Origin of the sequence: Microbacterium festucae, from assembly GCF_025421715.1 — a bacterium.
Lineage (GTDB): Bacteria > Actinomycetota > Actinomycetes > Actinomycetales > Microbacteriaceae > Microbacterium > Microbacterium festucae.
The window spans coordinates 461374-515479 of record NZ_JAOEFC010000001.1; the positions used below are offsets into that span (position 1 = coordinate 461374).

Below are 54106 nucleotides of genomic sequence, written 5' to 3' on the forward strand. Positions count from 1 at the left end.
CCGTCACCCTCGCCTACCTGCAGGCACTCATCGCCGCGCTCGTCGTGCTCGTTCTCACCCGCGCCGACCCCACGAGCTTCGGCAGCCAGACCATGCCGATCCGCGAGGTGGTGCTGACCACCGTGGTCTTCCTCGCCACCATCGGCGTCTTCGCCGTGCTGCTGGTCACCGCGCGCTACGAGATCGAACGCGCTCACGCGCGCACCCTGCAGGTCACGCAGGGCGAGCTCGACACCGAACGCGAGCGCGGCGACGTGCTGCGCATGAAGCTCGAACTCGACCGGCAGCGCGAAGACTTCGTCGCCACCACCAGCCACGAGCTGCGCACCCCCATCACGAGCATCGCCGGCTACACCGAACTGCTCAGCGAGTCCGACGGCCTCGGCGACCGCGAACGCGAGTGGGTGGGGGTCATCGACCGCAACACCGCCCGCCTCACCGAACTCGTCGAAGACCTGCTCGCCCTCGGCCGCGCCTCCTCTCCCCTGCCGGCGCGCGCCGTGCAGGCGCTCGTCACGCGCGACCTGATCGCGGATGCCATCGCCACCCACCGCCCCACGGCTGCCGCCAAGACGATCGCGCTCACGGCATCCGGCCACGAGACCTCACTGCTCGGCAACCCGTCGGATGTGCGCCGCGCCCTGGCGAACCTCGTCTCGAACGCGGTGAAGTTCACCCCCGACGGCGGCAGCGTGGAGATCATGGTCACCCGCCGCGACGACACGGTCGCCGTGACCGTCACCGACTCGGGCCCCGGCATGACGGCCGACACCGTGGCGCACGCGTTCGAGCGGTTCTACCGCGGCGTGGATGCCGAGCTGCTCAGCACTCCGGGCACGGGCCTCGGGCTGTCGATCGTGCGCGAGCTCATCGAGCGCAACGGGGGCACCGTGTGGCTCGAGCACGCCGGCCACGGCGGACTGCGCGCCGGGTTCGCCCTGCCCGCCGCACCCTGACGCCGCGCCCTGACGCTGTAGCCACCTCCGACGCGCGGCGCACGACCGCCGCGAGGGCCTCAGCGCACGATCGCGGTCACCGCCGCCACCCGCGAGAGCACCTCATGGCTGACCGATCCCAGCAGGAACCGGGCGATCGCGCCGCGCCCGTGGGTGCCGACGACGACCAGCCGTGCCGCCCGCGCCGCCTCGTTGATCACCTGCGACGGGAACCCCTGCTCCACCCGGCGCACCACCTCGAGATCGGGGTGATCGGCGGCGATCCCCGCCAACGCGAGCGCCTGGATCTCTTCGGTCGCCGACTGCATGTTCGTCAGGTACAGCTCGGGATAGACCGCGAGGTCGCCGAGCCCGGTGGTCACCGGCACCGGCGTCCACACGCTCACCGCGATCAGCGGCTCGCCGAGCCGGTCGGCCTCGGCGGCCGCGAAGCGCAGTGCATGCTCCGACAACTCCGACCCATCGAGTCCGACCACCACCCCGCGGCGGTCGCCCAGGTCGATGTCGGGCACGACCACCACCGGGCACTGCGCGCCGGCGGCGATGCGGAACCCGTGCGCCCCACGGGCCGACGCCCCGGTGTGCTCGCTGCCGATCACCAGCAGCGCCGCCTGCGCCGATGCCTCGGTCAGCACGGTCACCGGGTTGCCGGCATCCGTGCGGGTCGAGACCGTCAGCCCCGGATGCCGCGCCCGGATGCGGTCCTGCTCGGCCGACAGGTGCGCCGCGGCCGCGTCGAGCGCCCCGGCGAGCACGTCGCTCTCGCCGACGGTGCCGACCGCTCCGCCGACCACAGAGATCAGCTCGAGCGGTTGGCGCCGCAGGGCGGCGCGGGCGGCGGCCCAGTCGAGGGCGTGGGCGGATGCCGGAGCGGCGGTCACCCCGACGATGATGGTGTTGTTCGACATGCTGCATCCCTCCGTTGGGATCCGACTGCGTGTCTCACCACGCTACGCGGTGCGCGCCGCCCGTGCCGAACCCGCGCGCCGGGCATAACGCCCCGGCGGCACGAGGGTCAGATCTCGGCGGTGAGGCGGTAGCCGACGCCGCGCACGGTCTCGATGTAGCGCGGGTTGCTGGGGTCGTCGGCGAGCTTGCGGCGCAGGTTCGTCATGTGCGCCTCGATCGCCCGCTTGTCGGCGTCGCCGACGAAGTAGGTGGTGACGTACGACTCGCCGCGCAGCACCAGCGCCAGGTCGGCCTTGCTGCGCACGCGCCGCTTCGACTCGAGGAGCGCATTGAGCAGGTCGAACTCGGTGCGGGTCAGGTCGACCTCGCGGTTGCCGATGCGCACGATGCGCGAGTCGGGGTCGAGCGCCAGGTCGCGGTGCACGAGCCACGACTCCTCGGCGTGCACGATCTCGCCGTGCGCGTCGTCGTCGACCGGCGTGAGGATGATGGCGCCGTCGGGCGTGACGCCCACCGGCACCGGCACCGGCGCGGGCGCGGCGGGCTGCGTCGGGATCGAGCGGGTCGGGAACGACGGACCCACCTTGTCCTGCACGGGCGCCGCCGGCGCCGTCTGCGCGCGCGGACGGCGCAGCAGGGCCTCGATGCGGGCGCGCAGCTCGCGCGGACGGAACGGCTTGGTGATGAACTCGTCGGCACCGGCGGCCAGCCCCAGCACCACGTCGGCCTCGTCGCCGAGACCGGTCATCATCACGATGTAGGTGTCGCTGCGCTGGCGGATGCGCCGCGCCGCCTCGAACCCGTCGATGCCGGGCATGTTCACGTCGAGGGTCGTGATGAGGGGCTGGTACGACTCCACGGCACGGATGCCGTCGATGCCGTTGCCCACCGAGATGGTCGAGAATCCGGCGGCCTCGAGCACGTCGGCGAGCATGTGACGCACTTCGGGGTCGTCTTCGATGACCACAGCGGTCTTCGGCGTCGCGACAGCGTCGTTCATGAAAAGCTCCTCACCCTCGGGCCATGCTACACAGCACCGATATACCGGGCGCTCACCGCACCGCCTCGCGGGTGAGCTCGATCGCCGACGCCGGCCACCACTGCCCGGCCGCCGGCCCACCGTTGCACGTGCCGTCGCTTTCGCCCGGCACCTTGATCCACAGATTCGTGTCGACGACGTCGTCGCCGATCGACCCCGCCGGCTCGCCGATCAGCCGGCCGGGCGGGTTGCACCACTGGCCGTCGGAGCCGGCGCCGTTGCGCGAGGTGTCGATGATCGCGTGCAGACCGCCACCCACCGCAGCATCCAGGTCGTAGGCGTAGAGGGCCTCGTCGACGGTGGAGTTGTAGTTGGAGACGTTGAGGGCGACGCCGCGCACGCCCTCGAGCCCCACGTACTGCAGGTAGGCGGCCATGTCGGTGACGCTGTGCCACGACGAGTGCCCGCCGTCGAGGTACACCCACACCCCCGGCAGCTGCAGCTTGGCGACGACCTCGCGCAGCTGCAGGGCGCGCGCCTCGAGGTTGCCGCACTCGTCGGCGAGGGCGATGGAGTCGGGCTCGAGCACCACGATGCGGCGCAGGTCGTCTGCCGCGGCGAGCGCGGCGGCGATCTCGCTCGTCCACGTGTCGTAGTCGGCGTCGTTCAGCCCGCCCGCCGAATGGTTGCCGCAGTCGCGCTCGGGCAGGCCGTAGACCACCAGGGCGAGCGTCGCGTCTTGCGCGCGCGCCTCGTCGGCGAGAGCGCGGATGCGATCGCCCACCGCTCCGATCGGGTCGCGTTCGGGGGTGAGCCACACGGCCGTCGGCTGCGCGGCGAGGTACGACGCGGCATCGTGCTCGGCGGTGCCGGCCGGTTGCGCGGCGGCCTGCTGGGCGGCGGCGGTGTCCGCCGAGACGAGGAAGGTCGTGCCCTTGCCTGCCGGGGTGGGGTCGTGCGGCAGCGCGAAGGCGAGCACCGCCGCCGTCGCGCCGGCGGCGACGACCAGCCCCGCCGCGATCAGTGTCGCCACCAGCGTGTGCCGCCGGGCGCGCGCGCGACGCGCCGACGCGGTCTTCGGGGCAGTGGGCATGAGGCGATCGTACGGGGTGCAGGTTTCGTCCCGAGCGCGGGCGATCCCGCACCAAAAGACGCCCCGGCCGTCCGAAGACGACCGGGGCGCTGGTTCTGACGCGAATCGGGTGGGAGTGCGTCAGACCTTGTAACCGTGCTGGCGACGCACGAGCTTGAAGAACATCGAGAGGGTCTGGACGATCGTGATGACACCGACGATGGGCCAGCCGATCCACAGCACCGTGGACTGCACCATGATCGGCAGCATCGTCCAGATGGCGACCATCGCGGCCACCACCGCGACGGCGACGATCAGCGGCGTCCAGTGGCCGAAGCCGCCACCGCGCTCGGCCTTGGCCTGCATGGCCCAGTTGTCGACCTTCTTGCGCGAGAGGAAGCGCGTCCACGAGCGCAGGAAGTGGCTGCAGCGGATCCACATGTAGATCTCTGCGGGGGCCAGGGTGAGCCCGAACAGCACGTCACGGGTGGTGCGGTTGTTCATGGTCATGGCCATGCGGGTGTTCAGGGCGATGGCGACCACCGGCGGGATGAGCCACCAGTACGAGAAGACGAACGCGCCGATCGAGAGCGAGGCCGCGAGCAGGGTGACGAACGCGATGCGCACGAACATGTTCATGAGCATGTCGAAGTGCTCGAGCCAGCGCACACGCAGGTTCGGGTGGAAGGGCTGCCCCTTCGTGTCGCCGCGCTGCCCCGGCCACATGAGCTCGATGGCGCCGTAGGTCCACTTGACCTGCTGGGCGTCGAGGGCGCGCAGGGTGGTCATGCCGCCCACGTCGGCGCGGGCGAACGGGCTGATCTTGGTGAGGTAGCCGGCGCTCTTGATCTGCAGCGACAGCAGCGAGTCCTCCACCTCGCTGTCCTTCACCCACGGGGTCATCTGGCGGTTCTCCTTCATGACCTCGCGCAGGGCCTGCGTCGAGAAGATGGAGAACTGACCACCCAGCACCGCCATGTTGCGGCCGCGCAGCAGGTTGTGCAGGTTGAACGCCGCGAACTGCGAGCGCTGACCGGTGATGAGGAACTTCGCGAGGAAGCCCTTGATGGGCTTCTCGTCGATCGAGTAGATGGCCGAGATGCCGCCGATGCGGGTGTCGGAGACGGCCTCGGTCTCGAGGTACTCCACCGCGCGCTCGTCGGCGACGGTGTCGCCGTCGACGCCGAGCAGGTAGTCGTAGCCCTCGACGAGCGTGTACCCGTAGTTGAGCGCGCCGACCTTCTTGTCGGGGTTCTTGCCGATGTCGTGCACGAACACCTCGGTGAACTGCTCGCCGAGGTCGGTCTTGATCTCGTGGGCGCCGGCATACTGCGAGGCGATGCGCACCGTGGCATCCGTCGTGTTGTTGACGACCACGTGGATGACGTCGGGAACGCGCGTCTGACGCAGCAGGCTCTCGATGACGTCGGCGATCGACTCTTCCTCGTTGTAGGCCGGGATGACGCAGCCGATCGTGGAGCGGTGCGTGGCGCTCTCGTCGAGCACATCGGCGAAGTCGTCGGGGAAGGCGTGCTCGAGGTCGGCGAGGGCAGGGATCTGCCGGTCGTCGTTGTTGCGCTCGAAGCGGGCGACGTCGTTCGTGGTCATGAGTACGAGCATGGCGGATAACCCTCAACGCACCGATCAGAGACCCCACACACTTCCTCAACGTTTGCGCAAGGAATGCGCAAGATGGCTGGTGACGCCGTGGATAGACTCGCCCCATGGTCGGGGGTGAGGTGGAACGCGTCAGCGCCCGCACCCGATCGATCTGGCTCTGGCAGCTGGTGCTCACCGCCGCCCTGGTCGTGCTGACCCTGGTGCTGATGCTGCTGGCCCCCGAGGTGATCTCGCGCCCCACGATCGTCGTCGGCATCGGGGTGGTGATCGCGACCACGGTCGTGGTCATGCTCGTGCCGTGGGACCGGGTGCGCACCCGTGTCGTCGCGCTCGTCCCCTTCACCGGCATCATCGCGATCGGCTCGATGGCGTGGGGCACCGACCTGCTCTTCGGGTTCCTCTGGGCCTTCCCGCTGGCGTGGCTGGCCACCTACTACCGCACCGCGTGGATCGGCGGGCTGGTGCTGGTGGCCGGCATCATCGTGCTCGACACCGCCTCGCACGACGCCAACGTCAACGCCACGGTGCGCTTCACGATCGTGCTGCTGGCCCTCACCTTCCTGTCGATCACCATCCACACCGAGGCGCGCAAGACCGGCGCGGCCACCCGATTGCTGCGCCGCCAGAGCGCGCGGCTCGAAGAGACCATCCGCCGGGTGCGCTCGCAGGAGCGCCGCGTGAATCAGATGCTCAACGGGCTCGACACCGGCATCATCCGCATCGACCGCAACGGGCAGCTGCTGGCGGCCAACGACGCCTACATCACCCTCTACGGTCTCGACCGCCGTGACCTCAGCCAGCCGGGCAGCTCGGTGGAGTACGACGGCCTCGGCGGCACGGCGCTGCGCGAATCCGACCGGCCCCGAGCCCGCGCCGCCCGCGGCGAGACCCTCACCGACGCCCGCCTGTGGCTGTTCGACGCCGAGGGCGAATGGCACACGATCAGCGCCTCCACCGTGGAACTGGCCAGCGGACACTCCCGCGGCGAGACCACGATGCTCGTCATCACCGATGTGACCGCCGCCGAGAAGGCACAGCAGACCACGCAGACGATGGCGCGCACCGTGTCGCACGAGCTGTCGAACCCGCTCACGGCGATCCTCGGCTACACCGATCTGCTGATGGAAGACGACCTCACCGGGCGCCAGCGCGAGAAGCTCGAGCTCATCGAGGCCGCCGGCGAGCGCATGGAGCGTCTCATCGCCGAGGTGCTGCGCGCGGGCGGCACCGTGCAGCCGGTCGAGGCGCCGCGCCGCGTGGTCGACCTGCGCGACGTGCTCACGGCATCCGTCGAATCGTTCGCCCCGGCCGCGCGCCTGGGCGACGTCGCGCTCGAGCTCGCACCCGGCGCGGCGCTGCCGGTGTCGGCCGACGCCTTCCGCATCCGCCAGGTGTTCGACAACCTCGTCAGCAACGCCGTCAAGTACACGCCTCCCACCGGCCGCATCACCGTGACCGCGACCGCCGCGGGGCGTGACGCCGTCGTCGTCATCCGCGACTCGGGCATCGGCATCGCCGCCGACGACCTGCCGCTGATCTTCACCGACTACTTCCGCGCCGAGACCGCGCTCGAGAGCGGCACACCCGGCACGGGCCTGGGCATGGGCATCGCGCGCGCGATCGTCGAGCAGCACTCCGGCACGCTCACCATCGAGAGCACCCCCGGCGCCGGCACGACCGTGACCGTGCGGATGCCGTTGACCGAGGATGCCGTGCCGGTCGGGGATGGCGGGGCGGATGCCGTGCCGGTGTCGACCGACACCCGGGCGACCCGGGTGGGCGGCGACACGGGCGGCGACACGGGGGCGACGGCGTGATCGGGCTGGAGATGGCGCACGTCGCGCTGACCACGGTCGGCACGATGATCATGATCGGCCTCGGCTTCCTCGCGCGGCCGAGCCGGGCCACGATGCTCTGGTCGTTCTCGTTCGTGCTGGCGATGGTCAGCGCCTACGGCCAGCTCGCCGGTCTCGCGACGGGGAACGAAGTGCTGCGGCTCGTCTCCGTCGGCGCCGTGCTCGGCTCCCCCGTGCTCATCTGGTCGGGGCTGCGTGCCTTCCGCGGCGCCCGGGCGCTGCCGTGGCTGGCGATCGTGATCGGCGGCGGCGCCGCCTACACCCTGGTCATCGTCGACGACACCCCCGCCTACGCGTGGGCCTTCCGCCTCGTCTACGCCGCGTCGGCCGTGTTCGCGGGGCTGACGCTCCTCGAACTCGTGCGCCGCCCCGAGCGCGGCGTCGGCACCGCGTTCCCGCTCAGCCTCTTCTCTGCGGGTTTCGTCGGCGTCGCCGCGACGAGCGTGATCACCGGCCTGTTCGCGCCCGCCGCTGACTCGTCGGGCCCGTCGCTGCTGCGCGAGGTCAATCTGCTGGGCATGCTCGTCTACATCCTCTGCGCGCTGATCACCCTGCTCTTTCTGGCGCGGGGTGCCGCGGGCGGGCGCCTGGCGGCATCCGCGTCGACGTTCGAGACGGTCGCGACCGATCGGCTGGAGCGCGCGCAGGCCGCCGGCGAGCGCACGTGGACGGTGCTCGTGGTCGCCCTCGACGACAGCGCCGACCTCAAGCTGGCCGCCGGCGAGGCGGGCTTCACCGCGATCACCGAGCGCTTCCACCTCGAGGTGCGCGAGGCGATGCCCACCGACGCCGACCTCGGGCGCCTGGACGCATCGACGATCGCGATCCTCCTCGCCCGCCCCGCAGCCGTGATCACCGAGCAGATCGGCGCGCTTCTGCACGGCATCTCGACCCCGGGCGGCGCCGGCACCGAGGCGATCCCGGTCTCGGCATCCGTCGGCTGGGCGGCCCCCGCCGAGCACGGCTACCGCCTCGCCGAGACCCTCGACGCCGCCCGCGCCGCCGCCGAGCACGCGGCCGCCTCCGGCGGCGACCGCTGGCAGCGCGCCGGCCTCACCTGACCCACGCCGCGCGGGGCGCCAGGGCGCGGGTCGGCGGGTGGGGGACCATAGACTGGCGCGGACCAGCACACCACGCAGGGGGAACAGATGCCGACTCGACGACTCGCACGCGTCGCCGCGACGATCGCGGCGGGCACGCTCGCGATCGCTCTGACCGGATGCGGCGCACCGCCGTGGGCGGACGGCGGCAGCGGCGACGGCAGCACCCCCAAGCCCACGTCGACCTCGACGTCGGTTCCGACGCCGGTGCCCAACGACCTCTCGGCCGGTTCCACGCAGCGCACGCTCGCCGCGGGTGCCGTCACGGCGACCGTGAACTACTGGTCCGATCTGACGATGGACAAGTGGACCGCGTCGGCCGTCAAGCCCGTGCAGCTGTCGATGGTGACCACCGTCACCCCCAACGACGGCCAGAAGGTCTTCCTGCAGAAGGCCACGATGGTCGCCGTGCCCGGCAACGCGGCGCAGTCGTTCGACGCCCTGGGCGCGCAGACCGACCAGGCCACCACCGCCCCCGGCTACCTCGTGCTCGACCCCTACAGCTACTCGCAGGTGTTCAGCGTGGGGCCGGTGCCCGACGAGGCGACGTTCGTGACGCTGCAGTTCACCTACGACTTCCTCATCCAGACGACGCCGACCTCGAACGAGTACGCGAAGCAGACCGCCACCGACAGCGTCACCGTCGCCATCGCGCAGGGCTGACGCCGTGCCGGCTGAGCCGATGCCGGCGACGACGCTGCTGCGCCTCGACGAAGCAAACGAGCTGCTGTCGGCGTGGGCGCAGCGCCGCGCCGACGCACGCGGCATCCGTCTTCTCATTCTGAAGGGCCGCCCCCTCGCCGACGACGGACTGCGCGCGCCGCGCGTCTCGGCCGACGTCGATGTGCTGGTCGAGCCCACCCGCTTCGACGAGTACTGCGATGCGGTGCTGGCCGCCGGCTGGGAGGAGTTTCCCGGCACCTTCGCGAGCGAGCACTTCACTCTCCACTCCCGCTCGTTCCGCAAGGCGGGCTGGCCGAACTCGTTCGACGTGCACAGCGAGTACCCCGGTTTCCTCCGCAGCCCGGATGCCGTGTTCGACGCGCTCTGGGCCGCTCGCCGCACCCTCCGGTTCGCCCACCAGCCGTGCGCGGCGCCCAGCCGCGCCGGCGGCGTGCTGGTGCTCGCACTGCACTCGCTGCGTGGCACCCACAAGCAGCAGCGCCACCGCCTCGAGCTCGAGCAGCTGCGCGCGGCGCGACTGAGCGACGACGAGCGCATCGCGGTCGCCGAACTCGCCGATGCCACCGGCGCCGCCCCCGCGCTGGAGGAGTTCCTCGCCACGATGGGGGTGTCCGTGCGCGTCGACCATGACCTGCGACACTCACCGGCCTACCGCGAGTGGCGACGCAAGGTCGCCGAGGCCGAGGGGGCGGCCGCCTCGTGGCTCAGCGTCTTCGCCCGCTCTCCGTGGCGCGAGAAGCCCGAGATCGCGCGTCGTGCGCTGTGGCCGACGCGCGCCGATTTCGCGATCGACCACCCCGAGGTGCCCGACCGCCCATGGCCGCAGATCCGCGCCCGCCTCCAGCGGATCGGCCGGGGCTTCCGGCGCCTGCCGGCAGCCGCCCGCGCGATGATCCGACGGTGACGGGCGCGTCTGGCAGAATCGGTCACGACAGCACCGGCGTGCCCCCGCGCGCCGAAGATGGGGAGACTGGGGCATGGGCCAGAACACCGCGGTGGTGATCGACGACGATCCCGACGTGCGGGCGCTTATCGTCAACATCCTCGCCAGCTCGGGGTTCGAGGTCTTCCCGACCGACAACGGGGTCGAGGGCGTCGAGGCCGTCTTCGCCCACGACCCGGTCATCACCACGCTCGATGTGAACATGCCCGGCATCGACGGCTACGAGACCGCCCGTCGCATCCGTGAGCGCAGCAGCACCTACATCGTCATCATCACCGCGCTCACCGACGAGGCCGACGCCGTGCTCGGCTTCAGCGTCGGCGCCGACGACGTGGTGTCCAAGCCGTTCCGCGCCCGCGAGTTGCGCGCGCGCCTGCTGGCCGCGCAGCGCCGGCAGGCCACCGGCACCGGCGCCCCCACCGCGCTGCCGGTGACAGGCGCATCCGCAGCCGTGGCAGCCGCCGCACCCGCCCTGCAGCCCATCGGCTGGAACGGGCTGAAGCTCGTCCGCGGCGCGCACGAGGTCACCGTCGACGACGAGCCGGTCTCGCTCACGCGCACCGAGTTCGACCTGCTCGCGACGATCCTCGAGTCGGCGCCCGAGGTGCGCAGCAAGGCCGACCTCGTGCACTCGGTGCGCGACGACCCGCGCCTGCTGCCGGTGAGCGACGCCGACGAGCGCGCCATCGAGACCCACATGGCGAACCTGCGGCGCAAACTCGGCGAGTCGGCCGCGACCCCGAGGTTCATCGAGACGGTGCGCGGCGTCGGCTACCGCGCGATCACGAGTTCCGTCGAGAGCTGACGACGAGGTGGCGTCGACCCCGATCCGTGCGCCACGCAGCGGCGCGTGGGGCGACGTGCGGTCGCGGTCGATCTGGCGCTGGCAGCTGATCTTCGCGGCGAGCACCGTGGCGGCCGTGGTCATCTACACCCTGCTGTCGCCGCAGATGTTCGCCGACGCGCTCTTCGTCGCCGGGGTCATCGCGGTCGTCACCCTCACCGGCGTCTCACTGGTCATCCCGTGGCACCGGCTGCCGGCATCCGTGGTGCTGCTGCTGCCGATCGCGGATGCCGTCGCCGTCGGCCTCATGTCGCAGAGCGGGCAGTCGCGGGCGTCGCTGCTGTGGGTGTTCCCGATCGCGTGGGTGGCGACGTACTACCGGCTGCCGGCGCTGCTCGCGTTGATGACCGTGATCGCCGCCGTGCTGGCTGTCGACGTGGTGCGCGCCGACATGGCGCCCGACCAGGCGCAGCGCTCGCTCATCCTGCTGCTGTGCTTCGGCTTCATGGGCGTGACCGTCAACATCGGCGCCCGCCGCGGCCGCGCCTATCGCGAACTGCTGCGTCGACAGCTCGATCAGATCGATCGCGTGCGGCACCGCTCCGAGCAGCAGACCCGTCGCACCTCGCTGCTGGCCGACACCCTCGAGACCGGCATCGCGATGATCGACCGCGACGGCGTGCTGCTCGACGCCAACCTCGCCTTCCTGCGCCTGTACGGGGCGACGGCGATCGGCGACTTCTCGCCCACCGGCGCTGTGGAATACACCGCCTTCCGCGGCGCGCCGGTGCCGCCGCCTCTCACCATCGCGTCCCGCGCCGCCGCCGGCGCCCACCTGCAGGATCACCGGGTGTGGCTGTACGACCCCGCCGGCACATGGCGTGCGCTCGACGTCTCGACGCGCCCGGTCGCCGCCGTCGAGCCCGGCGAGCGCCCCGGCAACCTCATCATCGTGCGCGACGTGACCACCGCCGTCGAAGCCGAGCGCGAGCGTCAGAACGTCGCCTCGGTCGTGTCGCACGAGCTGCGCAATCCCCTCACCGCCATCACGGGGCACGTCGAGCTGCTCATGGAACGCGACGACCTGCCGGCCGACGTGCATCGCCAGCTGGCCATCGTCGACAACGCCGGCCAGCGCATGGAGCGGCTCATCACCTCGACCCTCGATCAGTTCCGCAGCGAACCGCCCACGCGCGAGCCGGTGGCACTGCGCGCGCTGGCCGAGGCATCCGCCACCGCCTTCGGCGCCGTCGCACGCGGCGCGCAGGTGCAGGTCACGACCGATCTCGTCGGCAGCTGCGAGGTGGATGCCGACGCCTTCGCCCTGCGACAGGCCATCGACAACATCGTGGGCAACGCGGTCAAATACACCGGGCGCGGCGGCACCGTGCGCCTGGAGCTGCGGGCCGACGGCGGAGTGGCGCGGCTGACGGTCAGCGACACCGGCATCGGCATGAGCGACGACGACGTCGCCCAGATGTTCGACCGCGGGTTCCGCTCGCCCACCGCCAAGGCCAGCGGCATCCCGGGCACCGGCCTCGGCATGGCCCAGGTGCGCGAGGTCGTCGACGCGCACGGCGGCACCCTGCACGTCTCCAGCGCACTCGGCCGCGGTACGACCGTGCTCCTCGACCTGCCGCTGCACGTCACCGCACCCCCGCAGAACGGAACCCCGTGATCGCACCCGGCATCATGACCTCGCTCGTGGCCATCTCGACGCTGTGCACGGTCATCTACATCGGCCTCGGGTTCCTGCCGCGCCCCAGCCCCGCCGCGGCGGTGTGGTCGCTCGCGTTCACCGGCGTCATGGTGTCGGGCTATGCATGGGTCGCCGCCGAGGCGACCGACTCGGCGGTCGGGCGGGCGTTCGCGTCGGGGGTCATGGTCGGCTTCCTCGGCATCGTCTGGCTCGGCCTGTGCGTCGACCGCGGCCGCGGCATCCGCACCTGGTGGCCGGCGCTGGTGTGGCTGGTCGCGGCGCCGCTGTGGCTCTCGCTCACGGCGCACAGCGACGGCTATCTCACGGTCGTGCGCGTCTCGTTCGCGGTGGGCGGGGTGTTCTGCGCGCTCATCCTCGTCGAGCTCATCCGGCGCGGGCCGCGGCTGCGCGACGAGGTGCTGCCCCTCGCGCTCATCTCGGCCGCCTACGTGCTGCTCACCGTCGTCGGGCTCTTCCAAGAGGTCGTGCGCCTCGTCACCGGCGGCACCTCCGCCCCCGCGCTCGACGACGCGCGCGACCTCAATGTGCTGAGCTCCCAGCTGTTCGTCATCTGCGCCGCCTTCACCCTGCTGCTGCTGACGCGGCAGGCCGGCTCGCCGTCGGCGGCCGGCGCCGCGCTCTCGTTCCGCGCCGTCGCCCTCGACCGCCTCGCCCGTGCCGAGGCAGGCGGCGACCGGTGGTGGTCGGTGCTCGTGATCCGCCTGGACGACCCGGATGCTCTGCGTCTGGCATCCAGCACCAATGCCTTCGATCACGTCGCCGACCGCTTCCGCCGGGCCGTGCGCCTGTCGCTGCCCGCCGAGGCCGATCTCGAGGTGCGCGGCGACGCGGACTGCGTCGTTCTGCTCCCCCGGCCCGAGGGCGCCGTGCGCCAGGTGCTCACCGCACTGCTCGAAGACGTCGCCGCGATCGGCGGCGACTCGCCGATCGGCGTGCGGCCCTCGGCCAGCGTCGGCTGGGCGCAGGTCGACGTGGTCGGCTACGACCTCGACGCTCTCATCGAGGCGGCGGATGCCGCGTCGCTGCGCGCGCAGGGGCTCGGCGGCGATCGCTGGGACCGCGTCGTCGCACCCGTGGGCTGACGGCCTCCCGGCAGTCCCAGCGCCCGCACGCCCGCACTCCCCCCGGAAACCGCCTTCCTCAGGACTTGCTCAAGTCGGCTGAAGAGTCTCTCAAGATGCTGAAGTCCCCCAATTGGGGGACATAACGTCTGTATCGGAGCAGCGCACATGGGGCCCGGAACCCGAATCCGGTGGCGCTGCTCCCACGACTTTTGGAACGGGACAGGGGGCTCTCCCGAGGGATATCTCTGGGGAGAGACATGCGGGATGCTTTGCCGCGCCTGAACGGCGCTTTCGACGGGTCTGACGACAAGCAGATCGACCGCCGCCACCTTCTGAAGATGGGCGCCTGGGCCGCCCCCGTGATCGTGCTGGCCACCGCCGCGCCGGCCGCGGCCGCGCAATCGGGACCGCCGACCACCACCCCGTACACCCCGCCGCCGACTGCCGTCGCTGTCGCCGGTGGCGGCACGGGAATGCTCCCGCGGTTCGTGGTCGGTGGCACCGGAGTCGTCGGCAAGCCGTATTGGGGCAGCTTCACCGATCCCGCCAACCCGAAGCGCCTCGGGACGGAGATCAACATCAGTGGAATCTCGAACTCATCCACCGCGCGCACCGTCACCGTCTACTTCTACGTCCCGCACTCCGACGCTCCGCTCAATCAGAGCAATCCGCGCCAGTGGGTGTGGTCGATGGGAGGCAGCAACTTCTCCTCGATGAGTTCCACTTACGAGTCGACGAGCGCGACAACGGGTGTGTGGCGCCTCGACTTCGTCATGCCCAGCTGGGGCACGACGAGCTACGCGCACCTCTACGTGCAGCTGCCGTAACGAACCAAACCCGCCGCCGACAGCACTTCATGGAACCGCGCGACCTCGTCGCGGAGAAGGAGCGCGGGAACCCCCGCATCCTCGGCCACCCGGGCCGAGATCTCGTCGACCGTCCCACCCCCCTCGGCGAGCGCCATCCAGATCACGGCAGCGGAGCCCTCCAGCGCGTGCACGTCCACGTCGTCCTGAGCCAGATCGAGCACCACCACCCGCGCATGGTCGCCGTGCCAGGCGACGTCGGGCGCGACCTGCCAGACCCGCTCCTCGCCGCGCCGCAGCGCGCCGACTTCGACCAGCTCTGCGACGGCCTGCGCGACGAGCGCGCGCACATCCTGTCCCTCGGGTGCGCCGAAGTGCGCGACGGCCGCGTCGACGAGGTCGTCGATGCGCGCATCGTCGGCCGCGTCCCACAGCGCCGGCGCGATGCCGCCGAGCACGCGCACCATGCCCATCGCGCCGTCGCCGGGCTGCAGCACGACGACCCGGTCGGGGTGCGCCAGCGCCACGGCGTCCTGCACCTCGCCGCGCGAGTACGCCCCCGCGCTCGCGACCGTCGCCTCACGCGCAGCCGGAGCCCACGTCGTGGAAGCACCCGGTGCGAGCAGGTCGTCGACCACATCGTGCAGGGCCGCCGCTTCCCGGTAGACCACCCGCCGCATGCCCCCGGTGCGTTCCAGGAGAGCCGCCAACCACTGCAGCGGCGACGCCATCGAGGCCAAGAAGCTCGTCTGCGTCACGAGCTCGTCGACCGCGTCGCCCAGGTCGACCGGCTCGACCACCGGCACGTCGGCCGCATCGGCTTGCCGGTCGAGCAGCACGACCGCCGCCACCTGCAGCGGCACCGCCGGCAGGGGCGCGAGTCCGAGCTCCGACGGGGCGAGCTGCGCCTTGAACCCCGCGCCCTCGATGACCGACAGCGGCTTGCGGTACGGGTGCACGCGCCCGTCGCGATCGATGCCCACCGTCTCGTCGGAGACGTAGCCGAGGTGCGCACCGAGCGCCCGGGCGGCCGTCGTCTTGCCGCGGCCGGAGGGGCCGACGAGCACGATCACGCGTCCGTCGGGCAGCGCGAGGCCGGTGGCGTGCAGCATCCACAGCTCGCCCTTGCGTGCCGTGATCGCCTCGAGGGTGACCCGCTGCGACAGATCGGAGAGCACCTGCTCGGTCGATGCCGCGTGCGCGGCGATCTCCGCCACGGAGACGACGAGCTCGGGTTCGCGCCCGTGGGCGACGGCGTCCCGCCAGGCGGAGCGCACGGCATCCGTCACGCTCTCGTCGACCCCCTCGAGGTCGAGGGCGACGATCGCGCCGAGCGCCTCGATCAGGAGCGTTGTCGCCACAGGCGATAGTGTACGGAAGACGAAGAGGGGCACCGGTCGGATGGAACTGCGGGACTACCTGCGCATTCTGCGTGCGCATTGGGTCGGCATCCTGCTGTTGACCATTCTCGGCGCCGCCGTCGGCTACGGCTGGTCGGCGGTGCAGCCCAAGGTCTACACGGCCAGCGCGAGCGGCATCGTGCAGGCCACCGGCGGCGGCAGTGACACCGGCTCGGCGCTGGTGGGCAACCAGCTCGCCCAGAGCAAGGTGTCGTCGTACGTCGACATCGGCGGGTGGCGCTCGGTCGCCGAATCGGCGATCGACTACCTCGACCTCGACACCAGCCCCGAGGCCCTCGTCACCCGTGTGACGGTGTCGAACCCGCTCAACACGGTCATCATCAACGTCTCGGCCACCGGCTCGTCTCCCGAAGAGGCGCGCGATCTGGCCGAGGCATGGGTGCGCGGCATGGTCGAGCAGATCAACACGCTCGAGAGCGGCAGCCCCGGCGCGGCGGGCGCAGTCACCCTGGTCGCGGGCGAGTCGGCATCGCTGCCCCCCTCGCCGTCGTCGCCCAACACGCGCCTGAACATCGCCCTCGGCACCCTCATCGGCCTCGCCCTCGGCATCGGCTATGCGGTGATCCGCCACGTGCTCGACCGACGGGTGCGCGACCCCCGCGCCATCGAACGCGAGACCGGCGTCTCCGTCGTCGGCACGATCCCCCTCGAGAAGCAGCTCGCCGATGCCCGCAAGGTGTTCCGGTTCGACACCTCCCTCTCGTCGGCGACGGGTGCAGCCATCACCGAGGCGATGCGGGAGCTGCGCACCAACCTGCAGTTCATGGATGTCGACAATCCGCCGCGCATCATCGTCGTCACCAGCCCGCTGCCCGGCGACGGCAAGTCGACCAGCGCGGCCAACCTCGCCCTCAGCCTCGCCGCCGCGGGCCAGCGCACGATCCTCATCGATGCCGACCTGCGCCGCCCCGTCGTCGGGTCGATCTTCGACCTGCCGGAGGGCGCCGGCCTCACCGATGTGCTCGCCGGCCGCGCCCGCCTCGAAGACGTCGCACACCAGCCCGATGCGTCCGGCAACCTCGCGGTGCTCACCGCCGGTCGCATCCCGCCGAACCCCAGCGAGGTGCTCGGCTCGAAGCGCATGCGGGAACTCCTCACCGAGCTGGCCGGGGGCGCGACGGTGATCATCGACTCGCCGCCGACCATCCCGGTGACCGATGCCGCGGTGCTCTCCACCGCCGCCGACGGCGCACTGCTGGTGGTCTCGGCGGGCCGCACGACCTACGACATGATGCAGAAGGCCGTCGAGAACATCGGCAAGGCCAACGGCCGCGTGCTCGGGGTCGTGCTCAACAAGGTGCCCAAGCGCGGCGCCGAATCGGGCTACTACGGCTACCAGTACCGCGGCGAGTACTACTCGGCGGCGCCGGTCACCCGGCGCAGCCTGCGCAAGAAGCGCCCGGCCGCTCACACCGAAGACCCCGTCGCCGCCCCGTAGGGTGGTCGGGTGAGTTCGCACCCGCTGCCCCCGGCCGCCCGCACCGCCGGTCGCGTGTTCGCGTGGATCGTCGGCATCGCCCTGGTCGTGCTCGTCGCCGCCGCCGTGTGGGTGGGGCTGCGCGCCGTCGCCGCCTACGGGCACCTGACCGATGCCCAGGCCACGGCTGCCACCGCCGCCGACACGCTGCGCGACCCGGCGGCCGCCCCCGCACTCATCGCCGACCTGTCCGCCGACACCGCCGCCGCCCGGGGGCTCACCAGCGACCCGGTGTGGCGCGCCGCCGAGACCCTGCCGTGGATCGGACCGCAGCTGACGGCGGTGTCCACCGTCGCCGCCGCGATCGACGACGTGGCATCCACCGCTCTGACACCCCTCAGCCAGGTGGCCGGCTCGTTCAACGTCGATCAGCTGCGCCCCGTCGACGGTCGCATCGACCTGACGCCGTTCACCGAGATCGCCGACGCCGCCCGCACGAGCTCGGACGGACTGGCCGCGGCCGCATCGTCGGTGAACCACATCGAGGAGCAGCCGCTGGTGGGCCCGGTGCGTTCGGCCGTCGGCGACGTGAAGTCGCTGCTGGGCACCACCACCGAAGCCACCGATGCGCTGGCACGCGCGATGCAGCTGCTGCCGGCGATGCTGGGGGCCGACGGCCCGCGCAACTACCTGATCGTGTTCCAGAACAACGCCGAGTGGCGCTCGCTCGGCGGCATCGCCGGCGCGATGGCCCTCGTGCACACCGACGGCGGCAGCCTGTCCCTGGCCGCGCAGGGCTCGACGACAGACTTCGCGCGTTACGACGACCCGGTGCTCGACCTCGGCTCCGAGGTCACGTCGGTCTTCGGCACGCACCCGGGCCGGTGGATCCAGAACGTCACCCAGGTTCCCGACTTCACGGTCGCCGCGCCGCTGGCCCGTGAGATGTGGAACCGCGAGTTCGGCGTGCAGCCCGACGGTGTCATCTCGATGGACCCGGTGGCCCTCTCCTACCTGCTGCAGGCGACCGGCCCGGTGCAGCTCCCCACCGGCGACACCCTGACGGCCGACAACGCCGTCAGCCTGCTGCTGAACGAGGTCTACCTGCGCTACGAGCGCCCGAGCGATCAAGACGCGTTCTTCGCCGCGGCCGCCGCGCTCGTGTTCGACAAGCTCGCCGGCGGCGGCGCCGACCCGACCGCGCTGGTGGCGGCGCTCGCCCGCGCCGGCGACGAGCGGCGCCTGCTGCTGTGGAGCTCGGTCCCCGAAGACCAGGCCGTGCTCGCCGACACGACGCTCGCCGGCCCCCTGCCGCCCACCGACGACAGCCGGTTGGGCTTCGGGGTGTACCTCAACGACGGCACCGGCTCGAAGATGGACTACTACGTCACGCCGCAGACGACCCTCGCGTGGGGCGAGTGCACGCTGGATGCCGCCGGCCGCGCGTCGGGAACCGTCACGCTCACCGTCAGCCTGACCAACAACGCACCCGCCGACGCCGCCACATCGCTTCCCGCCTACATCACCGGAGGCGGCGCCCTGGGCACACCGGCGGGCACGGCCAAGACGGTCAGCTACCTGTATCTGCCGACCGGCGTCGAGCTCGTCGAGGCGTCGCTGTCTGACGGTGGCGGGTTCGGCGGCAGCTTCCACCAGGGGCGCCAGGTCATGTCGTTCGGGACCTCGCTCACCCCCGGCGAATCGGCCACGGCGACGGTCACGGTGCGCACGCTCACCCCCGGCGCAGCCGACGCGATCGCCTGGGTCACGCCCACCGCCGACGCCGATTTGCCGCCTCAGGTTGGCGATTCCTGCTCTGGTTCGTAGAATCAGCAGTACGTCGGGGGGCGGTTCCCTCGTCATAACCCCCCTCGAGACCGGATCCGTCGCCATGTCGCACCTTCCCCGCAAGGCGCTCTTCGCCTCCGCACTGATCGCGGCGGCCGTTCTCGGCGCGCCGGTCGCAGCCCAGGCCAGCTCGATCTACCCGCCCAGCGACGCCTGCGCGGTGACGCCGGCCACCTCCACGCCCAGCGGCGTGCTGACCTTCTCGTGCGACGACGGCACCTTCTCGGCCAACGAGGCCGTGAAGGTCACCATCACCGGCGAGAGCGGCGACGATGTCGCCTGGGGCATGGTGAAGTTCGCCATCGCCACCGGTTCCACCGACACCACCTCGGGCGCCAACGGAGAGCTCGCGCCCCTGCGCATCACCCTCCCCGCCAACGCCACCGGCGTCTACAACATCGCCGCAGTGTCGGCGACCTCGGCCGGCGGCGCTGCCAGCGCCACGGTCTCGACGGGCGGCTCCGGCCTGCCGTCGACCGGTGGGGATGCCACTGCCGTGGCCATCTGGACCGGTGCGGGGCTGCTCGCCGTCGCCGCCGGTGCGGTGACGGTCGCGGCCGTGCGCCGACGGGCCCGCCACACCTGACCCCCTGAATCGGAGACGAGATGACGCCCGAAACCTTCGACCAGCATCATCCCGCCTCCCCCGAGGCCGCACACTCCGCCGCCCCCCGCGGGCTCCAGCGACGACAGGTGATCCTGGCCGGCGCCTGGGCGACCCCCGTGGTCCTGCTCGCGACGGCGACTCCCGCCCGTGCCGAGGTGATCAGCCAGACCTACACGGGGCCGGTCATCACCATCGCCGATTTCGTCAGCGGATCCCACCACGACGTCGACGAAACCGACGCACCAGGTCTCGCGGGGCGGTTCACGCTCGCCTACGACGCCTCGCGATGGTCGCCGGCAGCGTCGAGCCCGCCCGCGTCGGTCGATGCGACATGGGTGATCGAGATCACCAACGGACAGACCAGCTACGGCACGGTCACGGGCTCCGCCGCCGGACTGACCGGGTCACCGCGCAGCATCACCTGGTCGAGCGACAGCGTGCCGACCGGCAGCGGCTACGCCGTCACTCTCACGGTGACGGGCACCGCGAGCTCGCAGCAGTATCAGCCCGACAACGCCGTCGCCCGGTCCGACGGCCTCTCGGTCACCCCGGCGCCCACGCCCGGCGCAGATGCGAACGTCCCCGCCGACTACCTGCAGGTGCAGGCCTACTCGATCAGCAACCTCAACGCCGGCGGCAACGGTCGCGGCCCGCTGCAGTGGAATGGCGCACAGATCGGCTACTGGAGCCACAGCGACCCCGCCGTGGCGCACTTCGAGGTCGTCGTGCAGATCGATGGCCCGGGCACCGAGTACGACCTCACTCTCGCCGGCAGCGACGTGTCGGTGAACGCCGGCGCTGCCGTCACGGCGGGAAGCACGCAGATCGGCCCGGCCGAGGGCAACATGCAGCCGGGCCTCTACACCGCGACCCTCACGGTGTACGGCACGAACGGAACCACGAACTCCAGCTCCGCGCAGATCACGCTGACCTGACCCGGCGCGGCCGCGGCGCGCGCCTCACCCCCGCGGTGTCTTCAACCCCGCGGTGACGAGAATCGGAAGGTGGTCGCTGGCGCCCTGCGGGAGCGTGGTGATCGAGTCGATGTCGAACCCGACGCTCGTCGCGAAGTCGTAGTGCCCCTTGAAGAAGCGGTAGCGCGTGTAGGTGCGCGCGTCGCTGAGGCTCAGCTCGTAGCCGGCGGCGCGCACCTTCTGCCCCAGGCTCTCTTTGAAGACTGGGTAGTTGTAGTCGCCGACCATGAGGATCGGCAGGTCGGCGCCGAGCGAGGCGAGCTCGGCCAGCGCCGCCTCGATCTGCTTGCGGCGCAGCGAGTTGAGCGCGGTGAGCGGCGCGGCATGGAAGCTCGCGACGATGAGCTCGCGGCCGTGGTCGATGTCGTGCAGCCGCACGCCCAGCAGTCGCTCTTCGGCGGGCTTGAGTACACGGTCGTGCAGCGACTTCTTCAGCGCGAGGGTGCGCACCTCCAGCGGCGTGAAGGTGTTGGCACGGTAGTAGACGGCGAGCCCGAGGCGGTTGCGGGCGGTGGCGTCGGCCAGTCGCAGGCCGGCTACCTGGTCGGGGATGTCGCCCGACCTCGCCTCCTGCAGGCACAGCACATCGGCGTCGTGCGCGGCGACGAGCTGCTCCAGCTCGCCGGCGGCCTTGTGCTTGTTCAGGTTGTACGAGATGACCTTCATGGCGATGTCAGCCTAGGCCCGCCGGCTATGCACCGCCTCCGCCTTGACCGTGCCTTTGCGGAGGGCTAAAGAGACTCCGCCGCCGCGTCGAGACTGCGCCGGGCACGCGTCTGCTCGGCGCGCGCGGCGAGCAGCTCGTCGGCCGGGTAGCCGACCTCGGCGAGGGTGAGCCCGCGGGCAGCGAGCACCGGGAACGCGCTCGTGCGCGTGGCTTCATCGCGCAGCCGCACCACGTCGTCGACCGAGAGCCGGCCGTCGCCGACGGCCACGCACGCGCCGACGAGGGCGCGCACCATCGAGTGGCAGAACGCGTCGGCTTTCACGTTGGCCACGAGGATGCCGTCGGCCCCGCGCCGCCAGTCGAACTCGAGCAGCGTGCGGATCGTCGTCGCCTCTTCGCGCGCCTTGCAGTACGCGGCGAAGTCGTGCAGACCGATGAGCGAGCGCGCCGCGGCATCCATCGCCGCCACCTCGAGCGGGGCGTTGACGGTGGTGGTGTGCAGACGTTCGAGAGGGTCGTAGCCGCTCACCCGGTCGGCGACGCGATACGCGTAGCGGCGCCACACCGCCGAGAAGCGCGCGTCGAACCCGGCGGGGGCGACCCGCACGGCGCGCACCGTCACATCCGAGTAGGAGCGCAGCACGCCGTTGACGCGACCTGCGAGGGCCTCCGGGGCGCCGTCGCGGCCCTTCGCGAGGCGCTCCTGCTGCGCGTCGGTGAGGTCGAGGTGGGCGACCTGGCCCGCCGCGTGCACGCCGGCATCCGTGCGACCGGCGACGACCAGCTGCGGGTCGCCGGCGAGGATGCGGGCGAGCGCTGCCTCGAGCGCGCCCTGCACGGTGCGCAGCCCCGGCTGGCGCGCCCAGCCGCGGAAGTCGGTGCCGTCATAGGCGATATCGAGACGCAGGCGCACCCGTCCAGCCTATTGCGGCACCTCCGACGGCCGCGCCGCCCCCGGGGCTGCCGCTCAGCCCCGCGCCGAGAACCCGACGACCCGGTCGACCTCGCCGCGCCGCGGCGGGTCGGCGCCCTCGCGCGACACGGTGATGCCGGCGGTGACCGCCGCCCGCCGCAGCGCCCACTCGAAGGCGTCGGGTGCACGCAGCAGCGACGCGTCGTCGAGGGCGCTGAACACGAGGCTCGCCATGTAGGCGTCGCCGGCGCCGATCGTGTCGGCCACGGTCACCGGCAGGGCCGCCACCTCGACGAGTCCGCTCGGCCCGAGCGCGAGCACGCCGTCGGCGCCGCGGGTCATCACGACCGCGCGCACCCCGTGCGCGGCGATGGCCTCGAGCACCCGCTCGGCGGACGCACCGGGGTAGAGCCACGCGGCGTCTTCGTCGCTGAGCTTCACCAGGTCGGCCGCCGCCGCGGCGCGCTCGAAGTGCGCGAGGGCGGCGGCGTGGTCGCCGACGAGGTCGGCCCGGATGTTGGGGTCGAGGGTGACCAGGGCATCGCCCGCGCCCTCGAGGGCGGCCAGCACGGTGTCGCCGCCCGGCTGCAGGAACAGTCCGATCGAGCCGGCGTGCACGAGGGCCGCACCGTCGAGGCTCGGGGCCGGAACGCTCCAGTCGATGTCGAACGTGTAGCGCGCCGAGCCGTCGGGCTGGATGGCCGCCCGCGCGGTGGAGGTGGCGGCATCCGACCACGACGGCGCCGTCAACGCGACCCCCGCGGATGCCACGTGCTCGGCGATCATCGCGCCGCGCGCATCGCGCCCGATGCGCGTGTGCAGACGCACCGGCAGCCCCTGTCGCGCCAGGCCCACCGCGACGTTGGCGGAGCTCCCGCCGACGAGCTCGCGGGCGCCCTGCGCGGTCTCGACGATGTCGATCAGAGCCTCGCCGATGACGAGGGCGTGGGTGTCTTCCATGACGTCTCCTCACGGTCCGGTCAAGTCTCGCAGACACGGCATCCGGTCACCGATTACCCAGCATGACCGCCATAAACTTCATCGGTGGCGCGCCAGGGGGGGTGCGCCCTCCCCCGAACCCATGAGCACGCCGACGACACGTTTCGCAGGGCTGGACGGCCTCCGTGCCGTCGCAGTCCTGCTCGTGGTCGCCTACCACCTGTTCCCCGGTTCGCCGCTGTCGGCAGGGTTCGTCGGCGTCGACGTGTTCTTCGTCATCTCGGGGTTCCTCATCACCTCGTTGCTGCTGCGCGAGCGCGCGCAGACCGGCGGCATCGCGCTCGTGCCGTTCTGGAAGCGCCGCGCACGCCGTCTGCTGCCCGCGCTGTTCGTCGTGGTCACCGTCAGCGCGACGGCCGCGTTCCTGCTGGGCGGCGACCTGCTCGTGGGGCTCGGCATGCAGGTGGTGGGTGCGGCGACCTTCTCGTACAACTGGATCGCCGTGCTCGGCGGTTCCGACTACTTCACGGCCGGCACTCCCGAGCTCTTCCGCAACCTGTGGTCGCTGGCCGTCGAAGAGCAGTTCTACGTGCTCTGGCCGCTGGTGCTGCCGCTGTTCCTGCTGGTGCGCCGTCGTTGGGCGCGCGTGGCGGCCGCGCTGGGGCTGGCCGCGGCCTCGGCCGGCTGGGCGGTTCTGCTGCTGGAAGGCGGCGCCGACACCAGCCGGGTGTACTACGGCACCGACACGCACGCGTTCGGGCTGCTGCTGGGCGTCGCCCTGGCCTTCGCGCTCTTCCCGCTGGGGGCCCGGGGGCCCTCCATCCTCGGGGTGCGCTCGGTGTGGGAGGTGGTCGCCGGCGCCGGCGCCCTCATCGCCCTCACCGTCGTGGCGATGGCGGATGCCGGAGCACAGACCTGGGTGCTCGGCGCGGCCTCGGTGCTCACGGCCGCCCTCATCCTGCTGTCGGTGTGGCCGGGCTCGTGGTTCGGGCGCGCACTCGACATCGCCCCGCTGCGCTGGGTGGGCGAGCGGTCGTACGGCATCTACCTGTGGCACTGGCCGCTGCTGGTGCTCGTGCTCGGCGGCACCACGGGCGGCGCCACCGACGCGGCGGTGCCGGTGTGGGTGGGCGTGCTCGTGCTGGCCCTCACGCTCGCGCTGTCGGCGGCGTCGTACCGGTTCGTCGAGCAGCCGGTGCGCCGGCACGGCTTCCGCGGGTCGGTGCGCGCGCTCGGCGAGGCGCTGCGGGCAACTCCCTCCCGGCGCTTCCGCGCGATCACCACCCTGGCCGCCGCCGTGCTGGTGGTCGGCGGCACCACCGCGGCCGTGGCCGCCGCGCCCGAGCTCACCAGCAGCGAGGCCGTGGTGGAGGCCGGGCAGGCCGCCCTCGACGACGCCCAGGGCTCCGCGTCGGCCGCGCCCTCCGGATTCGACGCGCCGCTGGCCGCCGACCCCACCCCCGCCCCCACCGGGTTCGCGTGCCCGACCGACGAGCTGCCGCTGGCCCCCGTGGCGGGCACCGTGGCGCAGTGCCCCGCCGGCTCCGACGGCCGCCCCCTCCCGCCGGTGCCGCAGCACGTGTCGGGCGATCGCATCTCGGCCGTCGGCGACTCGGTCATGCTCGCCTCCGCACCGGGCCTGCTCGAGGAGTTCCCCGGCATCCAGGTCGACGCGGCCGTCTCGCGATCGATGCATGCCGGAAGCGGCATCATCTCGTCGATGGCGGCAGACCGACAGCTGCGCGACTATGTGGTCGTCGCGCTCGGCACCAACGGGCCGGTGTCGGAGGACGCGCTCGAGCAGATCCGGAAGGCGGCGGGCGCGAAGCGCCACCTCGTGCTGGTGAACGCGTTCGCCCCCCGCGACTGGATCCCCGGCGTCAACGCCGAGCTGACCGCGTTCGCGAAGGAGCACCCGGGGGTCGTCGTGGCCGACTGGTCATCGGCGATCGCCGGCCGCACCGATCTGCTCGCCGGCGACCACATCCACCCCGGCCACAGCGGCGGACAGCTGTTCGCCGACACGGTGGCCGCCGCCGTCGACGGCATCGAGAACCAGCGCGCCGAGATGGCCTACCGGGTCGAACTGCTGCAGTGGCAGACCGCCCGCACCTTCGGGCGGCACCCCGCCGGCGCCGGCGGGTGACGCCCGCGCCGGGCGCGGTCAGATGCGCTCGACGAGTGCCACCGACCGCTCGGTGGCGCTGAAGCCCAACCCCTCGTACAGCGTGTTGGCCCCCGTGGGGCTCGCGGTGTCGACGTCGAGCACCGCCTGCTCGAGGCCGGCGTCGGCGATCGCGGCGAGGGTGCCGGCGATGACCGCCGGCGCGAGCCCGCGGCGGCGATGGCTGCGTACGACGCCGATGAGGTCGATGTAGGCGTGACTGACGCCCATCGCGGCCCAGTCGTCTTCGTTCACCGACGCCAGGCAGAAGGCGACGATCGCGCCGTCGGCGTCGACGGCGATGCGCGACAGATCGGGGCGCAGAAACTCGCCGCCGACGAACTTCGCCCACCCCTCCGGCTGGCTCGGCAGGCTCCCCCAGTGGTCGCGGAAGGCGTCGTTGCGCGCCAGGCGGGCATCTTCGTCGCGGTCATGGCTGAACGGCACGATGCGGATGCCGTCCGGCACGGGCACATCGGGCGCGGCGGCGTCCATCGCGCGCACCATCGTCGAGAACCAGCGCTCGGGCTGGAGGCCCGCCTTCTGCGCGATGCGCTGCTGGGCGGTGTTGGTCTCTTCGGCGTAGACCTTGAGGTCGGCGGTCCACTGCTCCCCGGCATCCAGCGATGGGGCGACCTCGCTCAGCTGCTGGCGTCCCCGGCCCTGCTGCCAGGCGAGCACGCCGGTGCCGATGCCGCGCCCGCGCAGGCGCGGATGCACCGCGCCGCTCAGGTGCACGGTGAGCGCGCCGCTGCGCGCGGGGTGCAGGAAGGCGCTGCCCAGCGCGACGACCTCGCCGTCGGCGGACAGGCCGATGAGCGAGTCGCGGGCGTGGTCGATGTGCGGCAGGTCGAAGGTGTCGGCGATCTCGGAGCGCGGGGTGATCCAGGTGGGGTGGTCCACGGCATCCGCGGCGGCGAACAGGGCGTGCAGGGCGTCGATGTCGGCGGCCGTCGGCGGTCGCCACCGGGCGATGTCGGGGTGGGTGGGGACGGGCGGGGCCGGCACGGCCCCCAGCCGCGCCTCGAGGCTGGTCTCGGTCACCCGCCCACCCTACCGCCGGGCTCCGCCGCCCCACCCGGTCGCCGGGTACGCAGAAGGCCCGCCCCGGCGAACCGGTGCGGGCCTTCTGTCGATGCGAGGAAGCGGATTACTCCGACTTCTCCTCGGCCTTCTCGTCGGTGGTCTCCTCGGCGGGAGCCTCGACGGCCTCCTCGGCAGCAGCCTCGGCGGCGGCGCCCTCCTCGGGCGACTCGGCACCGGCGTCGGCGGCCTCGGTCTTGTCGACCTCGGTCTCCTCGGCAGCGGCGGCGGGCGCGGCGGGAGCAGCAGCCTTCTTGGCCGACTTCGCCTTGGGCGCGACGGGCTCGAGGACGAGCTCGATCACGGCCATGGGGGCGTTGTCGCCCTTGCGGTTGCCGACCTTCGTGATGCGGGTGTAGCCGCCCTCACGCTCGGCGACCAGCGGCGCGATCTCGGTGAACAGGACGTGCACGACTTCCTTGTCACCGATGACCGACAGCACGCGGCGACGCGCGTGCAGGTCGCCGCGCTTGGCGAACGTGATGAGACGCTCGGCCAGCGGACGCAGGCGCTTGGCCTTGGTCTCGGTGGTCGTGATCGACTTGTGGGTGTACAGCGCGGCGGCGAGGTTCGCAAGCAGCAGACGCTCGTGTGCGGGGCCGCCTCCGAGGCGGGGACCCTTCGTGGGCTTGGGCATTCTCAATTACTCCAGTGTGAAAAAGTCGATCGGCTGATCAGAGGGACTCGTCGTCGTAGCCGCTGTAGAAGTGCGCGCCGTCGAACCCGGGGACCGAGTCCTTCAGCGACAGACCGAGCGAGACGAGCTTGTCGCGCACCTCGTCGACCGACTTCTGGCCGAAGTTGCGGATGTTCATCAGCTGCGTCTCGGAGAGGGCGACCAGCTCCGAGACCGTGTTGATGCCCTCGCGCTTGAGGCAGTTGTACGAACGCACCGACAGATCGAGGTCTTCGATCGGCATCGACAGCTCGTTGGTGAGGACCTCGGCGACCGGCGCGGGGCCGATCTCGATGCCCTCGGCCTCGACGTTGAGCTCACGGGCCAGGCCGAACAGCTCGGTGAGGGTGCGACCGGCCGACGCGACGGCGTCACGGGGCGAGATCGACGCCTTCGACTCGACGTCCAGCACGAGCTTGTCGAAGTCGGTGCGCTCACCGGCACGGGTGGCGTCGACGCGGTAGCTGACCTTCAGCACCGGCGAGTAGATCGAGTCGATCGGGATCTGACCGGCCTCAGCGTACTCGTTGCGGTTCTGCGTCGCCGAGACGTAGCCGCGGCCACGCTCGATCGTGAGCTCGAGCTCGAACTTCGCCGAGTCGTTGAGCGTCGCGATGACCAGCTCGGGGTTGTGCACCTCGACACCGGCCGGAGCCGAGATGTCTGCCGCGGTGACCTCGCCGGCGCCGGTCTTGCGCAGGTACGCCGTGATCGGCTCGTCGCGCTCGCTCGAGACGACGAGCTGCTTGATGTTGAGGATGATCTCAGTCGCATCCTCCTTGACACCGGGGATGGTGCTGAACTCGTGCAGCACGCCGTCGAGACGGATGCTGGTGACCGCGGCGCCGGGGATCGACGAGAGGAGGCTGCGACGGAGCGCGTTGCCGATGGTGTAACCGAAGCCGGGCTCGAGCGGCTCGATGACGAACCGGCTGCGGAACTCGCCGATCTTCTCCTCGGTCAGAGTGGGACGCTGTGCGATGAGCACTATGTGTTCCTTTCGATCACGTGCCCGCTATATGACACGTGTGTGGTGAGGTGTTGAGTTTTGATAGACGACGGATGCCGGATGCCGATCACCGGGTGAGGTGACGGCATCCGGCCCGGGAAATCAGACGCGGCGGCGCTTCGGGGGACGGCAGCCGTTGTGGGCCTGGGGGGTGACGTCCTGGATGGACCCCACCTCGAGGCCGGCGGCCTGCAGCGAACGGATCGCGGTCTCACGACCCGAACCCGGTCCCTTGACGAAGACGTCGACCTTCTTGACGCCGTGCTCGGCGGCCTGGCGGGCGGCCGACTCGGCAGCCATACCGGCGGCGTACGGGGTCGACTTGCGCGAGCCCTTGAAGCCCACGCCACCCGACGAGGCCCAACTGATGACCGCGCCGGTCGGGTCGGTGATCGAGACGATCGTGTTGTTGAACGTCGACTTGATGTGGGCGTGGCCCAGCGCGATGTTCTTCTTCTCCTTGCGGCGCGGCTTGCGCGCGGCGGACTTGGCCTGTGCCATGAGTTCTCTCTCCTAAACCTTGGGGGCCCGCGATTACTTGCGGCCGGCCTTCTTCTTGCCGGCGACGGTGCGCTTCGGGCCCTTGCGGGTACGCGCGTTCGTCTTGGTGCGCTGACCGCGCACCGGGAGGCCGCGGCGGTGACGCAGACCCTCGTAGGAGCCGATCTCGACCTTGCGGCGGATGTCGGCGGCGACCTCGCGACGGAGGTCACCCTCCACCTTGTAGGTGCCTTCGATGTGATCGCGCAGCGCGATCAGCTGGTCGTCGGTGAGGTCCTTGACGCGGATCGACTCGTCGATCTCGGTGGCCTTGAGGATCTCGACCGAGCGGGTACGGCCGATGCCGTAGATGTAGGTGAGTGCGATCACCACGCGCTTGTCGCGCGGGATGTCGACGCCGGCAAGACGTGCCATGCGGATTCTCCTGGGAGTGAGTGAAGGTGTGGAGCAGAATCGGTGCCCGGGCCTTCGCCCCGGGGTGTCCCCTGATCGATGATCAGGTTCTGAAACTGCCTGTAGATGCGACCGTTCCCGGTCGTTGCGCGAGCGGAGCGAGACGAAACGTCCCGACCCGTTCGCGGTATTGAGTTGTCAGTTCTGCAAGGTGTCGACGTGGCCCGAGGGCCCGCTCAGCCCTGGCGCTGCTTGTGACGCGGGTTGGACTTGCAGATGACCATGACGCGACCGTGACGACGGATGACCTTGCAGTGGTCGCAGATGGGCTTGACGGAGGGGTTGACCTTCATGATGTTCCTTGTTCGCTGTCTTCGCCGGGCAGGACGGGGCCTGGGGCGTTACTTCTCGACCGGGCTCAGCGGTAGCGGTAGACGATGCGGCCGCGGGTGAGGTCGTAGGGCGAGAGCTCCACGACGACGCGGTCCTCCGGAATGATGCGGATGTAGTTCTGCCGCATCTTCCCCGAGATCGTCGCGAGCACCTTGTGTCCGTTGCTGAGCTCGACGCGGAACATCGCGTTGGGCAGAGCTTCGGAGATGACACCCTCGATCTCGATGACACCGTCTTTCTTGGCCATACGCTCGCTTACAGTTGTGCAGACCGGTCGATCTGCGGTGGATGGGATTCGGTGCTTCGACACGCCAATGAAGGCGCAACGCACCAAAGATTCAGTGTACGTGATAGGGGGCCCGGCGGCAAACCGCCGGGCCCCCTTATCGCTTACAGTTCGCTGATCACTGTCCGGTGAGGTTCGCGATCACGTCGGTCTGCGGGTTCATCGTGACCGGCACGAGCGTGCCGTTGATCGCCAGCGACGGCGTTCCGGTGGCGCCCTCGGGGAGCTGCTGGGCCTGGGCGAACTTCACGTACTTGTGCGAGGTGATGTCCTCGGCCAGCGCGTCGGTGACGTTGACGCCGGCGTCCTTCGCGATCTGGATGATCTCGTCGTCGCTGAGGCCGGGCGAGCTCTCGGCGGGCTGGTTGGCGTACATCGCCTGCATGAAGGCATAGGCGTTGTCGGGGTCGGCCGCGGCGATGGCGTACATGGCGCCGGCCGAACGGCTCGAGAACTCGGTGCCCTGCGACAGCCGGTCGAGGATGGCGACCGGGTGCAGCTCGAGCGTCACCGAGCCGTCGTCGACGAGCTGCTTGATGGTCTCGCCCTCGGTCTGCTCGAACTGGTTGCAGTAGGGGCACATGAAGTCGACGTAGGTGGCGACGGTGTCGGGCCCGTCGCCGAAGGTGATCGCGCCGGTCTCGGTGTTGATGTTCGACGCCTGGGGCGCCTCACCGGGAGCGGTCGCGGAGTTGTTCATCCAGACGACGGCGCCGATCACGACGGCGACGACGGCCACGACCGCCACGCTCGTCCAGATCGCGAACCAGTTCGTCTTGCGGGCCGGTGTGCCTGCCATGTCCTCGCCTTTCGTGCCGCCGCCTCTCGGGGCACCTCGACCATCTTCGCGCACACCCGCTATGCGTTTCCCCAGAGGGACGCCGTGCAAACGGCATCCGCGCGCATCGTTATCGGGGCGAGACCTCGCACCGACGGGGCACCTGGGCCTCGGGCGTCAGGAGATGGGCGTCGGGGTCACGCCGAACGGCGCGAGGCCGGCCGCTCCCCCGTCGAGGGCCGTGAGCACCCAGATGCCGCCCTCGTGCACGGCCACGCTGTGCTCCCAGTGCGAGCCGTCGGTGCCGTCGATCGTCGAGACGGTCCAGTCGTCGTCCTCGACGAAGGTGTCGTGCGATCCGGCGACGACCATCGGCTCGATCGCCAGGCACAGGCCCGGCTTCACCTCGGGTCCGAGGTCGGCGACGCGGTAGTTGAAGACGGTGGGGCCCTCGTGCATCTTGCGGCCGATGCCGTGGCCGACGTAGTCGCGCAGGATGCCGTAGCCCTCGCCCGACGATTCGATCGACGTCTGGATCGCGTCGCCGATCTCGCCCACACGCCGCGCGGACGCGAGGGCGGCCACGCCCGCCCAGAGCGAGGTCTCGGTGACCGACGACAGGCGCTCGCGCGCCGCGACGAGGTCGGGGCGGCTGGGGTCGGGGACGACGATGGTGATGGCGGAGTCGCCGTTCCAGCCCTGGAACTGCGCGCCCGCATCGATCGAGACGATGTCCCCCGGCTCGAGCACGCGCCCGCCGGGGATGCCGTGGACGACCTGCTCGTTCACCGAGATGCAGGTGGTGTGGCGGTAGCCGCGCACCATCTGGAAGTTCGACTCGGCGCCGCGTTCGGCGATGACCGCGGCGGCCGCGGCATCCAGGTCGAGCGTGGTGAGCCCCGGGGCGATGATCGCACGCACCGCGTCGAGGGCGGCGGCGGTGATGCGGCCGGGCTCGACCATGCCGCGCAGCTGGGCGGGGGTCTTGTAGATCGAGCGGCGCAGCACGGGTCAGGCCGTGATGCCGCGGGCGGCCAGCGCGGTGATGATGCGCTCGAACACCTCGTCGAGGCTGCCGACGCCGTCGACGGCGTCGACGATGCCGCGCTCGCGGTAGACGTCGAGGATCGGCGCCGTCTCGGACTCGTAGATCGACAGCCGCTTGGCGATCGACTCCTCGTTGTCGTCGGCGCGGCCCTGCTCGGCGGCGCGACGCGACAGCCGCTGGATGGACTCCTCGCGGGGCACCGCCAGCTCGATGACGGCCGTCAGCGGCTGGTCGCGCTCGTCGAGGAACCCGTCGAGGTCGGCGACTTGGGCGAGGTTGCGCGGGTAGCCGTCGAGCAGGAAGCCGCCCGCCGCGTCGTCCTGCGCGAGACGATCGCGCACGATGGCGCCGGTCAGCTCGTCGGGGACGAGGTCGCCGGCGTCGATGATGGCCTTCACCTGCAGGCCGAGCTCGGTGCCGTCCTTCACGTTGGCGCGGAACACGTCGCCGGTGGAGACGGCCGGGATGCGCAGGGCCTCGGCGATGCGCTCGCCCTGGGTGCCCTTGCCGGAGCCCTGGGGCCCGACGATCAGCAGACGGGGGTAGGTCATCGCAGAAGTCCTTCGTAGTGGCGCTGCTGCAGCTGCGCGTCGATCTGCTTCACGGTCTCGAGGCCGACACCGACGATGATCAGGATCGAGGCGCCGCCGAACGGGAAGTTCTGGTTCGCCCCCACCGTGGCCAGGGCGATCAGCGGCAGCAGGGCGATGAGACCCAGATAGATCGAGCCCGGCAGCGTGATGCGCGTGAGCACGTAGTCGAGGTACTCGGCGGTGGGCCGGCCGGCACGGATGCCGGGGATGAAGCCGCCGTACTTCTTCATGTTGTCGGCGACCTCGACCGGGTTGAAGGTGATCGCGACGTAGAAGTACGTGAAGCCCACGATGAGCAGGAAGTACAGGAGCATGTACAGCGGGTGGTCGCCCTTGGTCAGATACGCCTGGATCCACGCCACCCAGCCGGGCACGTTGCCGTCGGCATCCGGAGTCTGGTTGAACTGCGCGATGAGCGCCGGGATGTACAGCAGCGACGAGGCGAAGATGACGGGCACGACGCCGGCCTGGTTCACCTTGAGCGGGATGTAGGTGTTGGTGCCGCCCAGCGTGCGGCGTCCCACCATGCGCTTGGCGTACTGCACGGGGATGCGGCGCTGCGACTGTTCGACGAAGACGACCGCGGCGACGACCACGATGCCCACCGCCAACACGAGCAGGAAGACCTCGAAGCCCTTCGCCTGCCAGATGGCCCACATGGCCACCGGGAAGCTCGCGGCGATCGAGGTGAAGATGAGGATCGACATGCCGTTGCCGACACCGCGCTCGGTGACCAGCTCGGCGAACCACATGATGAGGCCGGTACCGGCGGTCATCGTGATGATCATGAGCAGCTGCGCCCACCAGGCGTCGTTGGTCAGCAGCGTGTTGCACTCGGCGATGTTCGTGGTGCCGAACAGCTGGCCCGAGCGGGCCACGGTGACGAGGGTGGTCGACTGCAGCAGCGCCAGGGCGATCGTCAGGTACCGCGTGTACTGCGTGAGCTTGGCCTGGCCCGCCTGGCCCTCCTTGTAGAGGGTCTCGAAGTGCGGGATGACCACGCGCAGCAGCTGCACGATGATCGTCGCGGTGATGTACGGCATGACGCCGAGCGCGAAGATCGACAGCTGCAGCAGGGCGCCGCCGGAGAACAGGTTCACCAGTGACAGCAGGCCGTCGGTCGACCCGGAGGCCGCCAGACAGGACTGCACGTTCGGGAAGTTCACGAACGGCGTCGGCACGTGCGCGCCGAAGCGGTAGATGGCGATGATGCCGAGGGTGAAGGCGATCTTCCGTCGGAGATCCGGGGTGCGGAAGACCCGCGCGATGGCGCTGAACAAAGTCGATTTCCTCCAGTGGGACGATCGATGCCCCGCAGGGCACCGTCAACCAGAGTACGGCAACAGGGGCCGGAGTCTCCTCCGGCCCCTGCCGTGTGTGATTACTTGACCGAACCGCCGGCGGCGACGATCTTCTGCTCTGCGGAGCCGGAGACCTTGTCGACCGACACGGTGAGCTTGACCGAGATGTCGCCGGTGCCGAGCACCTTGACCTTCTCGTTCTTGCGGACGGCGCCCTTGGCGACCAGGTCGGTCACGGTGACGTCACCGCCCTGGGGGTACAGCTCGGAGAGCTTGTCGAGGTTGACCACCTGGTACTCGACGCGGAACGGGTTCTTGAACCCGCGCAGCTTCGGCGTACGCATGTGCAGCGGCATCTGACCGCCCTCGAAGCCGACCTTGACCTGGTAGCGGGCCTTGGTGCCCTTGGTGCCACGGCCGGCGGTCTTGCCCTTGGAGCCCTCACCGCGACCCACGCGGGTCTTGGCGGTGTTGGAACCCGGAACGGGGCGCAGGTGGTGCACCTTCAGCACGCCGGGCCGCGAAGCCGGGGCGTCCTTCTTGGGAGCAGCCTTCGCCGCGGGCTTGGCAGCCTTGGCTGCGGTCGCCTTCTTCGCGGGCGCCTTCTTGGCGTCGTTCTTCTCGGTGACCTCTGCGGTCACCTTCTCAGCCTTCTCGGCCATCAGTCGATCTCCTCAACCTTCACGAGGTGCGCGACGGTCTTGACGTAACCGCGCGTCTGCGCGTCGTCCGGACGGACGACCGAGTCGCCGATCCGCTTCAGACCCAGCGAACGCAGCGTGTCGCGCTGGTTCTGCTTCTCGCTCACCTTGGACTTGACCTGCGTGACCTTCAGACGGGCGGCCATCAGGCACCTACCTTCTGTGCCTTGAGCGCCTCGGCCTCGGCACGGATCAGACGGGCCGGCGCCACCTGGTCGAAGTCCAGGCCACGACGCGCGGCGACCGCACGGGGCTCCTCGAGCTGCTTGAGCGCCTCGACGGTCGCGTGCACGATGTTGATCGTGTTCGACGAGCCGAGCGACTTCGACAGCACATCGTGGATGCCGGCGCACTCGAGCACGGCACGCACCGGACCACCGGCGATGACACCGGTACCGGCAGCGGCCGGACGAAGGAGCACGACACCGGCAGCGGCCTCACCCTGCACCGGGTGCGGGATGGTCGAGCCGGCACGGGGCACGCGGAAGAAGTTGCGCTTGGCCTCTTCGACACCCTTCGAGATGGCCAGGGGCACCTCGCGGGCCTTGCCGTAGCCGACGCCCACGAGACCGTTGCCATCGCCCACGACGACCAGCGCCGTGAAGCTGAAGCGGCGACCGCCCTTGACGACCTTCGACACGCGGTTGATGGTGACGACGCGCTCGAGGAACTGGCTCTCGTTGCGGTCGCGGCCACCACGGTCACCACGGTTGGGGTTGCGCTCGCGGCCTCCGCGGCGGGGCTCGCGCTCCCGCTCGACGGGTGCCTCGGCAGCAGCCGCAGCCTGCTCGGTCACTTCGTTGTTCTCCACATTCTGAGTTGCATCACTCACAGGTTCAGACCTCCCTCGCGAGCGCCGTCGGCGATCGCAGCGACGCGGCCCGCGTAGCGGTTGCCACCGCGGTCGAACACGACATCCGTGACACCGGCGGCCTTGGCACGCTCGGCGACGAGCTCGCCGACCTTGCGGGCCTTGGCGGTCTTGTCACCGTCGAGGACGCGAAGGTCGGCCTCGAGGGTCGAGGCGGATGCCACGGTGTGGCCCTTGCTGTCGTCCACGAGCTGGACGAAGACGTGGCGGGCCGAGCGGGTCACGACCAGACGCGGACGCGCCTCGGTGCCCACGACCTTCTTGCGAAGGCGGGCGTGTCGACGCGCACGGGCGTCGGACTTCGACTTCACAGCCATGATTACTTACCAGCCTTTCCGGCCTTGCGACGGACGACCTCGCCGGCGTAGCGCACACCCTTGCCCTTGTAGGGCTCGGGCTTGCGGATCTTGCGGATGTTGGCAGCCGCCTCGCCGACGGCCTGCTTGTCGATGCCGCTGACGGTGAGCTTGTTGTTGCCCTCGACGGTCAGCGTGATGCCGGCCGGCGCATCGACGAGCACGGGGTGCGAGAAGCCCAGGGCGAACTCGACCGAGGTGCCCTTCTGCGCCACGCGGTAACCGGTGCCGACGACCTCGAGGCCCTTGGAGTAGCCCTGGGTCACGCCGATGATGTTGTTGTTGATGAGGGTGCGGGTGAGCCCGTGCAGCGAACGCGACTCGCGCTCGTCGTCGGGACGCGAGACCAGAACCTGGTTCTCCTCGACCTTGACCTCGATGGGCTTGGAAACGGTGAGCAGCAGCTCGCCCTTCGGGCCCTTGACAGCGACGTCCTGGCCGGCGACCGTAACGGTCACCTCGGCGGGGATGTCGATGGGAAGACGTCCAATACGCGACATGTCAGATCACCACACGTAGGCGAGGACTTCCCCACCCACGCCCTTCTGCTCGGCCTGACGGTCGGTGAGAAGACCGGAGGAGGTGGAGAGGATCGCGACGCCCAGGCCACCGAGGACCTTGGGGATCTCGGTCGACTTTGCGTACACGCGCAGGCCGGGCTTCGACACGCGCTTGATGCCGGCGATCGACCGCTCGCGGTTGGGGCCGTACTTCAGCGAGAGGGTGAGGGTCTGGCCCACGCGGGCGTCCGACACCTCCCAGCCGCTGATGTAGCCCTCCTGCTGGAGGATCTCGGCGATGTGGGTCTTGAGCTTCGAGCTCGGCAGCGCCACGGTGTCGTGGTGCGCCGAGTTCGCGTTGCGCAGACGGGTCAGCATGTCTGCGACCGGGTCTGTCATCGTCATGATGTTTTCCTTTGTTCAGTGGTTTCGGATGCCGTTACACGACAGCCGACCTTCGTGATGGGTGTTACTTGGTCTCTTCGGACTTGAACGGGAAGCCCAGGTGACGCAGCAGCGACCGGCCTTCGGCATCCGTCTTCGCCGTGGTGACGATCGTGATGTCGAAACCGCGGACGCGGTCGATCTTGTCCTGGTTGATCTCGTGGAAGACCGACTGCTCCTGCAGGCCGAAGGTGTAGTTGCCGTGACCGTCGAACTGCGCCGCCGACAGGCCGCGGAAGTCGCGGATGCGGGGAAGCGCCAGGTTCACGAGACGGTCGACGAACTCCCACGCGCGGTCACCGCGGAGGGTGACGTGCGCGCCGATGGCCTGACCCTCGCGCAGCTTGAACTGCGCGATGGACTTGCGGGCCTTGGTGACGACCGGCTTCTGACCGGTGATCTTGGTGAGGTCGTCGACCGCACCGTCGATCACCTTGGAGTCGCGAGCTGCCTCGCCGACACCGGTGTTCACGACGACCTTGACGAGGCCGGGGATCTGCATGACGTTCGGGTAGCCGAACTCCTCCTGCAGCGCCTTCTTGATCTCGCCCTGGTACTTCTGCTTCAGGCGGGGCTGGATCTTGCCAGCCTCCACGGCAGTTGCGTTGCTCATGTTCAGAGGTCCTTGCCGCTCTTCTTGGCGTAGCGCACACGGACGGTGCGCTTCACGCCGTCCTTCGTCTGCTCCTCGACCCGGCGGCCGACACGGGTCGGCTTCTTGGTCGAGGGGTCGACGACGGCGACGTTCGAGATGTGGATGGGGGCTTCGAAGGTCTCGATGCCGCCCGTCTTGGTGCCGCGCTGGGTCTGGCCCACGCGGTTGTGCTTGGTGACGTAGTTCACGCCTTCGACGATCACGCGGTTCTGCTCGACGAGGACCTCGAGGACCTTGCCCTGCTTACCGCGGTCTCCGCCGCGCTCGGGCTTGGCGCCCGAGATGACCTGAACCAGGTCGCCCTTCTTGATCTTGGCCATGGGGTCAGATCACCTCCGGTGCGAGCGAGACGATCTTCATGAACTTCTTGTCACGAAGCTCACGACCGACCGGGCCGAAGATACGGGTGCCGCGGGGCTCCCCGTCGTTCTTCAGGATCACGGCGGCGTTCTCGTCGAACTTGATGTAGGACCCGTCGTTGCGGCGGGTCTGCTTCTTGGTACGGACGACGACGGCCTTGACCACGTCGCCCTTCTTGACGTTGCCGCCCGGGATCGCGTCCTTGACGGTCGCCACGATGATGTCGCCCAGCCCCGCGTAACGGCGGTTGGAACCACCGAGGACGCGGATCGTGAGCAGCTCCTTGGCGCCGGTGTTGTCGGCGACCTTGAGGCGGGACTCAGTCTGGATCATTTCTTACTTCGCCTTCTCGAGGATCTCGACCAGGCGCCACCGCTTGGTGGCGCTCAGCGGACGGGTCTCGTTGATCACGACGAGGTCGCCGATGCCGGCGGCATTCTGCTCATCGTGCGCCTTGACCTTGGTCGTGCGACGGATGACCTTGCCGTACAGCGGGTGCTTCACGCGGTCTTCGACCTCAACGACGATGGTCTTGTCCATCTTGTCGCTGACGACGTAGCCACGACGCTCCTTGCGGTAACCGCGGGCGTTCTCGTCGCGCACGTCGTGCGCGGCGGACTCGTGCCCGGCGGCCTCGGCCGTCTTCTTCTCAGCCATCACTCGGCCTCTTCCTTCGCGGCGGCCTCGTCGGCGGCATCCGCCTTCTTGGTCGTCTTCTTCTTCGCCTTCGTGGTCTCCACGGGAGCGGGCGTGGCACGGATGCCGAGCTCGCGCTCACGGATCACGGTGTAGAGCCGCGCGATGTCGCGCTTGACCGCACGGATGCGGCCGTGGCTCTCGAGCTGGCCCGTGGCCGACTGGAAGCGCAGGTTGAACAGCTCTTCCTTGGCCTTGCGCAGCTCCTCGACGAGGCGCTGGTCCTCGAACGTGTCCAGCTCGCTGGTGGCGAGCGTCTTGGTCCCGACAGCCATTACGCGTCGCCCTCCTCGCGCTTGATGATGCGTGCCTTGAGCGGCAGCTTGTGAATGGCACGGGTCAGGGCCTCACGAGCGAGCTGCTCGTTGACGCCGGCGACCTCGAAGAGGACGCGACCCGGCTTGACGTTTGCGACCCACCACTCCGGCGAACCCTTACCGGAACCCATGCGGGTTTCGGCCGGCTTCTTGGTGAGCGGACGGTCGGGGTAGATGTTGATCCACACCTTGCCGCCACGCTTGATGTGACGCGTCATGGCGATACGAGCGGACTCGATCTGACGGTTGGTCACGTAAGCGGGCGTGAGCGCCTGGATGCCGAACTCGCCGAACGACACCTTGGTGCCGCCGGTGGCCTGGCCCGAGCGACCCGGGTGGTGCTGCTTGCGGTACTTGACCTTGCGGGGAATAAGCATCAGGCAGACGCTCCTTCTGCGACGGGAGCCTCGCTGCGGGGGCCGCGGCGACGGTCGCCACCACGGTCGCGGGTCGGCTTCTGGTTGGCCTGCTCGCGAGCGAGCTCCTTGTTGGTCAGGTCACCCTTGTAGATCCAGACCTTCACGCCGATGCGGCCGAAGGTGGTCTTCGCCTCGTAGAAGCCGTAGTCGATGTTCGCGCGCAGCGTGTGCAGCGGCACACGACCCTCGCGGTAGAACTCCGAGCGGCTCATCTCGGCGCCGCCGAGGCGGCCGGAGACCTGGATGCGGATGCCCTTGGCGCCGGCGCGCTGAGCGCCCTGCAGACCCTTGCGCATCGCGCGGCGGAAGGCCACGCGAGCCGAGAGCTGCTCGGCGATGCCCTGGGCGACCAGCTGAGCGTCGGCCTCGGGGTTCTTGACCTCGAGGATGTTCAGCTGGATCTGCTTGCCGGTGAGCTTCTCGAGGTCGGCGCGGATGCGCTCGGCCTCGGCGCCGCGGCGGCCGATCACGATGCCCGGGCGGGCGGTGTGGATGTCGACGCGAACGCGGTCACGCGTGCGCTCGATCTCGATCCCGCTCACGCCGGCGCGGTCGAGCTGCGTCTGGAGGAGCTTGCGGATCTTGACGTCCTCGGCGACGTAGTCGGCGTAACGCTGGCCGGGCTTGGTCGAGTCCGAGAACCAACGCGACACGTGGTCCGTGGTGATGCCGAGGCGGAAGCCGTACGGGTTTACCTTCTGTCCCATTACTTGCTCGCCTTCTTGGTCGGGGTCGCCGACTCGGCGACCTCGGGGGTCGCGAGCTCGACGGTGATGTGGCTCGTGCGCTTCTTGATCTGGAAAGCACGACCCTGGGCGCGGGGCTGGAAACGCTTGAGCGTCGTGCCCTCGTCGACGTACGCGTTGCGCACGTACAGGTCCTGCTCGTCCAGGAACTCGCCGTCCTTGTCCGCCTTCACGCGGGCGTTGGCGACCGCAGACGCAACGAGCTTGTAGATGGGCTCGCTGGCGCTCTGGGGGGCGAACTTCAGGATGGCCAGGGCCTCCTGAGCCTGCTTGCCCTTGATGAGCGCGACGACACGACGAGCCTTCTGAGGGGTCACGCGGATGTGCTTGACGCGTGCGATGGAATCAACCATGTCTCTCCTCCTCTAGTCCTCTCTGGAACGCCACCGCGTCAGCGGCGGCGACCCTTCTTGTCGTCCTTCTCGTGGCCGCGGAAGGTGCGGGTGGGCGCGAACTCGCCCAGCTTGTGGCCGACCATGGTCTCGGACACGAACACGGGGATGTGCTTGCGTCCGTCGTGCACGGCGATCGTGTGACCCAGCATGGCCGGGATGATCATCGAGCGGCGCGACCAGGTCTTGATGACGTTCTTGGTACCGGCTTCGTTCTGCGAGACGACCTTACGGAACAGGTGCTCGTCGACGAAGGGGCCCTTCTTCAGGCTGCGAGGCATCTTCCTCTACTCCTACTTCCGCTTCTTGCCGGCGTTGCGACGGCGAACGATGTACTTGTCGCTTTCCTTGTTGGCGTGGCGGGTACGACCCTCAGCCTGGCCCCAAGGAGTGACGGGGTGACGACCACCGGAGGTCTTACCCTCACCACCACCGTGGGGGTGGTCGACCGGGTTCATCGCGACACCGCGGACGGTCGGGCGGACGCCCTTCCAGCGCATACGGCCGGCCTTGCCCCAGTTGATGTTCGACTGCTCGGCGTTGCCGACCTCGCCGATGGTCGCACGGCAGCGCGCGTCGACGTTGCGGATCTCGCCCGAGGGCAGACGCAGCTGGGCGTAGGGGCCGTCCTTCGCCACGAGGCGAACGCTCACACCGGCCGAGCGGGCCAGCTTCGCGCCGCCGCCGGGGCGGAGCTCGATCGCGTGGATCACGGTACCGGTGGGGATGTTCTTCAGCGGCAGGTTGTTGCCCGGCTTGATGTCAGCCGAGGCGCCCGACTCGATGATGTCACCCTGCGACAGCTTGTTCGGGGCGAGGATGTAACGCTTCTCGCCGTCGAAGTAGTGCAGCAGCGCGATACGCGCGGTGCGGTTGGGGTCGTACTCGATGTGAGCGACCTTGGCGTTGACGCCGTCCTTGTCATTGCGACGGAAGTCGATGACGCGGTACTGGCGCTTGTGGCCACCACCGATGTGACGGGTCGTGATGCGGCCCTGGTTGTTGCGGCCACCGGTCTTCGAGAGCGGGCGCAGCAGCGACTTCTCAGGCGTCGATCGGGTGATCTCGGCGAAGTCGGCCACCGACGAACCGCGACGACCGGGGGTCGTGGGCTTGTACTTGCGAATAGCCATGTGTCTAGTCCTCTATCCCAGCGGTCAGCCGACGGCCGTGAAGATGTCGATGGTGCCCGACTTCAGGGTGACGATGGCGCGCTTGGTGTCCTTGCGCTTGCCCATGCCGAAGCGGGTGCGGCGGGCCTTGCCGACGCGGTTGAGCGTGTTGACCGAAGCGACCTTCACGCCGAAGATCTTCTCGATGGCGAGCTTGATCTCGGTCTTCGAGGCGCGGGGGTCCACGAGGAACGTGTACTTGCCCTCGTCGATGAGCCCGTAGCTCTTCTCGGAGACGACCGGCTTCAGGATGATGTCGCGCGGGTCCTTGTTCACGGCGGTCATGCCGAGACCTCCTCGGTGGAGCCGTTCTTCGACGAGACGAACCCGTCGAAGGCGGCCATGGTGAAGACGATGTCGTCGGAGACGAGCACGTCGTAGGCGTTGAGCTGGTCGAAGGTCAGCACGTGAACGTAGGCGAGGTTGCGCACGCTCTTGACGGCGATCTCGTCGTCACGGGTGATGACGACCAGCACGTTCTTGGTCGGGGCGAGCTCGGCCAGGGTCGCCGCGGCGGCCTTGGTCGAGGGGGCACCCTCGATGGCGAACGAGTCGATGATGTGCAGACGGCCACCGCGAGCACGGTCGCTGAGCGCGCCCAGCAGGGCGGCGGCGATCATCTTCTTGGGGGTGCGCTGCGAGTAGTCGCGCGGCTTGGGGCCGTGGACGATGCCACCACCGGTCATGTGCGGCGCGCGGATCGAGCCCTGACGGGCGTTACCGGTGCCCTTCTGCTTGAAGGGCTTGCGGCCGGCGCCCGAGACCTCACCGCGACGCTTGGTCGAGTGGGTGCCCTGGCGAGCCGCCGCGAGCTGCGCGACGACGACCTGGTGGATGAGGGGGATGTTCGTCTTGACGTCGAAGATCGAGGCGGGCAGCTCCACGGAGCCGGCCTTCTTGCCGTCGGCCTTCACGACGTCGAGCGCGAGAGTCGAGTCAGCCATGTTCAGGCACCCTTCACTGCGTTGCGGACGTAGACGATGCGGCCACGAGCACCGGGGACGGCGCCCTTGACGAGCAGCAGACCCTTCTCGATGTCGACGGCGTGCACCGTGAGGTTGAGGACGGTCACGCGCTCGCCACCCATACGGCCGGCCATGCGCATGCCCTTGAAGACGCGGCTCGGGGTCGACGACGCGCCGATCGAGCCGGGCTTGCGGTGGTTGCGGTGTGCACCGTGCGAAGCCGAAACGCCCTTGAAGTTGTGGCGCTTCATGACACCGGCGGTGCCCTTGCCCTTGCTGGTGCCGACGACGTCGACCAGCTGGCCGGCCTCGAACGTGCCGTCGACCGTGAGCTCCTGACCGAGTGAGTAGTCAGCGGCATCCGCGGTGCGCACCTCGGTGAGGTGACGACGCGGGGTCACGCCGGCGGCCTCGAAGTGGGCCGTGAGGGGCTGGTTCACCTTGCGCGGGTCGATCTGGCCGTACGCGATCTGAACGGCGTTGTAGCCGTCCTTCTCGGGCGTGCGGACCTGGGTGACCACGTTCGGCGCGATCTCGATCACGGTGACGGGAACGAGCTTGCCGTTCGCGTCCCAGACCTGGGTCATGCCGAGCTTCGTGCCGAGCAGGCCCTTGGAAACCTTTTCGTTGATGTGTGCCATGGTCGTCGTCCTCAGAGCTTGATCTCGATGTTGACGTCGGCCGGCAGGTCGAGGCGCATCAGGGAGTCGACCGCCTTGGGGGTCGGGTCGATGATGTCGATGAGGCGCTTGTGGGTGCGCATCTCGAAGTGCTCGCGGCTGTCCTTGTACTTGTGGGGCGATCGGATGACGCACACCACGTTCTTCTCGGTCGGAAGGGGCACCGGGCCCACGACCGTCGCGCCCGCACGGGTCACGGTGTCGACGATCTTGCGCGCCGACGTGTCGATGACCTCGTGGTCATACGACTTCAGGCGAATGCGGATCTTCTGTCCCGCCATTGTCTGCTCACTCTCTTTCTCGCGTCATACCTCTGGGGCATCGGACGCACATGGCGCTTGCGCGCCGGGCACTTCACCTCGCGGTTGCGAGGGATGCTGCACCGCTGTTCTCGTGTCAATCCCGCCGACCGCACGCGTGCGGAACCTGTTTCCAGGTATGTGGCGGATGTTGTCGTTCTGCTGCCCGCGGCCTAGGACCCTGCGCCCGTATCCTCGAGGAGGAGGCGCCGCCTATGCACTGCCCTGGCAGTGATCCCGCGCAAGCGCGCAGGAATGTGGAACTGGACTAGTCTACGTGCCGCCCGGGCGTGTCGCAAACCCGGGCGTGTCGCGCTCGGCGTATCCTCAGCCACCGCCCCCTGCCGCGCCTCTTTCCGCGCCCGGACGACACTGAAATGGTGCACCTTTTCGCGCGGAAGCGCGGGACGGCCTCAGGGAGACGGTGCGACCGCGGTGCGGTCACAGAGAACCCGCCGCCCCCGTGAGGGGCGCGGCGGGTGCCTGGGTGTGCGGGGGTGTTACTCGTGGCCGATCTTGGAGTCGATGGTGTTGCGCACGTTGTCGACGTGCTCGTCGACGGCATCCGGGGCGACCTTCTTGACGAAGTCGGCGGCGGCGTCGAGCACGCTGTCGCTCACGCCTTCGGCCTGCTCCGAGGTCAACGTCTCGTCGATCTTGTCCTTGTTCTGCTCGAGGAACTGCTTGGCCTGGTTCACCACGTCTTCGACGCCCATGTCGTTTCCCTTCGGATCGATGTGGCACCCATCATGGCAACTCCCCCGCAACGACGACAAGGGCCGGGCCCGAAGGCCCGACCCTTGTCGGTGGATCCGAAGTATTACTTCAGGATCTTGGTGACGGTGCCGGCACCGACGGTGCGGCCACCCTCACGGATAGCGAAGCCGAGGCCCTCTTCCATGGCGATCGGCTGGATGAGCTCGACCGACATCTCCGTGGTGTCGCCGGGCATGACCATCTCGGTGCCCTCGGGCAGCGTGATGACGCCGGTGACGTCGGTGGTGCGGAAGTAGAACTGCGGACGGTAGTTGGTGAAGAACGGGTTGTGACGACCGCCCTCCTCCTTCGACAGGATGTACGCGGTGCCGTCGAAGTTGGTGTGCGGGGTGACCGAACCGGGCTTCACGACGACCTGGCCGCGCTCGACGTCGTCACGCTTGGTGCCGCGCAGGAGCAGACCACAGTTCTCGCCGGCCCAGGCCTCGTCGAGCTGCTTGTGGAACATCTCGATACCGGTGACGATCGTCTTCTGCGTCGGGCGGATGCCGACGATCTCGACCTCGGAGTTGATCGCGAGGGTGCCGCGCTCGGCGCGACCCGTCACGACCGTGCCACGGCCGGTGATGGTGAAGACGTCCTCGATGGGCATGAGGAACGGCTTGTCCTTGTCACGCACCGGGTCGGGGATCGACTCGTCGACGGCGTCCATGAGCTCGACGATCTTCTCGACCCACTCGGCGTCGCCCTCGAGCGCCTTCAGGCCCGAGACGCGGACGACGGGGGCGTTGTCGCCGTCGAAGTCCTGCGACGAGAGCAGCTCGCGCACCTCGAGCTCGACGAGCTCCAGGATCTCCTCGTCGTCGACCATGTCCGACTTGTTGAGCGCGACCAGCAGGTAGGGCACGCCGACCTGCTTGGCGAGCAGCACGTGCTCGCGGGTCTGCGCCATCGGGCCGTCGGTGGCGGCGACCACGAGGATCGCGCCGTCCATCTGGGCCGCACCGGTGATCATGTTCTTGATGTAGTCGGCGTGACCGGGGGCGTCGACGTGAGCGTAGTGACGCTTCGGGGTCTCGTACTCGACGTGCGAGATGTTGATCGTGATGCCGCGCTGACGCTCCTCGGGAGCGGAGTCGATCGACGCGAAGTCGCGCTGCACGTTGGTCGCGGACGGGTACTTGTCGGCGAGCACCTTCGAGATCGCCGCGGTGAGCGTCGTCTTGCCGTGGTCGACGTGACCGATCGTTCCGATGTTCACGTGCGGCTTGGTGCGCTCGAACTTGGCCTTAGCCACTGGGTCCTCCTCAGGACGTTCGTGTAGAGGTGCCGGGCGCTGGATTGCGACCGGTGCTCTACGGGGATGGTGTCAGTGTAGTTGACGGTTCTGTATTCAGTTTGGGCGGATGCCGGGAGCCGGGGCCCCCGGCATCCGAAGAGCGGAGTTACTCGCCCTTGGTCTTCTGGACGATCTCATCCATGACGTTGCGCGGGACCTCGGCGTAGCTGTCGAACTCCATGGAGTAGACGGCGCGGCCGGAGGTCTTCGAACGCAGGTCGCCGATGTAGCCGAACATCTCGGACAGCGGCACGTTGGCACGGACCACCTTGACGCCGGCGGCGTCCTCCATCGACTGGATCTGGCCACGACGCGAGTTCAGGTCGCCGATGACGTCGCCCATGTACTCCTCGGGCGTACGCACCTCGACGGCCATGATCGGCTCGAGGATGACCGGGTTCGCGCGGCGGACGGCCTCCTTGAAGCCCATCGAGCCGGCGATCTTGAACGCCATCTCGGACGAGTCGACGTCGTGCGAGGCACCGTCGAGCAGGATCGCCTTGACGCCCACCATGGGGTAGCCGGCGAGCACGCCGACGTTCATGGCGTCCTGGAAGCCCTGGTCGGTCGGGCTGATGTACTCGCGCGGGATGCGGCCACCGGTGACCTTGTTCTCGAACTCGTACGTCTTGTCGGCCGTGACCTCGAGAGGCTCGATCGTGAACTGGATCTTGGCGAACTGGCCCGATCCACCGGTCTGCTTCTTGTGCGTGTAGTCGTGCTTCTCGACCGACTTGCGGATCGTCTCGCGGTAGGCCACCTGGGGCTTGCCCACGTTGGCCTCGACCTTGAACTCGCGCTTCATGCGGTCGACGAGGATGTCGAGGTGCAGCTCGCCCATGCCCTTGATGACGGTCTGACCGGTCTCGGAGTTCTGCTCGACGCGGAACGTCGGGTCCTCTTCGGCGAGCTTCTGGATCGCAATGCCCAGCTTCTCCTGGTCGGCCTTGGTCTTGGGCTCGATGGCGACCTCGATGACCGGCTCGGGGAAGGTCATCGACTCGAGCACGACCTGGTTGGCCGAGTCGGACAGGGTGTCACCGGTGGTGGTGTCCTTCAGGCCGATGACGGCGTAGATGTGCCCGGCGGTGACGGAGTCGACCGGCATCTCCTTGTTGGCGTGCATCTGGAAGATCTTCCCGATGCGCTCCTTCTTGCCCTTGGTGGCGTTGACGACCTGCGCACCCGAGTCGAGGTGACCCGAGTAGACGCGGATGTAGGTCAGACGACCGAAGAAGGGGTGGGTCACGATCTTGAACGCGAGCGCCGCGAAGGGCTCCTCGCGGTCGGCGTGACGCTCGATGATGGTCTCTTCGTTCTTGGGGTCGCGCGCCTCGATGGCGGGGACGTCCAGCGGCGAGGGGAGGTAGTCCACGACCGCGTCGAGCATCGGCTGCACGCCGCGGTTCTTGAACGCCGAGCCGCAGAGCACGGGGTAGAGCTCGCCGGCGACGGTCATCTTGCGGATGGCGCCCTTGATCTCGGCGATCGAGAGCTCCTCACCGCCGAAGTACTTCTCGAGCAGCGCCTCGTCGGACTCGGCGACGGTCTCGAGCAGCTTCTCGCGGTACTCGGCGGCCTTGTCGGCGAGGTCGGCCGGGATCTCCTGGATCTCGTACTTGGCGCCCATGGTGACATCACCCTTGGCGTCGCCGGGCCACACCAGGGCACGCATCTCGACCAGGTCGACGACGCCGACGAAGTCGCTCTCCGAGCCGATGGGAAGCTGCAGCACGAGCGGCTTGGCCTTCAGGCGGTTGATGATGGTGTCGACGGTGAAGTAGAAGTCGGCGCCCAGCTTGTCCATCTTGTTGACGAAGCAGATGCGGGGGACGTCGTACTTGTCGGCCTGGCGCCAGACGGTCTCGGACTGGGGCTCCACGCCCTCCTTGCCGTCGAACACCGCGACCGCGCCGTCGAGGACGCGCAGCGAACGCTCGACCTCGACCGTGAAGTCGACGTGGCCGGGGGTGTCGATGATGTTGATCTGGTTCTTGTCCCAGAAACAGGTGACGGCGGCGGAGGTGATCGTGATGCCACGCTCCTGCTCCTGCTCCATCCAGTCGGTGGTGGCAGCGCCGTCGTGCGTCTCGCCGATCTTGTGGTTGACGCCCGTGTAGAACAGGATGCGCTCGGTCGTCGTCGTCTTGCCGGCATCGATGTGGGCCATGATGCCGATGTTGCGGACCTTGTTGAGGTCGGTGAGCACTTCTTGTGCCACGGGGGTTTTCCTCTCGGTGAGATCAAGGGTGGATGCGGGGGCCGGGTCGCGGCCCCCGCATCACAGAAGCTGTTACCAGCGGTAGTGCGCGAAGGCGCGGTTCGACTCGGCCATCTTGTGGGTGTCTTCGCGGCGCTTGACCGCGGCACCCAGGCCGTTCGAGGCGTCGAGGATCTCGTTCTGCAGACGCTCGGTCATCGTCTTCTCACGACGACCCTTCGCGTAGGAGACGAGCCAGCGCAGCGCGAGCGTGTTCGCGCGGTGCGGCTTGACCTCGACGGGCACCTGGTAGGTCGAGCCACCGACGCGGCGCGACTTGACCTCGAGGGTCGGACGGACGTTGTCGAGCGCCTTCTTGAGCGTCGCGACGGCGTCCTGGCCGTTCTTGGCCTCGACGCCCTTCAGGGCGCCGTAGACGATCGCTTCGGCGATGGACTTCTTGCCATCGACGAGGATCTTGTTCACCAGCTGGGTGACGATCGGAGCACCGTAGACCGGGTCGTTGACGACGACGCGGCGGGGTGCGGGTCCCTTGCGAGGCATCTAACTCAACCCTTCTTCGCGCCGTAGCGGCTACGGGCCTGCTTGCGGTTCTTGACGGCCTGGGTGTCCAGGGCGCCGCGGACGATCTTGTAGCGGACACCCGGGAGGTCCTTCACACGACCGCCGCGCACGAGCACCAGCGAGTGCTCCTGCAGGTTGTGGCCCTCGCCGGGGATGTAGGCGGTGACCTCGGTGCCGTTGCGGAGCTTGACACGGGCGACCTTGCGCATGGCCGAGTTCGGCTTCTTGGGCGTGGTCGTGTACACGCGGGTGCAGACACCCGCCTGCTGCGGGTTCGCCTTCAGGGCGGGCGCCTTGGTCTTGGTGACCTTGGGCGAGCGACCCTTGCGAACCAACTGCTGAATGGTTGGCACGTTCTCTCCTTCTTGTGCTGCACGGTGACAGCGATGGTGGTTTCACCACAGATCCACCGGCGCGGCGATCAGCCGTGCTTTTGATGTGGTGGATATGCCGTGGGGGTGTCCTGTTCGCAGGACCTTCCCGAGTGTGTGCCGCTCCCCCTGTCCGCACCGGGGCACGACGCAGGGCGTGCGTGTACGCACACCCGGTCAATGATACCCGGGTTTCCGGAGGTCGGTCAAACGCGGCCGATCTTCGCCGCCACGTCTCAGTCGTGCAGCAGGCGGAACTCTTCGTCGCCGAGGAAGAACCGCTCCCCCGCGGCGAGCTCCGTGCCGGGCTCGATCTCGACCTCGTCGCCCATCAGGGTGCGCACGAGCACGCCGTTGGTCGAGCCGAGATCGGTGATCAGCCAGCGCTCACCGCGCAGCTCGATGCGCGCGTGGGTCTTGGAGACGGTGCGCGCGAGGTCTTCGACGGCGACGAGCTGCGCGCTCGGGAACCCGGGGTCGGCGGCGGGCCGGCGGCCGAGGATCGCGACGTCGCCGGTGATGGCCACCGGTGCTCCGGATGCCGGGATCAGCCGCCACGTCGGAAGCTTGCGGCGCACCATGACGGTCTGGTCGACCTCGTCGTCGCCCGCATCGGCGTCGTCGGCGAGCTCGGCCTCGCGGCGCTGCTGCGCCGAGACCGCACCGAGGGCCGAGCGCGGGGCGCCGGCGGCCGGCGAGCCGACGACGGCCGAGACCTCGCCCGACAGCTCGGGGAACGCGTCGGGGTCGAGGCCCGACCAGCGCGCACGGGTGGCCGCGCGGGTGGCGGGCGGGGCGTCGGCGACGGGCTGCTCCGCCGGGGCGGGCTCCGCCGGCGCGGGCTCCGCCGCGGCGGGGGCGGGCGGGGTGGCCGCGGCGGGGGCGGGTGAGGCCGGGGCGGCCGCGGCGGGCGGCACCTCGGATGCCGGCACGCTCGACGTGCGGGCCGGAGCCGGCGGCGCGGCGGAGGCCGCAGCCGCGGGAGCGGCGGCGGGGGCGGCGGGCGTGCGATCGGCCTCGTCGCCGAGGCGGCGGCCGGGGACGAACGAGATGACCTCGTCGGCGGGGGCGGGTGCCGGCACGTGGCGGGCTCCCGAGACCGAGGCCGAGCTGGGCGGGAACGGCGACGGCGAGACCGCCGACACGTCGTCGACCTCGGACGGCCAGCCGGCGATGTCGGGCTCGGCGGCCGGGGCCGGGGTCGCGGCGGGCGCCGGCGCGGCGGCATCCGGGATCTCGTGCTGCGGCGAGGCCTGCTGCGGCGCGGCGCCGGGGGCGGGAGGCGCCCACGCCTGCGGCGCCGACGAGGCGCCGGTCACGGGCGCCGCGGTGCGGGCGGGAGCGGCCGGGGCGGCGGGGGCGGCCGCCGCCGTCGGCGTCGAGAGGTCGACGGGGGCGGCGGGAGAGGTGGGGGTGGCCAGGCTCCCGGCGGCGGTGGCTGCGGCCACGCGCGGGGCCACGACGGGCGGGATGTCGACGAGGCGCGCCGCGGTGGGCGCGGCATCCGCGTCGGGCGTCCGCCCGGCGGGAGGGGCGTCACCGGCGGGGCGCACGCCGCGCCACGGCGCCGGGCCGAACCCGAGGATCGAGGCCCACACCACATGCAGGAGCGCCGCCAGCACCGTCATGCCGGGGCCATAGCCGTAGCCCTGGTTGATGCGGTGGGCCGAGACGATCAGCAGCACCCAGACCACCAGCAGACCGACCACCGGCACGAACACCAGCAGCACCATCCAGGGGCTGAAACCGCCCCACCGCAGCAGGGTGGCGAGGTTCAGCAGCGGCACCCAGCCCTTCCACGACGCTTCGCCCATCTTGCGGAACATCGCCGACAGGGCGAGGGCCAGCCAGATGTACAGGGCGATGCCGATCGCCGTCGACAACAGCACCGTGACGAGCGTGAGCGACCCGTCGAGGGTGGAGGACATGACGGACGTGGTCATGATGTACACCCTAGAGGCACCCGCCGGAGCGGCCCGGCAGCGCCGGTGCGCTCAGAGCTCGGGAAGGCCCGGGTCTGCTGTGGGATCGAACGGCGCATCCAGCGACCGGGTGAGCTCGTCGAGCATCGCCGAGATCTGCGGCTCGACGTACTCGGCCACCGCCGACTGGATGCGCAGCCGGTGGTGCAGCAGCACCGCGCACACCTCGCGGCCGATCATGTTCGCGTAGTCGTCGGCCAGGCCGACCTCCTGGCGCAGGGCGACCTTCGCCTCCTCGCTCAGCGGCGGCAGGGCCGGGATGTCGGCATCGACCTCGTCGGCCATGCCGGCGACCGTGAACAGGAACGGGGCGCCGGGCAGCGGATCGGGATCCAGCGGCAGCCCCTCGAACTCGGGGGCGAGCCCCTCGGCGGGGCGGTAGCTGCGGGCCCGGTTGCGCGCCGCCTGCTGGTCGAGCTCGGCCTGCAGCATCGGCAGGTTGTTGGCGGTGTAATCGGCCACGGCGTGGTCGACGATCGTCTTGACGCGGATCGACAGCCCGTGCTGCACCCCGTGCGGCACGTCGGAGCCGAGTCCGGCCGCCGAGAGAACCGGCGACCCGAGGCAGCGACGGCACGGCGCCACCCGGCCGCGGTGCGTGGCCGGCTCCCAGCGCGGCAGCCAGCGCAGCCAGGCGTCGACCGCCTGGCTCACCTGCGTCTCGAGGGAGCGCTCCACGGCATCCATTGTGGTCGCATTCGGGCCGAATCGCGTGGATTCGCGGATGCCGACGCGCGATCACTCGTCGTCGGCGTCCTCCCAGGGCCACCGCGGACGGTGCGCGCGGGTGCGCACCAGGGCGATCCCGCACCAGGCGGCCACCAGCGCGCAGCCCGCCAGCAGCACGCTGAACCACGAGATCGCGAACTGCCCGGCCGCGCCGACGGCCCGCGCCGGGTCGGCCCCCTGCACGAGGGCGCCCACCGCCAGCCCGACGAGGTAGCCGGCCACGGCGGCCGCGGTCACCCACAGGGCGCTGAGGTAGGTGGGCTGGGGCCGGCGGACGGCCGACCAGAGGGTGGTGGCGAAGCCCACGACGGCCACGGCGGTGCCGAGTATGCCGGGCAGCTGCCCGAGCCCGGGCGAGCCGATCACCTCGGCGCCGGTGGCCAGACTCGCCAGCCCGAAGCCCGCGATGACGAGGGCGAAGAAGCCGACGGTCGCGAAGGCCAGTGCCACCGGGGGTGACACGCCTGCGCGACCGGGAGTCGACATGGGCTCAGAGGCGGTGCAGCTGCGGCCCCGCCTCGAGGGTGCGCTCGTACTCGCGACGCGCCTCGACGTTGAGCTCGGTCACGCGCTTGCCGCGCGCGGCCGCCCAGGCGCCGAACCAGATCGTGATCTCGCGGCCGAGGACGAACGCGATGACCGCGAGCGGGGCCAGCAGCTGGTCCTGCACGAGGTCGGCGCCCTGGCTGGCGGTGAGGGTCCAGAACTGCGCCTGGAAGAGCTGACCGAGCAGGTGCCCGCCGTAGGCGGCGACGCCCACGAGCAGACCGAAGATCACCCACGAGCCCCAGCGGCCGCGGTTGATGATCGCGCCCAGCAGCCAGAAGGCGAGGAAGAACACCGCCACCGGCACCCAGAACCACCACGAGGTGACGGCCGAGAGGGCCTCGGCGCCGAGGTCGGCCGTGGTCGCATCGCCGTCGACGACACGCAGCACGAGCGCCGCGATGAGGTACAGCACGCCGAACGAGAGCGCGGCCAGCAGGCCGATGGCCCCGGCGGCGCCGCGGTTCCCGCGCAGGCGCGGGGCTTCGGGCGCCTGCACGAAGATCGGCTGCGGGGTGGAGGCGATGGCGGGCTCGCTGGGCGTGACCGCGGCGGCACCGACTCCGGCTCCGGCCAGGCCGGCACCGGCCCCGTAGATGGCGGGGTCGAGGTCGCCCGACGATCCGGCGTACGCGGCCTCGGCGGTGTGGGAGGGCTCGTAGACGGCCGTCGGCTCGTCGACGACGGGCGCGGCGACGGTCTCGGCGGCGACGGGGGCGTCGGCGGGGCGCTCGTCGTAGGCACGGTCGGCGGCACGGTCGGCGGCCGGCTCGGTCGTGACCGGCGGGGCCACGACGGGCTCGGCGGTCACGGGCGCGACAGTGGTGTCGGTGGGGGCGTCGGTGACGGTCTCGTCGCGGACGACGGGCGCGGGCTCGTCGCGGACGGCGTCACGGGAGGCGGCCTCGGCGTCGGCCAGGCCCGCGTGGGCGCTGCTGACGACGTCGTCGACGCCGGCACCCGCGTCGGTGGACGTGGACTCCGGGACGGGTTCGCCGTTCTTGTGGTCGCTCATGGCGGCTGCTCCTCACGCGGGGCGCACGCCACCGCAGTGCCGAGCGTAACGCCGGGTCCGCCCCCCGGGCGGGAGGCGTGCCGACGTGTCACGCGGCTGTGGCCGATCCGGTGCCTATCGTGGAGGCATGACCCGTGTCCGCCCTCACCGTTCGGCCGCCCGCGCGCGCGGCATCCGCCCGTTGCGCGCCCTGGGGACGGTGACCGTGGGCGCCGCGCTCGTGTTCGGCTTCGCGGCGTGCGCGCCGGAGCCCGACGCCGCCCCCGCCCCCAGCACGAGCGCCCCGGTCGCGGTGTCGCCCACGGCGGCCGCCGCGGCCCCCGAACTCGCCGCGTTCCCCACCGGACCCTCGACCTCGACGACCGCCCTCCCCTCCGACTGCCGCGCCATCCTCACCCCGGCGGTGCTGGCCGAGCTCGAGGGCGTCTCGCTCAACGCGCCCGGCATGGGCGGCGGCATCCGCGCCGACAGCAGCCGCGTGTGCATCTGGGGCGAACCCGGGTCGGTGGGCACGTGGCTGGCGACCGTCATCGGCTACGCCCCCGACCGCGACGCCCGCGACGCCCTGTACGCCCTCGGCAACGACGGGTACACCTGCTACGAACCGCGCGGCGGGATCCGCTGCGAGAAGACGTGGCAGCATCCGTCGCTGCCGGTGGAGCAGGGACGCACGCTCTTCTACCGCGACGGGGTGATCGTCGACACGCAGTACTCGAACCTCGCCCCGAAGGGCTACACCAACGCCGTCATCGCGGCGCTGTGGCCGGCGGGCTGAGAGCGCCGCAGTCGCGCGGCGTTCAGCCGGCCCAGACCCGGTCGCCGATGCGGCTCTGATACTGCACGGGCTGCCACGTGGTCTGCACGGTCGACACCCACAGGCCCGCGCCGGTCTCGACCGTGTCGGTGGTCTCGCCGTCGACGCGCGTGCACACGACGCGACCGGCGGCCTCGTTGCACGCGTAACCCGCGCCCGACAGCGCCGTCGCCGAGATCGCCCCGGCGTCGGCGGGTACGCGCGCCACGGTCGTCGAGATCGCGCCGTCGTCCGACGTCCAGTCGCACGTGAACAGCACCTGCGGCTGCAGCGCGGCGACGAGATCGGTCGCGGCGGTGCGCGGCGGCTCGGTGGAGGTCTTCAGCTCTGCGCCGGGCGTCCACTCCAGCGACGCCCAGAGCGCGTTGTCGTAGAGGTCGCGGCACTCGTCGAGCCCGGCCGGAGCCCCGTCGACGGGCGACGAGGTCGCGGTCGGCTGGCCGGCAGCATCCCCCATCCACGCCAGCGAGGGCTGCACGAGGGGGAAGGCGATGAACGCGAGCGCGCCCACGACCCCGGCGCAGATGATGCCGACGATCCACGCGAACACCGCGTTCCTGCCGCCGACCCGAGCCATGCCTCCACGCTACGTCCCCGACGCCCCGGCATCCGATCGACACCCGCACCATCCCCCGATTCGGGGTCGCGTGCGGCGGGCTCGCAGGCCGGGAGGTGGGTGGTGGCGACCCCGGACGGGCGGGGTGGGAGGGTGATGGCGGCCCCGGACGGGC

General features: G+C 70.2%; 65 protein-coding genes (2 of these 65 running past the window's edge). 16 read left to right on the plus strand and 49 right to left on the minus strand.

The window, feature by feature from the left end:
• Positions 1–956, plus strand: the 3' portion of a protein-coding gene (locus tag N3K63_RS01975; protein ID WP_261578283.1) for a sensor histidine kinase. Its footprint begins 703 nt before the window's first position; only the last 956 of its 1659 coding nucleotides appear in the window; its start codon lies off the left edge, out of view; the stop codon is at positions 954–956.
• A 59-nt stretch (positions 957–1015) separates the two neighbouring features.
• Here the strand turns inward: N3K63_RS01975 and N3K63_RS01980 are convergent, their stop codons facing one another.
• From N3K63_RS01980 to N3K63_RS01995, 4 genes are all read right to left on the minus strand, one after another.
• Positions 1016–1864 (minus strand): universal stress protein, encoded by an 849-nt coding sequence (locus N3K63_RS01980; RefSeq protein WP_261578284.1) that lies wholly within the window; start codon positions 1862–1864, stop codon positions 1016–1018.
• 107 nt (positions 1865–1971) lie between these two features.
• On the minus strand, positions 1972–2865 hold the full coding sequence (locus N3K63_RS01985; protein WP_261578285.1) for a response regulator transcription factor: 894 nt from the start codon (positions 2863–2865) through the stop codon (positions 1972–1974).
• Between the two features lie 52 nt (positions 2866–2917).
• Positions 2918–3937 carry a glycoside hydrolase family 6 protein gene (locus N3K63_RS01990; RefSeq protein ID WP_261578286.1) on the minus strand — a complete coding sequence of 340 codons (1020 nt, stop codon included), beginning with the start codon at positions 3935–3937 and terminating at the stop codon, positions 2918–2920.
• Between the two features lie 120 nt (positions 3938–4057).
• On the minus strand, positions 4058–5524 hold the full coding sequence (locus N3K63_RS01995) for a glycosyltransferase family 2 protein (protein WP_261578287.1): 1467 nt from the start codon (positions 5522–5524) through the stop codon (positions 4058–4060).
• 116 nt (positions 5525–5640) lie between these two features.
• Here N3K63_RS01995 and N3K63_RS02000 point away from each other — a divergent pair, with 116 nt between their 5' ends.
• The 8 genes from N3K63_RS02000 (at position 5641) to N3K63_RS02035 (ending at position 14514) form a co-directional block, all read left to right on the plus strand.
• The gene (locus N3K63_RS02000) at positions 5641–7353 is read left to right on the plus strand and encodes a sensor histidine kinase (RefSeq protein ID WP_261578288.1); all 1713 of its coding nucleotides are present in this window, start codon (positions 5641–5643) and stop codon (positions 7351–7353) included.
• Positions 7350–8453 (plus strand): hypothetical protein, encoded by a 1104-nt coding sequence (locus tag N3K63_RS02005; RefSeq protein WP_261578289.1) that lies wholly within the window; start codon positions 7350–7352, stop codon positions 8451–8453. The genes N3K63_RS02000 and N3K63_RS02005 overlap by 4 nt, the downstream gene beginning before the upstream one ends.
• An 87-nt stretch (positions 8454–8540) precedes the next feature.
• Positions 8541–9155 (plus strand): hypothetical protein, encoded by a 615-nt coding sequence (locus N3K63_RS02010; RefSeq protein ID WP_261578290.1) that lies wholly within the window; start codon positions 8541–8543, stop codon positions 9153–9155.
• A 4-nt stretch (positions 9156–9159) separates the two neighbouring features.
• On the plus strand, positions 9160–10080 hold the full coding sequence (locus N3K63_RS02015; protein ID WP_261578291.1) for a nucleotidyltransferase family protein: 921 nt from the start codon (positions 9160–9162) through the stop codon (positions 10078–10080).
• A gap of 73 nt (positions 10081–10153) precedes the next feature.
• On the plus strand, positions 10154–10924 hold the full coding sequence (locus tag N3K63_RS02020) for a response regulator transcription factor (RefSeq protein WP_261578292.1): 771 nt from the start codon (positions 10154–10156) through the stop codon (positions 10922–10924).
• A 7-nt stretch (positions 10925–10931) separates the two neighbouring features.
• The gene (locus tag N3K63_RS02025) at positions 10932–12581 is read left to right on the plus strand and encodes a sensor histidine kinase (protein ID WP_261578293.1); all 1650 of its coding nucleotides are present in this window, start codon (positions 10932–10934) and stop codon (positions 12579–12581) included.
• Positions 12578–13705 carry a hypothetical protein gene (locus N3K63_RS02030; protein WP_261578294.1) on the plus strand — a complete coding sequence of 376 codons (1128 nt, stop codon included), beginning with the start codon at positions 12578–12580 and terminating at the stop codon, positions 13703–13705. Before N3K63_RS02025 ends, N3K63_RS02030 begins: the two co-directional genes overlap by 4 nt.
• Positions 13706–13944: 239 nt before the next feature.
• A complete protein-coding gene (locus N3K63_RS02035) occupies positions 13945–14514 on the plus strand; it encodes a hypothetical protein (RefSeq protein WP_261578295.1) in 570 nt (189 codons plus the stop codon).
• Here N3K63_RS02035 and N3K63_RS02040 read toward each other — a convergent pair.
• A complete protein-coding gene (locus N3K63_RS02040) occupies positions 14496–15854 on the minus strand; it encodes a PqqD family peptide modification chaperone (RefSeq protein ID WP_261578296.1) in 1359 nt (452 codons plus the stop codon). The genes N3K63_RS02035 and N3K63_RS02040 overlap by 19 nt on opposite strands.
• 40 nt (positions 15855–15894) lie before the next feature.
• Here N3K63_RS02040 and N3K63_RS02045 point away from each other — a divergent pair, with 40 nt between their 5' ends.
• The 4 genes from N3K63_RS02045 to N3K63_RS02060 all read left to right on the plus strand — a co-directional run bounded on the left by N3K63_RS02045 (position 15895) and on the right by N3K63_RS02060 (position 20721).
• On the plus strand, positions 15895–17352 hold the full coding sequence (locus tag N3K63_RS02045) for a polysaccharide biosynthesis tyrosine autokinase (protein ID WP_261578297.1): 1458 nt from the start codon (positions 15895–15897) through the stop codon (positions 17350–17352).
• Positions 17353–17361: 9 nt separating this feature from the next.
• Positions 17362–19158 carry a DUF4012 domain-containing protein gene (locus N3K63_RS02050; protein ID WP_261578298.1) on the plus strand — a complete coding sequence of 599 codons (1797 nt, stop codon included), beginning with the start codon at positions 17362–17364 and terminating at the stop codon, positions 19156–19158.
• Between the two features lie 64 nt (positions 19159–19222).
• Entirely contained in the window at positions 19223–19765 is a 543-nt protein-coding gene (locus N3K63_RS02055) for an LPXTG cell wall anchor domain-containing protein (RefSeq protein ID WP_261578299.1), read from the plus strand.
• A 20-nt stretch (positions 19766–19785) separates the two neighbouring features.
• Positions 19786–20721: a hypothetical protein gene (locus N3K63_RS02060; protein WP_261578300.1), complete on the plus strand. Its 936-nt coding sequence runs from the start codon at positions 19786–19788 to the stop codon at positions 20719–20721.
• A 24-nt stretch (positions 20722–20745) separates the two neighbouring features.
• Here N3K63_RS02060 and N3K63_RS02065 read toward each other — a convergent pair whose 3' ends face one another.
• From N3K63_RS02065 to N3K63_RS02075, 3 genes are all read right to left on the minus strand, one after another.
• A complete protein-coding gene (locus N3K63_RS02065; protein ID WP_261578301.1) occupies positions 20746–21426 on the minus strand; it encodes an endonuclease/exonuclease/phosphatase family protein in 681 nt (226 codons plus the stop codon).
• A gap of 65 nt (positions 21427–21491) precedes the next feature.
• The gene (gene truA, locus N3K63_RS02070; protein ID WP_261578302.1) at positions 21492–22340 is read right to left on the minus strand and encodes a tRNA pseudouridine(38-40) synthase TruA; all 849 of its coding nucleotides are present in this window, start codon (positions 22338–22340) and stop codon (positions 21492–21494) included.
• A gap of 54 nt (positions 22341–22394) precedes the next feature.
• Positions 22395–23300 (minus strand): PfkB family carbohydrate kinase, encoded by a 906-nt coding sequence (locus N3K63_RS02075; protein ID WP_261578303.1) that lies wholly within the window; start codon positions 23298–23300, stop codon positions 22395–22397.
• 121 nt (positions 23301–23421) lie between these two features.
• Here N3K63_RS02075 and N3K63_RS02080 point away from each other — a divergent pair, with 121 nt between their 5' ends.
• Complete coding sequence (locus N3K63_RS02080; protein ID WP_261578304.1) at positions 23422–25425, plus strand: acyltransferase family protein; 2004 nt, start codon at positions 23422–23424, stop codon at positions 25423–25425.
• A gap of 18 nt (positions 25426–25443) precedes the next feature.
• Here N3K63_RS02080 and N3K63_RS02085 read toward each other — a convergent pair whose 3' ends face one another.
• The 40 genes from N3K63_RS02085 to N3K63_RS02280 all read right to left on the minus strand — a co-directional run bounded on the left by N3K63_RS02085 (position 25444) and on the right by N3K63_RS02280 (position 52561).
• Entirely contained in the window at positions 25444–26487 is a 1044-nt protein-coding gene (locus N3K63_RS02085) for a GNAT family N-acetyltransferase (RefSeq protein WP_261578305.1), read from the minus strand.
• Between the two features lie 106 nt (positions 26488–26593).
• On the minus strand, positions 26594–27163 hold the full coding sequence (gene rplQ, locus N3K63_RS02090) for a 50S ribosomal protein L17 (protein WP_261578306.1): 570 nt from the start codon (positions 27161–27163) through the stop codon (positions 26594–26596).
• A gap of 37 nt (positions 27164–27200) precedes the next feature.
• A complete protein-coding gene (locus N3K63_RS02095; protein ID WP_261578307.1) occupies positions 27201–28190 on the minus strand; it encodes a DNA-directed RNA polymerase subunit alpha in 990 nt (329 codons plus the stop codon).
• 123 nt (positions 28191–28313) lie between these two features.
• A complete protein-coding gene (gene rpsK / locus N3K63_RS02100) occupies positions 28314–28712 on the minus strand; it encodes a 30S ribosomal protein S11 (RefSeq protein ID WP_261578308.1) in 399 nt (132 codons plus the stop codon).
• Positions 28713–28745: 33 nt separating this feature from the next.
• On the minus strand, positions 28746–29126 hold the full coding sequence (gene rpsM, locus N3K63_RS02105) for a 30S ribosomal protein S13 (RefSeq protein WP_261578309.1): 381 nt from the start codon (positions 29124–29126) through the stop codon (positions 28746–28748).
• 215 nt (positions 29127–29341) lie between these two features.
• Positions 29342–29458 (minus strand): 50S ribosomal protein L36, encoded by a 117-nt coding sequence (gene rpmJ / locus N3K63_RS02110; protein WP_005050492.1) that lies wholly within the window; start codon positions 29456–29458, stop codon positions 29342–29344.
• A gap of 65 nt (positions 29459–29523) precedes the next feature.
• Positions 29524–29745 carry a translation initiation factor IF-1 gene (gene infA, locus N3K63_RS02115; RefSeq protein ID WP_017201569.1) on the minus strand — a complete coding sequence of 74 codons (222 nt, stop codon included), beginning with the start codon at positions 29743–29745 and terminating at the stop codon, positions 29524–29526.
• A gap of 157 nt (positions 29746–29902) precedes the next feature.
• A complete protein-coding gene (locus tag N3K63_RS02120) occupies positions 29903–30583 on the minus strand; it encodes a DsbA family protein (RefSeq protein ID WP_261578310.1) in 681 nt (226 codons plus the stop codon).
• 156 nt (positions 30584–30739) lie between these two features.
• A complete protein-coding gene (map, locus tag N3K63_RS02125; protein ID WP_261578311.1) occupies positions 30740–31570 on the minus strand; it encodes a type I methionyl aminopeptidase in 831 nt (276 codons plus the stop codon).
• A gap of 3 nt (positions 31571–31573) precedes the next feature.
• On the minus strand, positions 31574–32161 hold the full coding sequence (locus N3K63_RS02130) for an adenylate kinase (RefSeq protein WP_261578312.1): 588 nt from the start codon (positions 32159–32161) through the stop codon (positions 31574–31576).
• On the minus strand, positions 32158–33483 hold the full coding sequence (gene secY, locus N3K63_RS02135) for a preprotein translocase subunit SecY (RefSeq protein WP_261578313.1): 1326 nt from the start codon (positions 33481–33483) through the stop codon (positions 32158–32160). Before secY ends, N3K63_RS02130 begins: the two co-directional genes overlap by 4 nt.
• 101 nt (positions 33484–33584) lie before the next feature.
• Complete coding sequence (gene rplO / locus N3K63_RS02140) at positions 33585–34166, minus strand: 50S ribosomal protein L15 (RefSeq protein WP_261578314.1); 582 nt, start codon at positions 34164–34166, stop codon at positions 33585–33587.
• A complete protein-coding gene (gene rpmD / locus N3K63_RS02145) occupies positions 34166–34351 on the minus strand; it encodes a 50S ribosomal protein L30 (RefSeq protein ID WP_023954062.1) in 186 nt (61 codons plus the stop codon). The genes rplO and rpmD overlap by 1 nt, the downstream gene beginning before the upstream one ends.
• Positions 34351–35001 carry a 30S ribosomal protein S5 gene (gene rpsE / locus N3K63_RS02150; protein WP_261578315.1) on the minus strand — a complete coding sequence of 217 codons (651 nt, stop codon included), beginning with the start codon at positions 34999–35001 and terminating at the stop codon, positions 34351–34353. The genes rpmD and rpsE overlap by 1 nt, the downstream gene beginning before the upstream one ends.
• 32 nt (positions 35002–35033) lie before the next feature.
• Positions 35034–35393 carry a 50S ribosomal protein L18 gene (rplR, locus tag N3K63_RS02155; protein WP_261578316.1) on the minus strand — a complete coding sequence of 120 codons (360 nt, stop codon included), beginning with the start codon at positions 35391–35393 and terminating at the stop codon, positions 35034–35036.
• Between the two features lie 2 nt (positions 35394–35395).
• Positions 35396–35932, minus strand: coding sequence for a 50S ribosomal protein L6 (rplF, locus tag N3K63_RS02160; RefSeq protein ID WP_261578317.1), 537 nt, complete (start codon positions 35930–35932; stop codon positions 35396–35398).
• Between the two features lie 6 nt (positions 35933–35938).
• Complete coding sequence (rpsH, locus tag N3K63_RS02165) at positions 35939–36337, minus strand: 30S ribosomal protein S8 (RefSeq protein WP_261578318.1); 399 nt, start codon at positions 36335–36337, stop codon at positions 35939–35941.
• A gap of 64 nt (positions 36338–36401) precedes the next feature.
• The gene (rplE, locus tag N3K63_RS02170; protein WP_261578319.1) at positions 36402–36989 is read right to left on the minus strand and encodes a 50S ribosomal protein L5; all 588 of its coding nucleotides are present in this window, start codon (positions 36987–36989) and stop codon (positions 36402–36404) included.
• 2 nt (positions 36990–36991) lie between these two features.
• Complete coding sequence (gene rplX, locus N3K63_RS02175) at positions 36992–37351, minus strand: 50S ribosomal protein L24 (protein ID WP_261578320.1); 360 nt, start codon at positions 37349–37351, stop codon at positions 36992–36994.
• 4 nt (positions 37352–37355) lie between these two features.
• Positions 37356–37724: a 50S ribosomal protein L14 gene (gene rplN, locus N3K63_RS02180; RefSeq protein ID WP_261578321.1), complete on the minus strand. Its 369-nt coding sequence runs from the start codon at positions 37722–37724 to the stop codon at positions 37356–37358.
• A gap of 3 nt (positions 37725–37727) precedes the next feature.
• On the minus strand, positions 37728–38048 hold the full coding sequence (gene rpsQ, locus N3K63_RS02185; RefSeq protein WP_261578322.1) for a 30S ribosomal protein S17: 321 nt from the start codon (positions 38046–38048) through the stop codon (positions 37728–37730).
• Positions 38048–38362 carry a 50S ribosomal protein L29 gene (gene rpmC / locus N3K63_RS02190; RefSeq protein WP_315943077.1) on the minus strand — a complete coding sequence of 105 codons (315 nt, stop codon included), beginning with the start codon at positions 38360–38362 and terminating at the stop codon, positions 38048–38050. The genes rpsQ and rpmC overlap by 1 nt, the downstream gene beginning before the upstream one ends.
• Positions 38362–38781, minus strand: coding sequence for a 50S ribosomal protein L16 (rplP, locus tag N3K63_RS02195; RefSeq protein WP_029145865.1), 420 nt, complete (start codon positions 38779–38781; stop codon positions 38362–38364). The genes rpmC and rplP overlap by 1 nt, the downstream gene beginning before the upstream one ends.
• Positions 38781–39530 (minus strand): 30S ribosomal protein S3, encoded by a 750-nt coding sequence (rpsC, locus tag N3K63_RS02200; protein ID WP_261578323.1) that lies wholly within the window; start codon positions 39528–39530, stop codon positions 38781–38783. The genes rplP and rpsC overlap by 1 nt, the downstream gene beginning before the upstream one ends.
• The gene (gene rplV, locus N3K63_RS02205; protein ID WP_261578324.1) at positions 39530–39922 is read right to left on the minus strand and encodes a 50S ribosomal protein L22; all 393 of its coding nucleotides are present in this window, start codon (positions 39920–39922) and stop codon (positions 39530–39532) included. The genes rpsC and rplV overlap by 1 nt, the downstream gene beginning before the upstream one ends.
• Positions 39923–39960: 38 nt before the next feature.
• Entirely contained in the window at positions 39961–40242 is a 282-nt protein-coding gene (gene rpsS, locus N3K63_RS02210; RefSeq protein WP_261578325.1) for a 30S ribosomal protein S19, read from the minus strand.
• A gap of 12 nt (positions 40243–40254) precedes the next feature.
• A complete protein-coding gene (gene rplB, locus N3K63_RS02215; protein ID WP_261578326.1) occupies positions 40255–41094 on the minus strand; it encodes a 50S ribosomal protein L2 in 840 nt (279 codons plus the stop codon).
• Positions 41095–41118: 24 nt separating this feature from the next.
• On the minus strand, positions 41119–41418 hold the full coding sequence (gene rplW / locus N3K63_RS02220) for a 50S ribosomal protein L23 (protein WP_261578327.1): 300 nt from the start codon (positions 41416–41418) through the stop codon (positions 41119–41121).
• Positions 41415–42077 (minus strand): 50S ribosomal protein L4, encoded by a 663-nt coding sequence (rplD, locus tag N3K63_RS02225; protein WP_261578328.1) that lies wholly within the window; start codon positions 42075–42077, stop codon positions 41415–41417. The genes rplW and rplD overlap by 4 nt, the downstream gene beginning before the upstream one ends.
• A 2-nt stretch (positions 42078–42079) precedes the next feature.
• Positions 42080–42739: a 50S ribosomal protein L3 gene (rplC, locus tag N3K63_RS02230; protein ID WP_261578329.1), complete on the minus strand. Its 660-nt coding sequence runs from the start codon at positions 42737–42739 to the stop codon at positions 42080–42082.
• 11 nt (positions 42740–42750) lie between these two features.
• Entirely contained in the window at positions 42751–43059 is a 309-nt protein-coding gene (rpsJ, locus tag N3K63_RS02235; protein WP_005050520.1) for a 30S ribosomal protein S10, read from the minus strand.
• A gap of 518 nt (positions 43060–43577) precedes the next feature.
• Entirely contained in the window at positions 43578–43793 is a 216-nt protein-coding gene (locus N3K63_RS02240) for an Rv0909 family putative TA system antitoxin (RefSeq protein WP_261578330.1), read from the minus strand.
• 104 nt (positions 43794–43897) lie between these two features.
• Positions 43898–45091, minus strand: coding sequence for an elongation factor Tu (gene tuf / locus N3K63_RS02245; RefSeq protein ID WP_261578331.1), 1194 nt, complete (start codon positions 45089–45091; stop codon positions 43898–43900).
• A gap of 148 nt (positions 45092–45239) precedes the next feature.
• On the minus strand, positions 45240–47354 hold the full coding sequence (gene fusA, locus N3K63_RS02250; RefSeq protein ID WP_261578332.1) for an elongation factor G: 2115 nt from the start codon (positions 47352–47354) through the stop codon (positions 45240–45242).
• 72 nt (positions 47355–47426) lie between these two features.
• Positions 47427–47897, minus strand: coding sequence for a 30S ribosomal protein S7 (gene rpsG / locus N3K63_RS02255; RefSeq protein WP_261578333.1), 471 nt, complete (start codon positions 47895–47897; stop codon positions 47427–47429).
• 5 nt (positions 47898–47902) lie between these two features.
• Positions 47903–48271 carry a 30S ribosomal protein S12 gene (gene rpsL / locus N3K63_RS02260; protein ID WP_018187369.1) on the minus strand — a complete coding sequence of 123 codons (369 nt, stop codon included), beginning with the start codon at positions 48269–48271 and terminating at the stop codon, positions 47903–47905.
• A gap of 254 nt (positions 48272–48525) precedes the next feature.
• Positions 48526–50232, minus strand: a complete 1707-nt coding sequence (locus N3K63_RS02265; protein WP_261578334.1) for an FHA domain-containing protein — start codon at positions 50230–50232, stop codon at positions 48526–48528.
• Positions 50233–50283: 51 nt separating this feature from the next.
• A complete protein-coding gene (locus tag N3K63_RS02270; protein WP_261579162.1) occupies positions 50284–50949 on the minus strand; it encodes a spermidine/putrescine ABC transporter substrate-binding protein in 666 nt (221 codons plus the stop codon).
• 60 nt (positions 50950–51009) lie between these two features.
• Positions 51010–51450 (minus strand): DUF6121 family protein, encoded by a 441-nt coding sequence (locus N3K63_RS02275; protein ID WP_261578335.1) that lies wholly within the window; start codon positions 51448–51450, stop codon positions 51010–51012.
• Between the two features lie 40 nt (positions 51451–51490).
• Positions 51491–52561, minus strand: coding sequence for an ABC transporter (locus N3K63_RS02280; RefSeq protein WP_261578336.1), 1071 nt, complete (start codon positions 52559–52561; stop codon positions 51491–51493).
• 127 nt (positions 52562–52688) lie between these two features.
• Between N3K63_RS02280 and N3K63_RS02285 the strand changes: the two genes are divergently transcribed.
• Positions 52689–53336, plus strand: coding sequence for a hypothetical protein (locus N3K63_RS02285; protein ID WP_261578337.1), 648 nt, complete (start codon positions 52689–52691; stop codon positions 53334–53336).
• A 22-nt stretch (positions 53337–53358) separates the two neighbouring features.
• Here N3K63_RS02285 and N3K63_RS02290 read toward each other — a convergent pair whose 3' ends face one another.
• On the minus strand, positions 53359–53952 hold the full coding sequence (locus N3K63_RS02290) for a hypothetical protein (RefSeq protein ID WP_261578338.1): 594 nt from the start codon (positions 53950–53952) through the stop codon (positions 53359–53361).
• Positions 53953–54087: 135 nt separating this feature from the next.
• Between N3K63_RS02290 and N3K63_RS02295 the strand changes: the two genes are divergently transcribed.
• Positions 54088–54106, plus strand: partial view of a hypothetical protein gene (locus N3K63_RS02295; RefSeq protein WP_261578339.1) — the beginning only. 107 nt of this gene lie beyond the right edge of the window; the window shows 19 of its 126 coding nt (coding positions 1–19); it begins with the start codon at positions 54088–54090; the stop codon falls past the right edge of the window.

Excerpts from the sequence above, each read along its gene's own strand:
- rpsH (WP_261578318.1), bottom strand. The coding sequence starts at position 36,337 with ATGACGATGACAGACCCGGTCGCAGACATGCTGACCCGTCTGCGCAAC.
- N3K63_RS02035 (WP_261578295.1), top strand. The coding sequence starts at position 13,945 with ATGCGGGATGCTTTGCCGCGCCTGAACGGCGCTTTCGACGGGTCTGAC.
- N3K63_RS02265 (WP_261578334.1), bottom strand. The coding sequence starts at position 50,232 with ATGACCACGTCCGTCATGTCCTCCACCCTCGACGGGTCGCTCACGCTC.
- rplQ (WP_261578306.1), bottom strand. The coding sequence starts at position 27,163 with ATGCCCAAGCCCACGAAGGGTCCCCGCCTCGGAGGCGGCCCCGCACAC.
- N3K63_RS02240 (WP_261578330.1), bottom strand. The coding sequence starts at position 43,793 with ATGGGCGTCGAAGACGTGGTGAACCAGGCCAAGCAGTTCCTCGAGCAG.
- N3K63_RS01985 (WP_261578285.1), bottom strand. The coding sequence starts at position 2,865 with ATGAACGACGCTGTCGCGACGCCGAAGACCGCTGTGGTCATCGAAGAC.
- N3K63_RS02065 (WP_261578301.1), bottom strand. The coding sequence starts at position 21,426 with ATGAAGGTCATCTCGTACAACCTGAACAAGCACAAGGCCGCCGGCGAG.
- rplD (WP_261578328.1), bottom strand. The coding sequence starts at position 42,077 with ATGGCTGACTCGACTCTCGCGCTCGACGTCGTGAAGGCCGACGGCAAG.
- N3K63_RS02060 (WP_261578300.1), top strand. The coding sequence starts at position 19,786 with ATGACGCCCGAAACCTTCGACCAGCATCATCCCGCCTCCCCCGAGGCC.
- N3K63_RS01995 (WP_261578287.1), bottom strand. The coding sequence starts at position 5,524 with ATGACCACGAACGACGTCGCCCGCTTCGAGCGCAACAACGACGACCGG.
- rplP (WP_029145865.1), bottom strand. The coding sequence starts at position 38,781 with ATGCTTATTCCCCGCAAGGTCAAGTACCGCAAGCAGCACCACCCGGGT.
- N3K63_RS02285 (WP_261578337.1), top strand. The coding sequence starts at position 52,689 with ATGACCCGTGTCCGCCCTCACCGTTCGGCCGCCCGCGCGCGCGGCATC.
- infA (WP_017201569.1), bottom strand. The coding sequence starts at position 29,745 with ATGGCCAAGAAAGACGGTGTCATCGAGATCGAGGGTGTCATCTCCGAA.
- rpmC (WP_315943077.1), bottom strand. The coding sequence starts at position 38,362 with ATGGCTGTCGGGACCAAGACGCTCGCCACCAGCGAGCTGGACACGTTC.
- rpsQ (WP_261578322.1), bottom strand. The coding sequence starts at position 38,048 with ATGGCTGAGAAGAAGACGGCCGAGGCCGCCGGGCACGAGTCCGCCGCG.
- N3K63_RS02045 (WP_261578297.1), top strand. The coding sequence starts at position 15,895 with ATGGAACTGCGGGACTACCTGCGCATTCTGCGTGCGCATTGGGTCGGC.
- rplO (WP_261578314.1), bottom strand. The coding sequence starts at position 34,166 with ATGGCCGAGAAGGCTGAGAAGGTGACCGCAGAGGTCACCGAGAAGAAC.
- rpsK (WP_261578308.1), bottom strand. The coding sequence starts at position 28,712 with ATGGCACAGGCCAAGTCCGCCGCGCGCAAGCCGCGCCGCAAGGAGAAG.
- N3K63_RS02280 (WP_261578336.1), bottom strand. The coding sequence starts at position 52,561 with ATGAGCGACCACAAGAACGGCGAACCCGTCCCGGAGTCCACGTCCACC.
- N3K63_RS02080 (WP_261578304.1), top strand. The coding sequence starts at position 23,422 with ATGAGCACGCCGACGACACGTTTCGCAGGGCTGGACGGCCTCCGTGCC.
- N3K63_RS02130 (WP_261578312.1), bottom strand. The coding sequence starts at position 32,161 with ATGACCTACCCCCGTCTGCTGATCGTCGGGCCCCAGGGCTCCGGCAAG.
- rpsS (WP_261578325.1), bottom strand. The coding sequence starts at position 40,242 with ATGCCTCGCAGCCTGAAGAAGGGCCCCTTCGTCGACGAGCACCTGTTC.
- rplV (WP_261578324.1), bottom strand. The coding sequence starts at position 39,922 with ATGGTTGATTCCATCGCACGCGTCAAGCACATCCGCGTGACCCCTCAG.
- rplX (WP_261578320.1), bottom strand. The coding sequence starts at position 37,351 with ATGGCCAAGATCAAGAAGGGCGACCTGGTTCAGGTCATCTCGGGCGCC.
- rpsG (WP_261578333.1), bottom strand. The coding sequence starts at position 47,897 with ATGCCTCGCAAGGGACCCGCACCCCGCCGCGTCGTCGTCAACGACCCG.
- rpsJ (WP_005050520.1), bottom strand. The coding sequence starts at position 43,059 with ATGGCGGGACAGAAGATCCGCATTCGCCTGAAGTCGTATGACCACGAG.
- N3K63_RS01980 (WP_261578284.1), bottom strand. The coding sequence starts at position 1,864 with ATGTCGAACAACACCATCATCGTCGGGGTGACCGCCGCTCCGGCATCC.
- N3K63_RS02120 (WP_261578310.1), bottom strand. The coding sequence starts at position 30,583 with ATGGCAGGCACACCGGCCCGCAAGACGAACTGGTTCGCGATCTGGACG.
- N3K63_RS02290 (WP_261578338.1), bottom strand. The coding sequence starts at position 53,952 with ATGGCTCGGGTCGGCGGCAGGAACGCGGTGTTCGCGTGGATCGTCGGC.
- rplC (WP_261578329.1), bottom strand. The coding sequence starts at position 42,739 with ATGGCACACATCAACGAAAAGGTTTCCAAGGGCCTGCTCGGCACGAAG.
- N3K63_RS02055 (WP_261578299.1), top strand. The coding sequence starts at position 19,223 with ATGTCGCACCTTCCCCGCAAGGCGCTCTTCGCCTCCGCACTGATCGCG.
- rpmD (WP_023954062.1), bottom strand. The coding sequence starts at position 34,351 with ATGGCCGCCCGTCTGAAGGTCACGCAGGTCAAGTCCAAGGTGAGCGAG.
- rpsM (WP_261578309.1), bottom strand. The coding sequence starts at position 29,126 with ATGGCACGTCTTGCCGGCGTCGACATCCCGCGCGACAAGCGCGTGGTG.
- N3K63_RS02075 (WP_261578303.1), bottom strand. The coding sequence starts at position 23,300 with ATGGAAGACACCCACGCCCTCGTCATCGGCGAGGCTCTGATCGACATC.
- rplR (WP_261578316.1), bottom strand. The coding sequence starts at position 35,393 with ATGGCTGTGAAGTCGAAGTCCGACGCCCGTGCGCGTCGACACGCCCGC.
- N3K63_RS02000 (WP_261578288.1), top strand. The coding sequence starts at position 5,641 with ATGGTCGGGGGTGAGGTGGAACGCGTCAGCGCCCGCACCCGATCGATC.
- rplW (WP_261578327.1), bottom strand. The coding sequence starts at position 41,418 with ATGACCGCCGTGAACAAGGACCCGCGCGACATCATCCTGAAGCCGGTC.
- N3K63_RS01990 (WP_261578286.1), bottom strand. The coding sequence starts at position 3,937 with ATGCCCACTGCCCCGAAGACCGCGTCGGCGCGTCGCGCGCGCGCCCGG.
- rplF (WP_261578317.1), bottom strand. The coding sequence starts at position 35,932 with ATGTCGCGTATTGGACGTCTTCCCATCGACATCCCCGCCGAGGTGACC.
- N3K63_RS02020 (WP_261578292.1), top strand. The coding sequence starts at position 10,154 with ATGGGCCAGAACACCGCGGTGGTGATCGACGACGATCCCGACGTGCGG.
- rpmJ (WP_005050492.1), bottom strand. The coding sequence starts at position 29,458 with ATGAAGGTCAACCCCTCCGTCAAGCCCATCTGCGACCACTGCAAGGTC.
- rplE (WP_261578319.1), bottom strand. The coding sequence starts at position 36,989 with ATGAGCAACGCAACTGCCGTGGAGGCTGGCAAGATCCAGCCCCGCCTG.
- rpsC (WP_261578323.1), bottom strand. The coding sequence starts at position 39,530 with ATGGGACAGAAGGTAAACCCGTACGGCTTCCGCCTCGGCATCACCACG.
- rplB (WP_261578326.1), bottom strand. The coding sequence starts at position 41,094 with ATGGCTATTCGCAAGTACAAGCCCACGACCCCCGGTCGTCGCGGTTCG.
- N3K63_RS02010 (WP_261578290.1), top strand. The coding sequence starts at position 8,541 with ATGCCGACTCGACGACTCGCACGCGTCGCCGCGACGATCGCGGCGGGC.
- rplN (WP_261578321.1), bottom strand. The coding sequence starts at position 37,724 with ATGATCCAGACTGAGTCCCGCCTCAAGGTCGCCGACAACACCGGCGCC.